General features: G+C 41.9%; 47 protein-coding genes and 1 tRNA gene (1 of these 48 running past the window's edge). 20 read left to right on the top strand and 28 right to left on the bottom strand.

Going from position 1 to position 57,671, the window contains the following annotated elements:
• The 9 genes from RG47T_RS22450 to metG all read right to left on the bottom strand — a co-directional run.
• Nucleotides 1-10, bottom strand: the 5' portion of a protein-coding gene (locus tag RG47T_RS22450; protein WP_317041627.1) for a M20 family metallo-hydrolase. It extends 1,172 nt beyond the left edge of the window; 10 of the gene's 1,182 nt are visible here — the first part of the coding sequence; its start codon is at nt 8-10; its stop codon lies beyond the left edge, outside the window.
• Nucleotides 11-47: 37 nt separating this feature from the next.
• The gene (locus RG47T_RS22445) at nt 48-593 is read right to left on the bottom strand and encodes an N-acetyltransferase (protein ID WP_074493674.1); all 546 of its coding nucleotides are present in this window, start codon (nt 591-593) and stop codon (nt 48-50) included.
• Between the two features lie 246 nt (nt 594-839).
• A complete protein-coding gene (gene rlmF, locus RG47T_RS22435) occupies nt 840-1,817 on the bottom strand; it encodes a 23S rRNA (adenine(1618)-N(6))-methyltransferase RlmF (RefSeq protein ID WP_074491952.1) in 978 nt (325 codons plus the stop codon).
• Nucleotides 1,818-1,987: 170 nt separating this feature from the next.
• Complete coding sequence (locus RG47T_RS22430) at nt 1,988-2,725, bottom strand: SDR family NAD(P)-dependent oxidoreductase (protein ID WP_074491949.1); 738 nt, start codon at nt 2,723-2,725, stop codon at nt 1,988-1,990.
• A 72-nt stretch (nt 2,726-2,797) separates the two neighbouring features.
• Nucleotides 2,798-3,184: a helix-turn-helix domain-containing protein gene (locus RG47T_RS26505; protein WP_216351094.1), complete on the bottom strand. Its 387-nt coding sequence runs from the start codon at nt 3,182-3,184 to the stop codon at nt 2,798-2,800.
• Nucleotides 3,175-3,690, bottom strand: a complete 516-nt coding sequence (locus RG47T_RS26500) for an AraC family ligand binding domain-containing protein (protein ID WP_216351093.1) — start codon at nt 3,688-3,690, stop codon at nt 3,175-3,177. Before RG47T_RS26500 ends, RG47T_RS26505 begins: the two co-directional genes overlap by 10 nt.
• A 115-nt stretch (nt 3,691-3,805) precedes the next feature.
• Nucleotides 3,806-4,144: a zinc ribbon domain-containing protein YjdM gene (locus tag RG47T_RS22420; protein WP_139235694.1), complete on the bottom strand. Its 339-nt coding sequence runs from the start codon at nt 4,142-4,144 to the stop codon at nt 3,806-3,808.
• A 404-nt stretch (nt 4,145-4,548) separates the two neighbouring features.
• A tRNA-Arg gene (locus RG47T_RS22415) sits at nt 4,549-4,620 on the bottom strand.
• A gap of 130 nt (nt 4,621-4,750) precedes the next feature.
• Nucleotides 4,751-6,826 carry a methionine--tRNA ligase gene (metG, locus tag RG47T_RS22410; protein WP_074493670.1) on the bottom strand — a complete coding sequence of 692 codons (2,076 nt, stop codon included), beginning with the start codon at nt 6,824-6,826 and terminating at the stop codon, nt 4,751-4,753.
• Nucleotides 6,827-6,871: 45 nt separating this feature from the next.
• On the opposite strand from metG, the gene RG47T_RS22405 reads away from it, so the two are divergent.
• Together RG47T_RS22405 and RG47T_RS22400 are read left to right on the top strand one after the other, a co-directional pair.
• A complete protein-coding gene (locus RG47T_RS22405) occupies nt 6,872-7,771 on the top strand; it encodes a S66 peptidase family protein (protein WP_074491947.1) in 900 nt (299 codons plus the stop codon).
• A gap of 21 nt (nt 7,772-7,792) precedes the next feature.
• Nucleotides 7,793-8,200, top strand: coding sequence for a DoxX family protein (locus RG47T_RS22400; RefSeq protein WP_074491945.1), 408 nt, complete (start codon nt 7,793-7,795; stop codon nt 8,198-8,200).
• 69 nt (nt 8,201-8,269) lie between these two features.
• On the opposite strand, the gene RG47T_RS22395 is transcribed toward RG47T_RS22400, so the two are convergent.
• From RG47T_RS22395 to RG47T_RS22380, 4 genes are all read right to left on the bottom strand, one after another.
• Nucleotides 8,270-9,754 (bottom strand): RagB/SusD family nutrient uptake outer membrane protein, encoded by a 1,485-nt coding sequence (locus RG47T_RS22395; protein ID WP_074491943.1) that lies wholly within the window; start codon nt 9,752-9,754, stop codon nt 8,270-8,272.
• Between the two features lie 13 nt (nt 9,755-9,767).
• Entirely contained in the window at nt 9,768-12,950 is a 3,183-nt protein-coding gene (locus RG47T_RS22390) for a SusC/RagA family TonB-linked outer membrane protein (protein WP_074491940.1), read from the bottom strand.
• A gap of 1,006 nt (nt 12,951-13,956) precedes the next feature.
• A complete protein-coding gene (locus tag RG47T_RS22385; RefSeq protein WP_074491938.1) occupies nt 13,957-15,366 on the bottom strand; it encodes a SusD/RagB family nutrient-binding outer membrane lipoprotein in 1,410 nt (469 codons plus the stop codon).
• A 22-nt stretch (nt 15,367-15,388) separates the two neighbouring features.
• Nucleotides 15,389-18,502, bottom strand: coding sequence for a SusC/RagA family TonB-linked outer membrane protein (locus RG47T_RS22380; RefSeq protein ID WP_074491935.1), 3,114 nt, complete (start codon nt 18,500-18,502; stop codon nt 15,389-15,391).
• Between the two features lie 185 nt (nt 18,503-18,687).
• Between RG47T_RS22380 and RG47T_RS22375 the strand changes: the two genes are divergently transcribed.
• The 3 genes from RG47T_RS22375 to RG47T_RS22365 all read left to right on the top strand — a co-directional run bounded on the left by RG47T_RS22375 (nt 18,688) and on the right by RG47T_RS22365 (nt 23,504).
• Nucleotides 18,688-19,023 carry a PadR family transcriptional regulator gene (locus tag RG47T_RS22375; protein WP_074491933.1) on the top strand — a complete coding sequence of 112 codons (336 nt, stop codon included), beginning with the start codon at nt 18,688-18,690 and terminating at the stop codon, nt 19,021-19,023.
• Between the two features lie 25 nt (nt 19,024-19,048).
• Nucleotides 19,049-20,683, top strand: a complete 1,635-nt coding sequence (locus RG47T_RS22370) for a PspC domain-containing protein (RefSeq protein ID WP_074491931.1) — start codon at nt 19,049-19,051, stop codon at nt 20,681-20,683.
• 346 nt (nt 20,684-21,029) lie between these two features.
• The gene (locus tag RG47T_RS22365; RefSeq protein ID WP_074491929.1) at nt 21,030-23,504 is read left to right on the top strand and encodes an outer membrane beta-barrel family protein; all 2,475 of its coding nucleotides are present in this window, start codon (nt 21,030-21,032) and stop codon (nt 23,502-23,504) included.
• 168 nt (nt 23,505-23,672) lie between these two features.
• Here the strand turns inward: RG47T_RS22365 and RG47T_RS22360 are convergent, their stop codons facing one another.
• Nucleotides 23,673-26,174, bottom strand: coding sequence for a M14 metallopeptidase family protein (locus RG47T_RS22360; RefSeq protein WP_074491927.1), 2,502 nt, complete (start codon nt 26,172-26,174; stop codon nt 23,673-23,675).
• Between the two features lie 255 nt (nt 26,175-26,429).
• Between RG47T_RS22360 and RG47T_RS22355 the strand changes: the two genes are divergently transcribed.
• From RG47T_RS22355 to fabV, 4 genes are all read left to right on the top strand, one after another.
• A complete protein-coding gene (locus RG47T_RS22355) occupies nt 26,430-26,639 on the top strand; it encodes a hypothetical protein (RefSeq protein ID WP_074491925.1) in 210 nt (69 codons plus the stop codon).
• Between the two features lie 164 nt (nt 26,640-26,803).
• Nucleotides 26,804-28,948 (top strand): DNA helicase RecQ, encoded by a 2,145-nt coding sequence (recQ, locus tag RG47T_RS22350; RefSeq protein WP_074491923.1) that lies wholly within the window; start codon nt 26,804-26,806, stop codon nt 28,946-28,948.
• An 8-nt stretch (nt 28,949-28,956) separates the two neighbouring features.
• Nucleotides 28,957-29,535 carry a hypothetical protein gene (locus RG47T_RS22345; RefSeq protein ID WP_074491921.1) on the top strand — a complete coding sequence of 193 codons (579 nt, stop codon included), beginning with the start codon at nt 28,957-28,959 and terminating at the stop codon, nt 29,533-29,535.
• 71 nt (nt 29,536-29,606) lie between these two features.
• A complete protein-coding gene (gene fabV / locus RG47T_RS22340; protein WP_074491919.1) occupies nt 29,607-30,803 on the top strand; it encodes an enoyl-ACP reductase FabV in 1,197 nt (398 codons plus the stop codon).
• Nucleotides 30,804-30,876: 73 nt separating this feature from the next.
• Here fabV and RG47T_RS22335 read toward each other — a convergent pair whose 3' ends face one another.
• The gene (locus RG47T_RS22335; RefSeq protein ID WP_074491917.1) at nt 30,877-31,377 is read right to left on the bottom strand and encodes an HXXEE domain-containing protein; all 501 of its coding nucleotides are present in this window, start codon (nt 31,375-31,377) and stop codon (nt 30,877-30,879) included.
• A gap of 168 nt (nt 31,378-31,545) precedes the next feature.
• Here RG47T_RS22335 and RG47T_RS22330 point away from each other — a divergent pair, with 168 nt between their 5' ends.
• Nucleotides 31,546-32,850: a UDP-N-acetylmuramoyl-tripeptide--D-alanyl-D-alanine ligase gene (locus RG47T_RS22330; RefSeq protein ID WP_074491915.1), complete on the top strand. Its 1,305-nt coding sequence runs from the start codon at nt 31,546-31,548 to the stop codon at nt 32,848-32,850.
• 117 nt (nt 32,851-32,967) lie between these two features.
• Here the strand turns inward: RG47T_RS22330 and RG47T_RS22325 are convergent, their stop codons facing one another.
• Nucleotides 32,968-34,116, bottom strand: a complete 1,149-nt coding sequence (locus tag RG47T_RS22325; RefSeq protein WP_074491912.1) for an NAD(P)/FAD-dependent oxidoreductase — start codon at nt 34,114-34,116, stop codon at nt 32,968-32,970.
• A gap of 48 nt (nt 34,117-34,164) precedes the next feature.
• Between RG47T_RS22325 and RG47T_RS22320 the strand changes: the two genes are divergently transcribed.
• Entirely contained in the window at nt 34,165-34,890 is a 726-nt protein-coding gene (locus RG47T_RS22320) for a zinc metallopeptidase (RefSeq protein WP_074491910.1), read from the top strand.
• Nucleotides 34,891-35,158: 268 nt separating this feature from the next.
• Here RG47T_RS22320 and RG47T_RS27120 read toward each other — a convergent pair whose 3' ends face one another.
• Nucleotides 35,159-35,335, bottom strand: a complete 177-nt coding sequence (locus tag RG47T_RS27120; protein WP_171972582.1) for a methyltransferase domain-containing protein — start codon at nt 35,333-35,335, stop codon at nt 35,159-35,161.
• Between the two features lie 458 nt (nt 35,336-35,793).
• Here RG47T_RS27120 and RG47T_RS22310 point away from each other — a divergent pair, with 458 nt between their 5' ends.
• Nucleotides 35,794-36,339 (top strand): peroxiredoxin, encoded by a 546-nt coding sequence (locus tag RG47T_RS22310; RefSeq protein ID WP_074491908.1) that lies wholly within the window; start codon nt 35,794-35,796, stop codon nt 36,337-36,339.
• Nucleotides 36,340-36,411: 72 nt separating this feature from the next.
• Nucleotides 36,412-36,996 (top strand): carboxymuconolactone decarboxylase family protein, encoded by a 585-nt coding sequence (locus RG47T_RS22305; protein ID WP_074491906.1) that lies wholly within the window; start codon nt 36,412-36,414, stop codon nt 36,994-36,996.
• A 336-nt stretch (nt 36,997-37,332) separates the two neighbouring features.
• Here the strand turns inward: RG47T_RS22305 and RG47T_RS22300 are convergent, their stop codons facing one another.
• The 4 genes from RG47T_RS22300 to RG47T_RS22285 are packed head-to-tail and all read right to left on the bottom strand — an operon-like array spanning nt 37,333 to nt 41,958.
• On the bottom strand, nt 37,333-38,874 hold the full coding sequence (locus RG47T_RS22300) for a DHA2 family efflux MFS transporter permease subunit (RefSeq protein ID WP_074491904.1): 1,542 nt from the start codon (nt 38,872-38,874) through the stop codon (nt 37,333-37,335).
• Nucleotides 38,875-38,887: 13 nt separating this feature from the next.
• Nucleotides 38,888-39,952, bottom strand: a complete 1,065-nt coding sequence (locus tag RG47T_RS22295) for an HlyD family secretion protein (protein WP_074491902.1) — start codon at nt 39,950-39,952, stop codon at nt 38,888-38,890.
• A 19-nt stretch (nt 39,953-39,971) separates the two neighbouring features.
• Nucleotides 39,972-41,327, bottom strand: a complete 1,356-nt coding sequence (locus RG47T_RS22290) for a TolC family protein (RefSeq protein ID WP_074491900.1) — start codon at nt 41,325-41,327, stop codon at nt 39,972-39,974.
• Nucleotides 41,308-41,958: a TetR/AcrR family transcriptional regulator gene (locus RG47T_RS22285; RefSeq protein WP_074491898.1), complete on the bottom strand. Its 651-nt coding sequence runs from the start codon at nt 41,956-41,958 to the stop codon at nt 41,308-41,310. Before RG47T_RS22285 ends, RG47T_RS22290 begins: the two co-directional genes overlap by 20 nt.
• A 193-nt stretch (nt 41,959-42,151) precedes the next feature.
• Between RG47T_RS22285 and RG47T_RS22280 the strand changes: the two genes are divergently transcribed.
• Both RG47T_RS22280 and RG47T_RS22275 read left to right on the top strand, forming a co-directional pair.
• Nucleotides 42,152-44,623 (top strand): PIG-L family deacetylase, encoded by a 2,472-nt coding sequence (locus RG47T_RS22280; protein ID WP_074491896.1) that lies wholly within the window; start codon nt 42,152-42,154, stop codon nt 44,621-44,623.
• Between the two features lie 80 nt (nt 44,624-44,703).
• Nucleotides 44,704-44,886: a hypothetical protein gene (locus RG47T_RS22275; protein ID WP_074491894.1), complete on the top strand. Its 183-nt coding sequence runs from the start codon at nt 44,704-44,706 to the stop codon at nt 44,884-44,886.
• A gap of 118 nt (nt 44,887-45,004) precedes the next feature.
• Here RG47T_RS22275 and RG47T_RS22270 read toward each other — a convergent pair whose 3' ends face one another.
• The gene (locus RG47T_RS22270; protein WP_245770827.1) at nt 45,005-45,859 is read right to left on the bottom strand and encodes a DUF2911 domain-containing protein; all 855 of its coding nucleotides are present in this window, start codon (nt 45,857-45,859) and stop codon (nt 45,005-45,007) included.
• Nucleotides 45,860-45,986: 127 nt separating this feature from the next.
• Entirely contained in the window at nt 45,987-46,580 is a 594-nt protein-coding gene (locus RG47T_RS22265) for an outer membrane beta-barrel protein (RefSeq protein WP_074491890.1), read from the bottom strand.
• Nucleotides 46,581-46,705: 125 nt separating this feature from the next.
• Here RG47T_RS22265 and RG47T_RS22260 point away from each other — a divergent pair, with 125 nt between their 5' ends.
• The 3 genes from RG47T_RS22260 (at nt 46,706) to RG47T_RS26210 (ending at nt 48,958) form a co-directional block, all read left to right on the top strand.
• A complete protein-coding gene (locus tag RG47T_RS22260) occupies nt 46,706-46,921 on the top strand; it encodes a hypothetical protein (RefSeq protein WP_074491888.1) in 216 nt (71 codons plus the stop codon).
• Nucleotides 46,922-46,978: 57 nt separating this feature from the next.
• Nucleotides 46,979-48,715 (top strand): S41 family peptidase, encoded by a 1,737-nt coding sequence (locus RG47T_RS22255; RefSeq protein ID WP_091690934.1) that lies wholly within the window; start codon nt 46,979-46,981, stop codon nt 48,713-48,715.
• A gap of 93 nt (nt 48,716-48,808) precedes the next feature.
• Nucleotides 48,809-48,958, top strand: coding sequence for a hypothetical protein (locus RG47T_RS26210; RefSeq protein WP_171972581.1), 150 nt, complete (start codon nt 48,809-48,811; stop codon nt 48,956-48,958).
• A gap of 61 nt (nt 48,959-49,019) precedes the next feature.
• On the opposite strand, the gene infB is transcribed toward RG47T_RS26210, so the two are convergent.
• The 4 genes from infB to RG47T_RS22235 form a co-directional block, all read right to left on the bottom strand.
• Nucleotides 49,020-52,160 carry a translation initiation factor IF-2 gene (gene infB, locus RG47T_RS22250; protein ID WP_074491886.1) on the bottom strand — a complete coding sequence of 1,047 codons (3,141 nt, stop codon included), beginning with the start codon at nt 52,158-52,160 and terminating at the stop codon, nt 49,020-49,022.
• A 62-nt stretch (nt 52,161-52,222) separates the two neighbouring features.
• Nucleotides 52,223-53,464, bottom strand: a complete 1,242-nt coding sequence (nusA, locus tag RG47T_RS22245; RefSeq protein WP_074491884.1) for a transcription termination factor NusA — start codon at nt 53,462-53,464, stop codon at nt 52,223-52,225.
• A 2-nt stretch (nt 53,465-53,466) separates the two neighbouring features.
• Nucleotides 53,467-53,934, bottom strand: coding sequence for a ribosome assembly cofactor RimP (gene rimP / locus RG47T_RS22240; RefSeq protein ID WP_074491882.1), 468 nt, complete (start codon nt 53,932-53,934; stop codon nt 53,467-53,469).
• Between the two features lie 97 nt (nt 53,935-54,031).
• Nucleotides 54,032-54,370, bottom strand: coding sequence for a hypothetical protein (locus tag RG47T_RS22235; protein ID WP_139235693.1), 339 nt, complete (start codon nt 54,368-54,370; stop codon nt 54,032-54,034).
• A 114-nt stretch (nt 54,371-54,484) separates the two neighbouring features.
• Here RG47T_RS22235 and RG47T_RS22230 point away from each other — a divergent pair, with 114 nt between their 5' ends.
• The gene (locus RG47T_RS22230; RefSeq protein ID WP_074491878.1) at nt 54,485-55,342 is read left to right on the top strand and encodes a fumarylacetoacetate hydrolase family protein; all 858 of its coding nucleotides are present in this window, start codon (nt 54,485-54,487) and stop codon (nt 55,340-55,342) included.
• 48 nt (nt 55,343-55,390) lie between these two features.
• Nucleotides 55,391-56,137: an FKBP-type peptidyl-prolyl cis-trans isomerase gene (locus tag RG47T_RS22225; RefSeq protein ID WP_074491876.1), complete on the top strand. Its 747-nt coding sequence runs from the start codon at nt 55,391-55,393 to the stop codon at nt 56,135-56,137.
• Between the two features lie 59 nt (nt 56,138-56,196).
• On the opposite strand, the gene RG47T_RS22220 is transcribed toward RG47T_RS22225, so the two are convergent.
• A partial coding sequence (locus RG47T_RS22220; RefSeq protein ID WP_253187548.1) for an NADP-dependent glyceraldehyde-3-phosphate dehydrogenase occupies nt 56,197-57,671 on the bottom strand: 1,475 nt, incomplete at its 5' end.

Below are 57,671 nucleotides of genomic sequence, written 5' to 3'. Positions count from 1 at the left end.
TCTTTATCATCACAAAATTTGTTTTATATCCGTTTAAAGAAATAAGCTTAATTTAATTGAGGGTCGAAAAGCATAGCTGTGCAAAGGCAATTACACCTGTTTTTGGCCTGTAGCACATCGTAGTTAACACAGCTTTTACAGCCATCCCAAAAGCGGGTTTCTTGTGCTACCTCGGCATAAGTTACCGGCTCAAAACCCAGGTGAGTATTCATTTTCATGATGGCAAGGCCAGAGGTAATACTGAATACTTTTGCAGCCGGGTACTTGCTGCGCGATAACTGAAATATTTGCGTTTTAATTTGAGATGCAATATGGTTGTTACGGTGTTTGGGAGATACGATGAGGCCACTGTTTGATACAAATTTCTCATCGTCCCAGGTTTCGATATAGGAGAAGCCGGCCCACTCGCCATTTTCTGTTACGGCTACAATTGCTTTACCAGCGTCAATTTTTTCGATAATGGCGGCTGCCGATCTTTTAGAGATCCCCGAACCCCTCGCTATTGCAGAACTTTCCATTTCATGGATAATCTGATCTGCAAATACCACATCTGCTGGTATGGCCGACCTTACAATAATTCGTTCACTTTCCATTTTGATTTTATTATCGTTAATACACTTTGTTATTAACTGTAATGGCGGGTATGCCAAAAGAATGCCCGATTTGCACACTCAATCACAAAATGGCCTCAATGAGGTTAAAAAGCCCGTTTATTTTTACAGGCTACATCGGGGCATAAAAAAAGCCTCTCAAAATGAAAGGCTGGTTTTCCAATTTAATATGGAAAATATCTCTGAAGCATTAACAAAGTTTGCTGATGCCTACTTTACGTGATAAATTTAAACAGCGTCTAAACGCTTCTGCATCCATTCTGTCCGTTCGGCTTCATTCAAATAAGTCCAAGTAACTACACGACTTATTTTTTGCCCTTGCGACATGTTGATGGTTTTAACATCGATTGCGCCGACCTTTTCCAGCGCCTTATAAATTACGGGCAGCGTTTCTCTTCTGGATACCAGGGTTGAGAACCACATGCACTGCCTGGCCAGCAATAAGCTTTGGTTAATCATTTTACCAATAAATGCAGCTTCGCCGCCAGCATACCACAGTTCGGTATTAGTACCGCCGAAATTCAACCCTTTTTTATCTTCAGTAACACCCAGCTTTTCCCATTTCTGGGCAGAGCTATCCTGGGCCTCCTGCCTGGTTGCATGGAAAGGGGGGTTACATACCACCAGGTCAAAAACTTCGCCCTCGTTAACTACGCCTTTAAAAATTTCGGCCCGGTTAGCCTGAAAACGGATTTCTATAGCATCTTTTAACTGTTTATTTAATGATACCACCTTTTCTGCCGAATCAATAGCCTTTGAATCAATATCTGTACCCACAAACTGCCAGCCGTATACACTGTTACCAATTAAAGGGTAAACGCAATTAGCACCCACGCCAATATCCAGTACCTTAATTTTGTTGCCGGTTGGGATTACGCCATTATTGCTTTCGGCCAATAGGTCGGCCATGTTGTGGATATAGTCAACCCGGCCGGGTATTGGCGGACAAAGGTATCCCTCCGGGATATCCCAACCATCAATGCCATAAAAGTGTTTCAGTAATGCACCGTTTAAGGCTTTAACTGCTTCCGGATTACTAAAGTCAACAGACTCGTCGCCATATTGATTGGGCGCCACAAAAGGTTTTAAACCCGGGCTGCTTGCACAAAGCTCTTGCAGATCGTACCGCCCGATGTGCAGGTTACGAGGATGTAATGATCCTTTTTCGACAGACTTCTTGACTTTGACTTTAACTTTTTTCGGCATTTTGCTAAACGGATAGTTTGCAAAGGTAAACAAACTTGTTAAGCATATTGTAGAAACCCCTCCCTTCCATCACACTTCCGGCCGCCTCCTTAGTGTATGGAGGAAATTTAAAAATCATAAAAAAAGCAACTCTTGCGAGTTGCTTTAGATTAATTAATCATAGCATCTACCTACCATGGGCTTTCGTCGCCTTCACCCTGGATATCATGGCTGAAGAATTTACCGGTTGGCCCATCTGTGCCGATAGCTGCATATTTAACCACAAATGCGGCTGCGCTTTCAACGGTACCGGGGCCGCTGTTATGGTTAAAGTCTGTTGAGGTATAACCCGGATCTATTACATTCACCCTAAATTGTGTATCACGCAGTTCATAAGCTAATGCCACGGTATAAGCATTTAATGCTGTTTTAGATGGCCCATAAGCGGCTGCTTTAACGTTATAATACATCCAGGTTGGGTCGCTGTGCAGGGTTAAAGAACCCAAGCCCGAAGTAACATTGGCGATGACAGGAGTTGCAGATTTTTTCAGCAAACCAATAAATGCCTGGGTAACTGCAATGACACCAAAAAAGTTGGTATCAAATACCTCGCGAATAGTGGCTACATCCACAGATAAAGCCGCCTGCTCCATACCGCCTAATATACCGGCGTTGTTAACCAGCAGATCTAATGATTCAACCTTACTGCTTAATGTTTTTTGTGCAGCATCTATCGATGCTGCATCAGTTACATCGATCTGTATGGCTTCGAGGTTGGTTAAACCTTCGGCTTTCAGTTTGGTCACGGCCTCCTGTCCTTTTGCCAGATCGCGGCTGCCCAAGTATACGAAATAGCCTTTGCCAGCCAGCTGTTTTGCAGTTTCGAAACCGATACTTTTGTTTGCGCCTGTTATGAGTGCTGTTTTCATTTTTGTCTTATTTTTATTTACAGCAACAAAGTTAGGTTCAGCATTAGCAACACAACAGCACACCCAACGGTTTTAATGGTACATTTCGCGGAAGTTGCTACGATAGTAAGCAGGGGTATACGCAGTAAGGCGTTTAAAGAACCTGTTGAAGTAAGAAGCATCCTCGAAACCCAGCTGAAAGGCGATCTCCTTTATGGCATAATCGGTATGAAAAAGCAAACGTTTGGCCTCCAGGATCAACCGCTCATGGATGTGCGCTATGGCCGGTTTACCGCTTTGCGCTTTTACCAATTCGCTTAAATGCCCGGCAGAAATATTCAGCATATCAGCATAGGCAGCTACTTCGTGCAATTCGGTATAGGTTTCATCCACTTTCGCCAGAAACTTTTTGAGTAATACCCTATCGGGGCCCGCTTCCTGTTCCTTTAATTGCTCCTGGTATAAGCGGCTCAGATACACCAATAAATTCTCATGTAGGCCGAAAGCATTGTATTTTGCCAGGTTTCTTTAGTTTCTGTTTCTGCAAGTATCTTATCCAGAATATCTTCTATAAATTTGAGATCACCCTTGGTTAAGGAAAGTTCGTGCCCGTTTTGAGGGTTTTGGATAATGGGTAACTCTTTAAGCGAAGCATTATCGGCAGTCAGCAAAAACTCTTTATGAAAACTAAGGGCAATACCCGTAAATGGTTCGGCATCTTCCTTTAAATGTACCTGGTGCGGGGTGGTAAAATAAAACTTATCGGGCTTTAAATCATAGGGCGTCATATCTATCCAATGGCGGCTGCTACCCATTTTAACAAAGGCCATAAAGTAATAATCCTTACGGTGCGGCACCAAAAAATCCGACCGCTTATAATTCACCACACAATCGTTCCGGTTAATGCGAAACAGCGGGTTGCCCGTTGCTGCATCCGGCTCAAATGGATATTGCGGTATAACGATCTCTTCTTTATACAGATACATAGTGCAATTTAGGGGAAAGGGATTGGAATATGGAATGTTTCTTATTTGGCATGCGCGGCACTCACTATACCACAAGCGGGACGCTTGCGGGAGCGAGGGGGTTGCAAAATTTACCTTAAGCCTTTTTTACAAACTCAGATTTAAGCGCCATTGCGCCGAACCCATCAATCTTACAGTCAATATTATGATCACTGTCTACCAAACGAATGTTTTTGACTTTGGTTCCGGCCTTTATGCCCTGGGGTGAACCTTTAACCGGCAGATTTTTGATAGTTATCACTGTATCTCCATTTTGCAAAGTGTTGCCATTACTATCCTTCACAATAAACGGCTGATCCTCGGTACTATCTTCTTCCGGGCTCCACTCATGCCCGCATTCGGGACAGGCAAGCAGGCCTTCCATTTCATAGGTAAAAGTTGATTTGCACAAGGGGCAGGGAGTTAATTCTATCATACTAAAGTTTTGGCAAAGGTAAAATTGTTATTTGCAAGTTGGTAAGAATTGTGGTTGGAGTTTAATTTTATAAGAAAAGTTGCCAACAATGTTGACAACTTTCAAATGGCGGTCCCGACGGGAATAAGAATGTAGGCATTTTACAGCGTTTTCAACTCATCTCAGCTCAATTTGAATCAAAAGACTTTACCAGAAACTCATAGATATTTTACCCATTTTGTAACCCAATTTACCATCTTTATAAAGCTTGAAAATTGTCTATTAAAGAAAGCATTTGAGACAATTACACCATTTGAAATCAATTTGACTCATATCAACTACTTTACCTATCAAACAAACTTTACCTATTGTTCGCCCCATAACGCAAAAAACGCCGTTCTTGCACTGAAGAATGACGTTTTTAGTGGTCCCGACGAGAATCGAACTCATATCTAGAGTTTAGGAAACTCCTATTCTATCCGTTGAACTACGGGACCGTTGTTGATTTGCAAATCTATTATTTAATGTGCAGATATGCGAATGTGCAGGTGTGCAAATTTTAAAAATGTACAGGCCGATTATTAGACCATCTGCACATCTTCATATCTGCACATTTGCACATCTAATTTATTTTATGCCAGAACCCGGCGGCATGGTGCTGGCAGGGGCAACAAATTCGAGCTTGCCTTCGGCGTTTTCGGCCATCAGGATCATCCCTTGCGAGAGGATGCCTTTCAGTTCGCGAGGTTCCAGGTTTACTAGGATGCTTACCTGTTTACCGATGATGGCTTCAGCCTCAAAATGCTCGGCAATGCCCGATACTACGGTTCGGGTATCAATCCCGGTATCAATGGTCAGTTTTAAAAGTTTCTTGGTTTTGGCAACTTTTTCGGCGGCAACAATAGTACCCACGCGAATATCCATCGCCGCAAACTGATCGTAGTTGATGTTTTCTTTCGCTGGTGTAAGCGCTGTTTCAACAACTTCTTCGGCAACCTCCGGAGCAGCTAAAGAATCTGCTTTGGCTTTCAGTTTATCAATCTGTGTTTGGATCACATCATCCTCAATCTTCGCAAATAGTAGCGAAGCCGGGTTTAGTTGGTGTCCGTCTGCAAACTTAATTTCCTGATCAAAGGTAACTGTGCCAGCCGGCCAGTTAATCATATCAAAGATCTTGGCAGATGTTGTCGGTAAGAATGGCTGTAAGCAAGTAGCCAAATGGCCGATCAACACCAGGCAATTATGCAATGCTTTACGCGCTTCTTCCGGGTCGTTCTTAAAGGTTTTCCAGGGTTCTTGCTCGGTAAGGTAACGGTTACCCAAACGGGCCAGCTCCATTACATTTTGCTGTGCCTGGCGGAATTTATAGGTCTCGAAGCTTACTTCCAATTCGTCATAAATCTGGCTAACGGCGGTGTTTAAGCTTTCGTCAGTAAAAGTCAGATCGCCGGATGGGCTGTTAACTTTGCCGTCAAAAAACTTGTGCATCAGCACCATTACGCGGTTAATAAAGTTACCGAGTATGGCTACCAGTTCGTTATTTACACGGGCCTGGTAATCTTTCCAGGTGAACTCGCTGTCGCTGGTTTCTGGTGCAATGGCGGTCAGGTAGTAACGCAGCTCATCTATCTTGTCGGGGAAATCATTCAGATACTCGTGCATCTCGATGCTCCATCCACGGCTGGTCGACATTTTATCGCCTTCCAGGTTCATAAACTCATTAGCCGGCACATTCTCTGGCAATATAAACGTACCCTGCGCCTTCAGCATCACCGGGAACACGATACAGTGGAACACGATATTATCCTTACCAATAAAGTGAACCAATTTGGTGTCTTTATCTTTCCAATATGGTTCCCAGTCTTTATTATTATCAATAGCCCATTGTTTGGTAGCCGAGATATAGCCGATAGGCGCATCAAACCAAACATACAGTACTTTGCCATCGGCACCGGCTACGGGTACTTTAATACCCCAGTCCAAATCGCGGGTTACGGCGCGTGGGTGCAGGCCGCCATCTATCCAGCTTTTGCACTGGCCGTAAACGTTCGTTTTCCAGTCCTTAGCGTGGCCTTCCAGTATCCATTCTTTTAAAAATGGCTCATACTCGTTTAATGGCAGGTACCAGTGTTTGGTTGGTTTTAAGATCGGCTTGGCGCCACTTAATGCCGAGTGCGGGTTAATCAATTCTTCGGGGCTTAATGACGTTCCGCAGCGTTCGCACTGGTCGCCGTAAGCATGGTCATTACCGCAGTTAGGGCAGGTGCCGATGATGTACCGGTCGGCCAGGAAAGTATTCGCTTCCTCGTCAAAATATTGCTCGGATACTTTCTCTACAAAATCGCCTTTACTGTTCAGGTCGGTAAAAAACTCCTGGGCTGTTTCGTGGTGTAATTGTGAACTGGTACGGTGATAGATATCTAATGATATATTCAGCTTTTCAAAACAGTCCTTAATCAGCGTATGGTATTTATCTATAATAGCCTGCGGGGTGGTATGCTCTTTCATGGCCTGGTTGGCAATGGCAGTACCGTGTTCGTCAGATCCGCAAACAAAAACTACGTCTCGCTTTTTGAGGCGCAGGTAACGGGCGTATAAATCGGCAGGAATATAAGCCCCTGCAAGGTGACCGATATGCTTTGGCCCGTTAGCATAGGGCAAAGCCGCGGTGATGGTATATCTTTTATATTTTTGAGTTTCCAAAGTTTTCAGTGCTTTGTTATAATTTGGCAAAGATAATTTATAAATATGAGCATAACGCCCCCTTACCTTAAAAAAGGCGACCTGGTTGCCATTACCTGCCCGGCCAAAAAGCTACCCAAGCCTATGGATGATGCGGTAGCCTTGCTACAATCATGGGGGCTAAGGGTTGTTTTGGGCGAAACCGTAACGGCCTCGTACCATCAATTTGCGGGTAACGATGAATTACGGGCGCGCGACATGAAGCGTTTTGTTGATGATAAAGAAGTAAAAGCCATTTTTGCCGCACGCGGCGGTTATGGCACCATCCGCATTATTGATGATATCAATTTCGACAATCTTAAGCAAAACCCTAAGTGGATCATTGGCTTTAGCGATGTTACGGTGATACATGCACACCTACAGGCCAACCTGGGACTGCAAAGCATCCACGGCCAAATGCCGGTTAACATCCCGGATGCTTCAGCGCAATCACTACAATCGCTTAAAAAAGCGCTCTTTGGCGAAGAAATAAACTATCGCTTTACAACAACCAGCAATAACGTAACAGGCCATGCCACCGGCGAGCTAACCGGAGGCAACCTCATGATGCTTATTTCTGTATTAGGCTCTGTTTCAGATGTCAATTGGGATGGCAAAATCCTGTTTATAGAAGACGTAGGAGAGTACCTGTATTCGATAGATCGAATGCTCCATACCCTTAAACGTGCCGGTAAATTGAAGAACCTGGCCGGGTTAATAATAGGTGGTTTTAGCGATATAAAGGATAATGATATCCCATTCGGCTTCACTATTAGTGAAATTGTATTAAATGCAGTAAAGGATTACCATTACCCGGTTTGTTTCGATTTCCCTGGTGGGCATGTGCCCAACAACAATGCCTTAATATTAGGCAGAACCATAGACCTGTTAGTACAACCGCAACAAGCGGACATTAAATTCATTTAAAAAAAACAACCTTATTCAATTATGGCGTATTTAGGAAAACTAGGCAATTATAAAAATTTCGGGCTATTGATAGTACGGCTTGGCTTGGGCATTATGTTTATTTATCACGGTTTCCCTAAACTGGCAGGTGGTGTAGATGGTTGGAGGGCCCTGGGCAGTAGTACCAAATATATCGGCATTACTTTTTGGCCCGTGGTTTGGGGCTTACTCTCTGCAGTAGTTGAAACCTTTGGTGGGTTCCTGCTTATTATCGGCTGGGCTTTCAGGCCGGTATGCTTACTACTGCTTTTTAATATGCTGGTAGCTGTGGCTATGCACCTGGGCAAGCACGATGGTTTAGGAGAGGCAGCACACGCTATTGAAGATGCTGTGATGTTTGCCGGGTTATTATTTGTTGGGCCGGGTAGCTACAGCGTTGATAAAAAGTAATTACCCTTTAAATTAAAACATTAAGGCCAGGCAAATTGCCGGGCCTTAATGTTTATTGTAACCTAACAATTAGTTATTAGAACCACCTATTAAAGTGTTGTATAATAATTCATCATTTGATAAAGGCCAGATATATTGAGGATTGCTTGGCGCAATTGCCTGAATATTAGATTTAGCCGGGATAGTACCTAAAGTACGCATGTAATCGATGTTACGTAAGCCTTCGCCTAAAAATTCGATATTACGTTCTTGCAAAATAGCATTTACCAATGCCGTTCCGTTGGCAAAGCCTGCGGCAGTAAATGTTGTGGTAGCATCAGAGCGCTGGCGAACTGCATTTAATAAAGCAATCGCTTGTGCATCAACACCGCTGATGCGGGCTCTTGCTTCTGCAAGGTTTAATAGTACTTCAGCATAACGCATAACCGGCGCATAGTCAAGATAAGTACCAATGTTATTCCATTTGGCTAAATAGAATTTACCAACATTTGCTGTAACTGTTGAAGCAGCAATAAAATTAGTTCTGCGTGCATCTGTAGCCTTCCAGGTTGCATCAGCAATTACGCCCGCAGGGTTAAGGTGAAACTCGGCGTTACCGGCAACACTACCGTTAGCATAATAGTAGTAACCCAATGCATTCTGAGTACCTACTTGTTCTGTTGCTGTTACAAACGGTACAGAAAATATTGATTCTGTAGTTGTATACGGCGTTCTGTAAACATTAAGAACGTTAGCTTGCAATGCATTGGCAACGCCTGTAGTTGCAGTAAAAGGTGCGGTTGCACTTACAATTTTATTAGCCTCTGTGATAACTTTATCATATTGGCCCATGGTAAGGTATACACGTGTTTTGAAAGCAATAGCTGTATTACGGTGTGCTCTGATGGTATTGTTTAGCGCGGTACCATTAGTAAGCGGTAAACCTGCCTCGGCATCATCTAAATCTTTAGTGATTTGAGCATAAACCTGGGCAACTGTGCTTTTGGCCAATGATTGATCTGAATAAGTTGACAAACCAACTAAACGCAATGGTAGACCGGGTTTAGCACCATTGCCATCAGCATATGGGCGGGCGTATAATTGTAATAAGCTATAGTAAGCAAGGGCACGCAGAAATTTAGCCTCACCAACATAATTTGCAGACACTGCTGTACCTACTATTGCGCTACCTGTTTTTGCCATACCATCAATAAACAAGTTACATAAATTGATTGTATAATAAGCTTGTGACCAAAAGTTGATAACTTCTGTGCTGGTTGTATTAACGTTTGCTGCCCAGGTATTTGAAGCCGTGATCTGGTTACCAGAGTCATTGATCCAATTATCAGCTTTTACATCATTATAAACCTGGAAACGGCCGCCTAAATATTGCCCATTACGTGTGTTGGCATATAAAGCTAATACCTGGCTTTGAATACGTGCCGCTGTAGCAAAAGGCTGGCCATTTTGATCTGACACCTGTGTTTGGCTTGTAGGGCTCAGCAGGCTCTTTTGGCACGAGTAGTTGGTACCTACTACGATACCTAATATGATTATATATAATTTCTTTTTCATTTTTAATAGCTAATTAGAATTTAACATTGAAACCTGCAGTAAATGTCCTGGTCAAACCTGGCTGATTTCTGTCAACGCCTTGTGTACTGTTTGATGTTGAAACACTTGCACCTGTACTGCCAGTAGCGTTACCACTGTTTGATGAAACTTCCGGATCTGAACCTGGATATTTAGTAATAGTAAACAGGTTATATGCACTGATATAAACGTGCAGGTTTGTAAGGCCTATTTTGCTAACCAGATCTTTCGGTAAAGTATAACCTAAATTAGCGCTTTTTAACTTTAGAAAGTTGCCACTAAATACGTTGATATCTAAAGGCAAAGATGAACCGTTTGACACGTTATCTCCATAAACAACTTTTGCAAAATCTGCATTAGCCTGACCAGGAGTTGTCCAGCGGCCGGTTAAGATATCGGTAGAGTTGTTCCAGAAACGTTGATCATGTAAACCAGATCTTGTTCCATAATAAATAGAGTAACCTAACTGATAAGTAAATAAAACGTTGAGGTCTATCCCTTTATAACGGAATGAATTGCTGAAACCACCAAGAACCTTAGGTGCCGTATTAGCATAGTTAACAGCATCTGCAGCCTGGGTTATAGCAGGTGCGCGAGTACCGTCAGCATACTCCCATTGTGAGCGCCCTGTAGGGATACCACCTGATGGGTAATATAAAACTTTTTGACCTGCTGCGTTTAAGAAAACACGACGGCCAGTAGCCGGATCAACACCTGCGGTACGCACAATGTATAAGCTACCTAATGAGTGGCCAACCTCGTTAATGTTAGTTACCTCAGTACCAGAACTTGCATTGGTAAGTTTAGTAATACCCGGCACAATGTAAGTTAACTTATTTTGGTTAAAGCTGATGTTAAATGAAGGCGACCAGCTAAAGTCTTTGGTATTAACACCACGCGCATTTAAAGTGATCTCTATACCCTTATTGTACATTTTACCAACATTCACCAATGGCTGTGAAGGCAAACCTGCAGAAGGAATAGTTGGTACATTGAAAATTAAGTCACGGATGCTATTCTTGTAATAAGCAACCTCACCGGTGATTTTATCTCCCAGGATACCAAAGTTAAACCCGATATCTGTTTTGAAAATGCTTTCCCATTTTAAGTCGGCATTACCAGTTTGGTTAAATTGCAACGTTGCAGAACCATTATATAAGCCGTTAGCATATAAACCATAAGAGTCATAAGCACCAAAGTTAGATGCATTACCCACCTTACCATAGCTACCACGTAGTTTAAAGCTGCTGAAAATTTTATCAGCACCTATGCCGGTCCAGAATTTTTCGCGGGTAATCTCGTAACCTAAAGATGCACCAGGGAAATAACCTTTTTTATTGTTTGCTCCAAATACAGAATAATCATCACGACGTACTGTAGCGCTTAAATAGTATTTCTTATCAAAGTCATAGTTTAAACGACCGAAGAAAGATACCAGGTAAAAATCCTGGTATAAGTTATTCGCAGCATTGTTGGCTGCATAACCAGCCTGTATTACGTTAAAGCCACCATCAGAAAGGATGGTACGGTTTATACCAAAACCTCTAGCCGTTCTGCGGTCTTGCTCATTACCAAACAGGGCGTTAATACTGTGCTTGCCAAATGATTTATCAATTTGCAAGGTATTATCCCAAACCCATCTTTTTTGATTAGCATAACTATCTGTAACAGAACCGGTTGTGGCAACCCCATCACCTTGTATTGCATTTTGAAATATATCTGTGTTTCTAAACAAGTAATCAATACCATAAGTTGTTTTTAAGGTTAACCATGATAATGGTTTTACTTGAAAATAGATATTTGAGTTTACCTGGTTCAGCTCATTATTAGATCTGTTCATATCTAATATTGGCAAAATGTTGTAATAAGAGAAAGATACACCTTTATTAGCCTGGATACCCAGCGTGTTGCTGCTTAAGTTGTAGCTACCATCATTATTGTATGGAGACACATTTGGAGGCGATACCAATCCAATACGGCCTAAACCGGTAATGCTAAAACCATCATCCTGAGAGCCAGAACCCGTAGCAGCATTATTTTGTGAATTAGTATAAGAGATTTTACCACCAATGGTAATGTACTTGTTGGCTTTGTGGTCAATGTTTGCTAAGATGCCTTTCTTATTAAAAGAGTTTTTAGCTAATACGCCGTTTTGTTTGCTCCAGTTTGCAGACAAATAGTAGCTTGTTGCATCTGTTGAGCCAGAAATACTTACGCTGCTGTTGTATGATTTACCGGTTTGGTATATATAATCAAACCAGTTAGTATCAACCGGTTTACCATCTGCACCAATTTGAGTAGCAAAGTAGGTAGTATTTGCATTATATAAACCAGCATTTACTAAAGCCTCATTTTTAATAGCCGTATACTGCGAGGCATTTAACATATGCGGCAGGTTAGATACTTTGTTTATACCTGTCCAGCTATCGAAACTTACTACTGCTTTACCTTTTTTACCTTTTTTAGTGGTTACAAAGATTACACCGTTAGCAGCACGGCTACCATAAATAGCACCTGCAGATGCATCTTTAGCAACGTCGAGGCTTTCGATATCTTCAGGGTTTATGTTACCAAGCGGGCTACCACCACCAGCAGTACCACCATTTTGGCTACCTTCAAATGCGGGGATACCATCTATTACAAACAATGGCTGTGAACTTAATGCCACAGAGTTGATACCACGAATACGTAATACAGGGTTAGCATTAAGCGTAGAACCGGGAACAGTTGTTTGTAAACCTGCAGCACGGCCACCAAGCGCCTGTTGAAAGTTTTGAACAGGCTGGCTGGCAATGTCTGAACCTTTTACAGAAGCAATGCTACCATTGTTATCACGTTTTACCTGGCTACCGTAACCAATTACAACAACCTCGTTTAACTCACTGGCAGAACCAGCAAGGCTAATGTTTAACCTGTCGCCAGATGGAAGATGAGTTTGTGCAGTAAAACCAATAAAGGTAAATACTAATGATTGGCCGGCACCTACTTTAATTGTGTAAGAACCGTCTGAACCTGTTTGAGTGCCGGTTTTAGATCCTTTTACCACAACACTTACACCGGGAAGCGGCAGGCCGTCATCCTTACCGGTTACTGTACCGGTCACTGTTCGGGTTTGGGCATAGGCGTTTGAGCCTATGATGATCAAAACCCATAAAAAACTGAGTAGAATTTTTTTCATGCGTTAATAGTTTGTTTAGTTAAGTTGTTAAAATTATACTTTTTTTACAAAAAACAAAAAAATCTTACTATATATTTAAACTAAATCAATTAAAATGACTAATTCGTATCAATATCAAAAGACCAATGCATACTTAAAAGTCATGTTAAAAATTTGAAACCAAAAATTCGTTTGTCTCGAAATCAGGATGACAATATTCTAATAAAACAACTTTTTATCAGACCCTTTATAAGGAATAATTAGAAAAATTTAAGAAAAAAAGAAAATAGAAATGGTAGATTTTTGACTTGCGTAGCGTACTTTCTTAAAGCAATGCTACAAGCGCTTAAGGGGGGGTTGCGCCTTTTAATACTTTTTTTATTCTGGTAGTAACAGTTTATCAACCTTACCAGTAATAGCTTGGTGATAAAGCGGAGTATTTGATCCCGGAGCAATCAAATACCAGCTAAATTGAGGTAAAAAATCTTTCATGCGTTAATAGTTTGTTTAATTAAGTTGTTAAAATTAACTAATTATTGCAATTAACAAAAAAAATATAACATTATATTAAGTGATATTTAAGATTTTGATTGTATTAGCGCTATTTTTTAAAATAAAATGCAATACAGATGCTATCTGTATTCTTAAATAGTCAAAATCTAAATACTAGGAATCAAAAATATGCCCAAATTTTAAATATAACTTACAAAACGAATAAATAAACCGCATAATTTTTTACAAAAATGAAAAAATGCTATAATAATCAATAAAAAAATACTCAATCAAGTTTAAAATTACATTATATTAAAAAATGACAAGAAAATAGCATAATATTTACATTTCGATAAAAATCTATAGATTTTATATGCTTTTATTAAACCTGTATCCGAATATTATTAATCAACGATATATATCAAGGAACAGAGTATTGCGGCATCAACAAGTTTATCAAACATGAATATAAAAAAAAATAAAAAGCCCCGGTGATAATCACCGGGGCTTCCGTATATTCTAAAAAGCTTAACGTTTATTGAGCATCCCAAAATACTCTAACATCCATATTTGCTTTTTGCTTGGCGTTAGGGTTCAAACTAATCTCTGTTTCAGGATAGTAGAATGAACGTGGAATATTGGGTGTAACTGCGTCAGATGCAGGTATAAGTACTGGATAACCAGTTCTTCTCCAGTCGGTCCATTGCTCACTTACGTTACCAAAATTGGCAATGTATTTCTGTGTAATAATTTGCTGCAATTTTGCTGCTGCTGTACCCGCTAAGGTACCATGGGTATCAAGATATGTACTAATATCAGCGGCAGCAACACCTGCGTCAGTCAATGAAGCGGTAATACCAGCCCGGTAAAACGTTTGCGCATCGCCAGGGGCTCCGTATTGTGAGGCCGCTTCTGCACGGATAAAGTTATATTCTGCAAAAGTAAGCATTCGAATAGGCGCTTCACCTTCCTGGCCTTCTAAATAGGTACCTAAAGTAGAATAATCACCCCCTGATTCAGACGGACTAGTAGCGCCGGCGTATACACCCTTGCTATTGGTATTAAAATAAAAAGGTAAACGAGGGTCATTTTGCATCAAACCTAAAATAGTTTGGTGAGCTACAATATAACCTGCACGTTGTTGATCAAATTGATAAATTGGATTCTGTGCGTTTGCAGTACTGGTAAAGTTACCATTAAAGTTATCTGCATTACTTGCAAGGAATTTAGCATTGCTGTTTAACAAAGCGGTTAATGCCGTTGCAGCAGCAGGTATTTTTTTAGCTTCATGCAATAGTAAGCGCAGCTTTAAAGTGTTACCAAATCTAACCCATGCCGAGAAATCATTCGGATAAATGGGAGAGCTTGCATCCGGGCTTGAAGTTGAGGTTGTAGCACTAACTTCTGCAATGCCGGCATCAATTTGCGTTAGCAATGATGCATAAATAGCCTGGCCACTATCATAGTGAGGCTGTAAGTTATCGGTAAGCTTTAATGCTTCAGAGTAAGGAATATCACCCCAGGTATCAACCATTATACTGTAAGTATAAGCTTCTAACAACTTGGCCACACCAGAGTAGTGCGGGCTGGTTGTACCTGCTTTTTGAACAACCAGGTCAAGGTTTACTAAAGTATTCGAGTAAAATGACGACCAAAGGTTATTTAAATCTGTGGGCTGGATCAAATACTGACCGTATTGCTGAGTTTGGGTTAAACCACCAGAACTTGCACCGGCAAATTGCTGCATAATAATTGAACTGTAACGGCTTAGATCGCTACCGGCAGTAAAACCTACGTTAACAGCAGCACCTGTATATAATGTAGCAATTGGCACGTCGGCAGGTCTGTTTGGGCTGGTGTTTATATCTAATGCTTTTTTGCATGAGCTACTTGCTAGTAAGGCTGTTGCAGCGATAACAAGAGCTGAATATTTATATATTTTCATGTTAATCTTTTTAAAGGGAGAATTAAAGTGTAAAACGTAAGTTGACGCCTATTTCTCTTAAACTTGGCAATGAGTTAAATTCTAAACCTTGTGCGTTGTTGATACCCAATGCATTTTGCTCCGGATCGAAGTGACGGAAATGCGGAGTGATCAGGAACAGGTTACGACCGTAAACACCAATAGAAGCCCTGCCAAATGGAGAGTGGTCTAACATGCCTTTAGGTAAGCTGTATGAAAGGTTTAGCTCACGTAACCGGAACCATGAAGTATCATAGATATAACCTTCTGCTGCTACATATTTACCTGAGTTACCATAATAATTTTGTGCAGAAACATAAGTAGTATTGGCCTGGCCGTTAGCTAACACACCTTGGAAAATGTATGGTTTGTTAACAGAACCATCTGCGTTAAAACGTGGGTAAGTAGCCGTTTCAGCTGCAACACCGTTACGTTGTACGTCGGCATAGTTTCTTGAATAAAGATCGCCGCCTTTTTTAATATCAAACAGGAAGTAAAGGTTAATACCTTTGTAAGCGAATGTGTTATTGATACCTAAGATATATTTAGGGTTAGGGTTACCAATTTTTTGCACATCTGTAGTTACTTTAGGTAAGCCGTTAGCACCGATGATCATTTGACCATTAGCATCACGTTGGTAAGCACTACCGTAAATCTGACCGTATTGGTCACCGGCTACTAACCGAATGTTAGGCGTTGTAAAGCCACCCAAGAAGATATTACTTACACCCGGAGCTAAAGATTGTACTGTTGATACAAAGTGTGTAAAAGTGGTTCCGATATTCCATGAGAAATCACGGCTTTTAATCGGGGTACCATTAATAGCAAACTCCACACCATTGGTTTTTATACTACCTGCGTTTTGCGTAAATGCGCCTAAACCAGATGCATTAGATACAGGAACTTGTAAGATAAGGTCTTTACTTTTACGTGTGTAGTAAGAACCATCGATAGTTAAACGGTTATTAAAGAAACCGAACTCACCACCAAACTCAATCTCAGTGGTAAACTCAGGCGTTAAGTTAGGGTTGCCTGCTATAGTGTTGATACCAAAGCCAGAAGTTCCGTTAAAAGGGAAGCTGATTGTTGGACCAAAACCATCTGATGAACCTGCAGCAAGGTAAGTTCTGTTAGATGTTGAATAAAGAAAATCTGTTGGGCCTTTACCTACTCTACCGTAGTTGGCACGTAATTTAATTTGGTTAACAGTATTTGATTTCAATGAAGGAATTGCATCTGTTAACAGGAAACTTAATGCAGCTGCAGGATAAAATATAGATTGTTTACCTGGTGCTAAAGTAGAGTTCCAGTCATTACGTGATTTAACGTTTAAGGTTAACCATTTTTTGTAGTCAACTACAAAGTCACCAAATACACCAAATATACGGTAGTGGTAAGAAGCATTGGTTGGCACATACGTAGACGCATTGCTTAGGTTATCAAAACCAGGTACTGATAATGTATAACCATATTGTTGGTTATAGTTTTGATAGTTATCCAACATTTCACTACCTAATGTTAGTGCAAAGTTAAAATCACCATAGTTACGTGTACCATTTAAAGTAAAGTAAGCATCAGTATTACGGTATGTATTTTGGTTAAAACCAACACCACCTACACCCACAGAGCTACCGCCAGTGTTACCACCACCTTTATTACCAATATCATCGATAGAGTTGTTGTTGGTACCATAATAATCTTCACCTACTTTTAAATCTGCATTTAACCAGCTTAAAATATCGTAAGTTAAATCAACGTTACCTAAAATACGGTTGGTTTCATCATGATATTTGTTGTGGTTGATAGTCCAGTAAGGGTTATCAGTAGTACCATAATAGTTTTGAGTTCCGTCAGCGTTTTCATAAGGTAAACCTTGCAGGTTATAACTCCTTGGTGTAAACCAGGCACGGAATAATGGGTTTGATAATTGGTTACCTTGTTGGGTTCTGCTCGAAATGTTGTTGATATAACTAAAAGAAGTTCCAACACGCAACTTTGGTGTAATTTCAGTTCTAACGTTAGCAGTAATGTTGTTACGGCGTAATGTGTTGTTATCAATCACATAAGTGTTGTAATCATTACCGTACGATACACGGTAAGTAGTTTTATCATTACCACCGTTTAAGCTAATATTGTTTTGTACGTTTTTTGCAGTTACAAAGAAATCTTTAACATTGTTTGGATAGGCAACTAAAGCCTCTTGGTTACCAAAAAAGTTGGTTACCAACTGGCCTTTCATTTCTGGCCCCCATGAAGTATTAAGAGTGTTGTTGTAAACACCATTATTACCCTGGCCATAAGTGTTTTGATAATTTGGTAAACGGTCTGGGTTTCCAATACCATAAGAACCTGAATACTCGATCTGTGCTTTTGCACCTTTAGTTCCTTTTTTGGTAGTAATTAAGATAGCACCGGAAGCAGCACGAGAACCGTAAAGTACCGTTGCAGCAGCACCTTTTAATACGGTGGTTGTTTCGATATCTTCAGGGTTTAAATCGATACCTCTGTTTGATACGCTAGGGCCGCTTTGCAATGGCGAGTTACCACCACCGTTGTCAATAGGCAACCCATCAACAACAATCAGCGGTTGGTTGTTACCGGTAAATGTAACATTACCACGAATCAGAATGCTTGAACCGGTGAATGCACCACCAGAACCAGATACCTGTACACCCGGAACTTTAGCTTCTAAAGAGTTAGTAAAGTTGGTGTTTTGGGTAGCTGTCATACTAGTAGCACTAATATTGGTTGTACTGTAACCTAAGCTCTTTTTGCTACGCTCGATACCGAACGAGGTTACCACTACTTCGCTCAATTGTTTTGAATCAACTGTTAAAGTAGCGTTTACTGTGCCTGATGCACCAATAGTTTTACTTGTTGTAGAGTAGCCGATAAAACTAAATACCAATACATCGCCTGGTTTTGCTTGTAAAGAGTACTTACCATCACTACTGGTAATCGTGCCGGTTTTTGCACCTTGCAATTTCACACTTGCCCCTGGGATTGGCAAACCATCATCTTTTGATGTCACCGTACCGGTCACGGTACGGTTCTGCGCATATATCTGTGTTACAGATATCAGCAGAAAGCTCAAACTTAAAAGTAAAAGTTTTTTCATTTTTTCAATAAATAATATCAGTTAATAGTTAATACTCTAAAAGTAGCGCGTATTGTTCAATTAATTGAAAAAATTTAATCAAATATATCGATTTATTAAAAAAAATGACTTATACGACAAGGTGCAATTAAAATATTTAGTACTATGTATTGCATAATACATTCTTAAACATATATCTTTGTATTATGATAATCGAGAACACCCAAATCCAAATGCGGAAAGGTATACTGGAGTACTGTATACTTTCTATTATTGCTAAGGGAGAACTATATGCATCAGATATTATTGCAGAACTGCGTAAAGCTCAGTTGCTTGTAGTTGAAGGCACATTATATCCCTTACTTACCCGCTTAAAAAACAATGGCTTGCTTACCTACACCTGGGTAGAGTCAACCTCGGGGCCACCCCGTAAATATTACTTGCTATCCGAAGAAGGAAAAGTGGTTTTAACACAACTGGATAAAACCTGGCAAGAACTGGCCTTTGCCGTGCAAACCTCAATAGATGCGCGTAACCAATAACAAACTATTATAATACCACACAATCATGAACAAAACAATCATCATCAATATAAACGGCACCGTATTCCATATCGAAGAGTATGCGTATGAAATACTTAAGCAATATATGACCGGCATAAAAAGGCACTTTTTTGACTCTGAAGACAGTTTAGAGATAACCACAGATATTGAAAACCGCATTGCCGAACTTTTTACAGAAATACTACAGCGCGAAGGCCGGCAGGCCATTATAGATCAGGATGTAAATTTTGTGATCGAACAAATGGGCGCAGTAGAAGATTTTGAAGGCGCTGCAACCGAAGGGCATGCATCGGCAGGTTACGCTTACCCGGGCCGCATAGAAAAACGCAGGTTATTTCGCGATGCAGACGACCACCTGGTAGCGGGCGTATGCGCTGGCATTGCCAATTATTTTGATACTCAAACTGTTTGGATACGGCTAGCCTTTGCATTATCAACAGCATTTGCAGGCACCGGCCTGTTCTTATACGTTGTATTGTGGATTGTACTGCCCAAGGCTGTTACCCGTGCCGACCGCATGGCCATGAAGGGCGAAAAGCTGGATTTACAGGGTTTTAAGAAAAACTTTGAGGCCGAGCTTCACACGGTACGCGGTCGCATTGCCGATGCGCACCAAGAAGCCCAACCCTTTATATACCGTTTCCGCGATTTTATACGTGAGTTCTTTTCATTTACAGGTTCCTTTATTCAGCAGGCTGCCAAAATAATACTTAAGCTAATAGGCATTATGTTTATGCTCAGCTTTTTCGGCGTGGCAATAGCCCTGGTTATTATGCTGGTTGCTATTATTGGCTTTCATCAGGACCTGCATTTTATGTTCCCTTTTAATATTATTGGTTACAGGTATGATGCATGGATCTATATTTCGGCATTTGTGGTTGCCGTTGTTCCGCTTTTAGGATTAATACTGGCATTGGCTAAACTTGTTTTCAATAGCCGCACCATTAACCGCTCTGTAGGTTCAACGCTCATTATTGTTTGGATCTGCGCTATCAGTATCCTGGTTTATTTTTCAACAAAGGTTGCTGCCGGTTTTAGGTCATCGGCCAGTTTCGACGAAACCATTAACATTAAGCCCACAGCCAACAACACCTATTATCTTAAATTAGACAATACCCGTTTTTTTACCGCCGAAGACAGCGCCCGCCTCGACATACAATCCCGGTTCCACGGCCTGGTTGTTACCAATGACGATGAAGATGGCGAAGAGCAGGAACCCAACAATGTTAACATTAATGTGGAGAAAAGTGATGTTGCCCAGCCTGTGTTGGTAGAGCGTTACCGTTCAAAAGGGGCTGATTATGAGAGGGCATTATTAAACGCACGTAATACCCGTTATAATTTCAGCCAAAAAGATTCTGTATTAATGTTTGATTACAAACTACACCGAATTAAAGCCGGTGCCTGGCATGCAGAAGATATTGAACTTACCTTAAAAGTACCACTGAACACTACTTTGGTAATAGACCGCTCGTTAGACCGCTATACACATGTTAATATTTATGATTGCACCAGCATAAATAAAATGCCCGATGCACCTAACGCCAAATTCACTATGACAGATAATGGCTTGCAGTGTAAAGTTGATACTTTAAAGGCTGACACCATAAAGGTTAACACCAACGTAAAAAAGTTTTAAAATAATAGGCCCGGCATTTTTTTACCGGGCCTACTATTTTCTCTGTGCTTTTAACCAACAAACTTAGGCTACCTACCTAATCGCCTCAATATAAGCCGCAAAGAAACACCTGTGCGCTTTACTATTTACCAGGATATGCTAGAACGTTTAATCCCGGTAATAAAAAGTTAATATTGGTTGTAACCTTTCTGCCTTTGGATACATCTAACCAACATAACACGATAAGCCGGATACTTTTACAGTAAAACAAGGCATCATCAAATTTTTAATACACTATTTAAAAAAGAACTAAAAAATCTTTAAGGGGATAACTATTGCCAAAATTTTATAAATCAATCACACTGTCATGAAATCAATCATCTATCGCATTATATTTTTTGTAGCACTTACAATCAGCTATACTGTTGCCGGTGCACAAAACGCAGCACCCGCTGCCGGAGTAGCCAAAATAACAGGCACCCTATTAAATGAAACAGGCAAACCTGCCGATTACGCTACCGTTAGTTTACTCAAAGCAAAAGACTCTACCGTTGTAAAAGGTGCCTTATCAAACGAAAACGGCGCTTATAACTTTATCGCCATTAAACCGGGCAGCTATATTGTAAAAGCAACCATGGTAGGTTATGCCAATGGCTTTAGCCAACCAGTTACCGTAAGTGCAAATTCAACCACGGTTAGCGTACCTGAAATAAAAATGCAGCCTTCCAGTAAAACCCTCAATACAGTTACGATAACCGGCAGCAAGCCCTTAATTGAGCGCCGCAGCGACCGCATGGTAATGAATGTGGAAAACAGCGTTTTAGCTGCAGGTAACTCTGCGATGGAAATATTGGAACGTGCGCCAGGCGTTAGTGTTGATAAAGACGATAACATTAGCATGAAAGGTAAACAAGGCGTTACCGTAATGATTAATGATAAGCTTACCTATCTTTCATCTACCCAATTGGCCACCCTTTTACGCTCTACCGATGGTAACAGCATTCAGTCTATCGAAATGATCACTAACCCATCTGCCAAATATGATGCAGCGGGCAACTCAGGCATCATTAATATTAAGCTGAAAAAAAATAAACAATCCGGCACAAACGGTAGCGCATCTGTTACAGCCGCCATGGGTAAGCACTTTAGAGATAATACCAGCTTAACTTTAAACCATAAAGAAGGAAAATTTAATTTCTTTGGAAACCTGAGCCGCGGCGATACCAAACGTGATAACAACATCGCTATTGACCGTAACGTAGAAAATGGCGGCGACAATACTTACTTCAGCCAAATTACCAAAATGGGCAGCGAACGCCACTACAACAACTACCGCGTTGGTGCCGATTACGATATGTCGCCCAAAAACACCATTGGCTTTGTAGCCAGCGGTTACTTTAACCCATCTGCCGATAATAATACCAGCCAAACTTTTATAGGTACCCAGCCACAGGTTTTTAACACTTACCAAAATACCAACACTACCATCAAATCAAAATATAACAACTTTGCATTTAATGTTAATGATCGCTGGCAGATCGATTCAACAGGGCAGGCACTAAGTGTAGATGTTGATTATTCTAAATTCACCAACTCTGCAAATGCACAATATAATACCTATTATTACAACGTTGATGGCAGTAATGCCGGCATACCATCCATGCTGCGCAACCAAACACCATCAACCATCGACATCCGCACGGCAAAGGCAGATTACACCTATCCGTTTAATAAAACTACCAAGCTGGAGTTTGGCGGTAAATACAGCGATGTAAAAACCGACAATGACCTTGAAGCGCAAATTATTACCAATGGCGAATATGTGAATGACCCAACCCGTACCAACCATTTTATATATGACGAAAAAATTGGCGCCGGTTATGTAAACTTTAATAAAAGCTTTAAAAAAACAACCGTACAGCTAGGCGTGCGTGCCGAAAACACAAGCTCAAAAGGCGACTTGGTGGGTACTGCACAAGTGGTTAATCGTAATTATCTTAACTTTTTTCCAAGTGTATTTATTAACCATACCATCAACGATAAAAACGAATTTGGTTTTAACTACAGCCGCCGGATAGACCGCCCTAGCTACGAAGATCTTAACCCATTTATTTATTACCTGGACCAATACACTTATGAACAGGGAAACCCGTTTTTAAAACCCCAATACACCAACTCGTTCGAGTTAAACTATACTTATAATCACACCATTAATGTTAGCTTAGGGTACAGCCGCACCACAGATGTAATAAACCAGGCGCTGGTTACAGACACCGTTACCAAGGCAACTTACCAAACCAATGTAAATTTAAGTACACAAAACTCTTATAACTTAAACGTTAACTCGCCATATACTATTACCAAATGGTGGACAGGTAACGCCAATGTAACCGCTTTTTACCTGGGCTTTAAATCTGGTGCAAACCCACAGGGTGTAGCCGGTATCGGTACCCTTAATGATGGCAAGGTTGCTTACCAGGTTAAAACAACCAATACCTTTGCTGTAACAAAAACTTTTAAAGCAGAGATTATGACAGATTACTCTTCTTCACTGGTGTACGGTTATTTTAATGTTAAAGCGCAATACAGCATTGATGGTGGCCTAAGCAAATCATTCGCCAACAAAAAGGCAAACTTAAAACTATCTGTAAGCGATATTTTTAACATGCGCAAAAACAACGTTACCAGCGAAAACAACGGTAACCTGATAGATATACATCAAAAGAACGAAACCCGTGTTGCCCGCTTAACCTTTACCTATAACTTTGGCAACAGCAAAATTAAAGCCCGCCAACACCAAACCGGTGCTGATGACGAAAAGAATCGTGTGAAAAACCAGTAAGGAAAGAAGCAAGAGACGAGAAACACGAGCCAAGAAACAAGACTCGAATACGATAAAAAAAGAAAGGACGGAAGATATTGAATCTTTCGTCCTTTCTTTTATTATCATTTGTCTAAAGTCCTTTATCCAGACTCTTGTTTCTTGGCTCTTATTTTTTGCTTCGAACGTCTACTGCCCTACCATAAATACAGCATTACTAAACAGCAGCTTGCCGTTTTCCCAGAAACTGCGGAACAATGGATCATCAACAAAATATACAACCGAGCCGCGGCCCATATTTTGTACGCCGATCAGCAAACCATCTACCAGTTTAGCTTTTGCTTTTTGGCCTGCAAAGCCCGATACATAAGCATCCTTTTTAATGGTACCTACATTCCAGCCGTCATCGCCTAAAAAATCATAAACATCATCGCTTAATTTAAGTGTGTAGTAGTAGTTGGGATAGCCAAAGCCCAGGGGATGGGTATTATCTATATTAATTTTATAAATAGCTCCCGGTACTGCAGATTTAATATACTCGTGGTTACGGCCTTCATAAGTTGGTATGATAGCAAATTTTTTAGCATCTGCTTTATCATCTTTCTTTTCTTCTTTGCGTTTAATGGCAAATGTACCTTTGCCAACAAATGCGCCTACAGCATCGCCAACGGCAATCAGTTTACCACCATCGCGTATCCAACTTTGCAATTTATCAACCGGTAAATCACTGTAATTTCCGTCGGGAAAAATAGCCACATCAAAGTCGGCCATTTTAATACGGTTTAAATCCTGAAACCGTACCAGGGTAATTGGGTAATTGATCTGCTGCTCAAAATAGTGCCATACCTCACCCATTTCTTCAGAGTTTACCTGGTCGCCGGCAATCAGCATTACTTTAGGCTGGCGCAGGTTATGCACATAGCCCGAGCCCAAATCGGCACCCTTTTCTACAAAGCCCGATGTAAGTACCGATAGCTGCCTGCTATTATCTGCCGCTACCTTATTTACAGTTTGCTCAAAATTGGGCGTGTTATTACCGGCACGGGTAATAATTAATGATCCTGCCCCATACTTTTTACCACCTGCCTCAAATGGCAGTTCGGCATAATGCACCTTAATATGGTTTTTCATCAATGCAGCTAAAAAGCGCACATCTTTAGCCGATTGCCAGATACCCACATAAGCATAAGGCGTGCCTAAAACGGCTTTATCAACAGGTTTAGCCGGCAAAGTACTATTAGTCGGTTTAACAGATTCTTTTAACCCATAAGCTTTTAAGCCATACGCATAGGGTAATGACCAGGCCGTAATATCATAGGTATTAGAATCGGGAATAAATGTTTTAGGCTCGAACAGTACATTAAGCAATACCGCTTTTGATTGATAAGCATTTACAACCAGGTCTTTATCGCTTGCGGTGAAAGCTTCATCTTTCCCGTTAAAATAGTTATACCCGGCAAGGCTTGTTTTGGCAGCCCCGTAACCATATTGTATCCCGTTTTTGTCTAATAATTGCGCCAGCAAAGCTATTTTATCTGGGTTGTCATTTTTAACAATATAAGTCTTGTATTCGCCCGGCGGATTGATGCGGCCGTTATCAAAAAACTTTTTGTACTCGGTAAGTACTTTGGTTGCATAAACGGAAGACATTTCTATGGTACTTAATCCGGTAGTATGATGGTGCTCTATCCGGTCGGCCAGGGTAAGGGTGTCACCGCTGCGGGTAAGTACGGCAACACCTGCGCTAATACCGCCCTGCTCAAACGTCATCCCGATAGATCCATTATAGATAGGATAGGTATCGCCGTAAGATGGGTACAGCAGGTCAAATTCCTCTTTGGTGAAATAAGTCCAGCCGTGCTGGTCAAAATACTTGGCGTTATTTTTACCGATAGTGGTTTGGAACTCGCGCTGCCATGGTGTAATATCTTTATGGAAAGGCTCGGCAGCAGGCGCAAAGTAATAGGGGTTATTATAGCCCTGCTCATGGTAATCAACATGTACTTGTGGCAGCCATTGGTTAAATACCACCAAACGGGCCTGTACTTCTTTTTGTGTTTGCCATGCCCAATCGCGGTTAAGGTCGAAATAGTAATGGTTTACCCGGCCACCCGGCCATGGTTCCATGTGCTCACGGGCCTGGTTATAAGCATCGGGCGTTACGCCGCGTACCGAATTGTAGAAATTCACATAACGGTCGCGACCGTCGGGGTTTAAACACGGGTCTATAATTACTACTGTATTTTTAAGCCATTGCTGGGTTTGTGCGTTGGCGGGGTTAACCAAATCATATAAGGTTTGCATGGCAGCCTCGCTCGATGCAGGCTCGTTACCATGCACATTATAACTTAACCAAACTACAACCGGGCCGGCTGTAGAACCACCACCCGTTGCTAAACCAGCCAGCTTCATATTATTCTGCCGGATCTCATCCAGCTTGCCGATGTTATCGTCTGATGCTATAAAGGCAAGCAGTAATGGGCGACCTTCGTTCGTTTTACCATACTCCACCAGCTTTATGTTCTTAGACGCTTGGGCGATGTACCTGAAATACTCAGCGATACGATAATGAGGCGTAAACTGATCGCCCAATTTGTAACCTAAAAATTCGGCCGGGGTTTTAATTTGCTGTGCAAACGCTGTTAGGGTAAGCGTAAGCAGTAAAAGGAGGGAGTAAAGTTTTTTATGCATATCTAAGCTAAAGCTAATAAAGAAATTAAAAAAATGACGATTCAACATTAAATTATTGGCTCAAAGTCGTTTCTCCATCGCTTTTCAGGCTAAAACATCATAAAATCTTCATCTTATTTAAATTGTGTCGATTTATAACCCCAATTACTTAGCAGGTGAAAATTTAAAAAATGTATTATTTCTGCACCTAAAGCATTTTACTATCAGTATTTAATTAAAACATAATATATTTGTGGCTTTCAAAATAACACGACAATGAGAAACATAGGTATCATAATTGCCCTTGCCGGAATTTTAATTGTAGCCGGAGCATTAACATTTACACCTGCTACTTCATATAATCTGGTTGATTCAAACAGCGGCCTTGACGCTTCTGCGGGCTTGTTTTTTGGCGGTATCATCATTTTTGGTGTAGGCACAGTTATTTTAGCCAACGCGCTTGATAAAGCACGCGTTAAAGCTTAATTAAATTTAAATTTCTGCGTTCCGATTTCATATCGGATCAACTCGTTTATATTTTTATAAACAATTAAGCATAGTATATACAATATATAGGTGATGACTAATTTAGTGATCACCTTTTTTGTTTACAAACACAGAGATTCAAGGGAATCACTAACTTTACAATAATGACACCCCTAGAAGCCTTACACAAATACTTTGGTTATACAGAATTTCGCCACCAGCAGGGTGCCATCGTTCAGCAGATCTTAAACGGCGGCGATGCATTGGTGCTGATGCCAACGGGTGGCGGGAAGTCACTATGCTACCAGTTGCCTGCTGTGTTAATGGATGGATTAACTGTGGTTATTTCTCCGCTGATCGCTTTAATGAAAGACCAGGTGGATGCCCTAAACATCAACGGTATCCCGGCAGCTTTTTTAAACTCTAGCCTAAATGCCAACGAGCAGCAAAGTATTATAAGCCGGTTAAAATCGGGCGAAATTAAGTTACTTTACCTGGCCCCCGAGCGCTTGTTCGGTTCAGAGAACCGGTTGGTTACTTTCCTAAAAACTTTAAACGTAAGCCTTATCGCTATAGATGAGGCACATTGTATCTCGCACTGGGGTCATGATTTCAGGCCAGAGTATCTGATGCTTTCGAGCTTTAAAACAGAGTTCCCTAAAACACCCGTTATTGCATTAACGGCCACAGCTGACGACCTGACCCGCAAGGACATCCGCGAAAAATTAGCGCTGCATCAGCCTAAAGAATTTGTATCCTCCTTTAACCGGCCGAACATCAGCTATAAAGTATCGCCGAAAAAAGACAGCTATAACCAACTGCTAAACTTTTTAGATGACCACCAGGAAGATTCGGGCATTATTTATTGCCTGAGCCGCCAAAGCACCGAAGACCTTGCCGCCGACCTGCAAAAGCAGGGTTACGCAGCCAAAGCCTACCATGCCGGGCTGGATAACGAGACCAAAGCCCACAATCAGGATCAGTTTTTGCGCGATGAAATAAAGATTATGGTGGCTACTATTGCCTTCGGCATGGGCATCAATAAATCAAACGTGCGGTATGTGATACACCATGATCTGCCTAAAAACATTGAGGGTTACTACCAGGAGACAGGCCGGGCCGGTCGCGATGGTTTACCATCTGAGGCATTATTGTTTTTCTCGGCAGGTGATGCCTTTAAACTACAGCGCTTTGCCAGGGTAGAGGGCAATGAAGACCAAAGCCGCATTATGCTGAAAAAGCTGGATGATATGGTAAAGTATTGCCAGCTGCAAACCTGCCGCCGCCAGTATTTAATGCATTACTTTAACGAGCAGTTTCCGGATCATTGCGGCTCGTGCGATGTTTGCCTCACCGAGTTTAAAAAGTTCGATGGTACAGTGATTGCGCAAAAGGCGCTCTCGGCAGTTTATCGTTTAAACCAGCGTTTCGGCACTAATTATGTCATAGATTTTTTGCGGGGATCTAAAAGTGAAAAGATCCGTGATGAGCATAAGCAACTTAAAACCTACGGCATTGGTGCCGACCTTAGCAAAGCCGAATGGCAGCGTTACATGGGTCAATTGGCAATACAAGGCTATTTGGTGGTTACCGATGACCAGTATCCGATCTTAAAATTAACCGCCACAAGCGAAGCCGTTTTAAAAGGCCTGCAAAAAGTGGAGTTTAATTTAGCCGAAGACCTGGAAACTGCAGCAACAGAAACCCAGCCAACCATTTACGAAGCAGGGCTGCTGCACGACCTAAAAACCACCCGCTTTAACCTGGCTATGAATGAGAACGTGCCGGCTTATATTATCCTGTCGGATGCCACATTACTGGAGATGGCAACCTACCTGCCACAAAGTACGGAAGAGCTTGGCCGTATTTCCGGTTTTGGTGAGGTTAAGTTGCAGCGTTATGGTACCGCCTTTTTAAAGGTAATTACAGCTTATTGCAGCCAGCATGGCTTGGCTTCCAAAATCGGGATTAAAAAACCCAAGATCACCAAAACTAAAACAACCCGCGCATCAACAGGCGGCACACAGCGCGAAAGCTTTGATCTGTACAAAGCGGGGGTTGGCATAACAGAGATTGCCGGCATGCGCAACTTATCGCCAATGACTGTAGAAGGGCACCTATGTTCCTTTATCCAATCTGGAGAAATGGAGGTAACTGACCTGGTTGATCAGCAGAAAATTCCTAAAATTCAGGACGCGGTAGAAAGCTATGGCGCAGACCGGTTAGCGCCCTTAAAAGAAATTTTAGGCGATGACTACAGCTATACCGAAATTAAAGCCGTAGTAAGCTGGATGAAAAAAGAGGCATAAGACATAAGATGATCACCCATTACCAACAGTACGAAATAGAAGTTATTGATGATGAAGGTTATGTCTTAAACTCAACGGACAATAAAAATCATTATCAAAACGTAATTCATGATCCGGCCGATGTCTATCAGCCATCCGCCAAACATGGCATCAGGGTTAAAGAACACGAAGTTGAAATCTCCAGCGTAGTCATTTATGCATCAGGCGGCATAACAAGAATAAATGCACGTTCGCCATTAATTAAAGATGATATCATATTTATCTGTTGTACAAATAGTGTTTATGCTCTGCAAGTTCCATCTTTGGATTTAATTTGGAAAAACAACCTTGATTTGGCGACTTGTTTTTGTATTTATGAATTTGATGGGGATCTGTTAATACATGGCGAAACTCAAATTTCAAGGATTGCCTTCAATGGCGATATTAAATGGACATTCAGTGGCAGAGATATTTTCTTAACATTGGACGAAAAGCCTCCAATTGAATTTTCTGATAACAAAATTATCCTCAGAGATTTTCTGGGTTATGAATATCATTTAGATGCCGATGGCAGGCTAATTAATGATAACTACACGCAAGTCAATTAATTCTAAAGAACCTTTTTTAGGAATGTTTTCAAAATATTCCTTATATATGCCTCGATTTTTAATAAGTTTTTATGATTATAGAACCCAGAATACGCGGATTTATCTGTTTAACCTCTCATCCTCAGGGCTGTGAGCAAAATGTGATCAATCAAATTAATTATATCAAATCAAAGAAAGCAATTGATGGCGGCCCGGTTAAAGTATTGGTAATCGGCGCATCAACTGGTTTTGGTTTGGCTTCGCGCATTACCAGCGCTTTCGGTTCAGATGCTTCAACCGTGGGTGTTTATTTCGAAAAACCACCCGCACCGGGCAAACCGGCATCAGCAGGCTGGTACAATACCGCCGCTTTTGAGAAACAAGCGCATGAAGCCGGCCTATACGCCAAAAGCATCAACGGCGATGCCTTCTCTGACGAGATCAAAGAAAAAACTATCGCACTGATCAAAAAAGACCTGGGCCAGGTTGACCTGGTTATTTATAGCCTGGCTTCTCCACGCAGAAATCACCCAAAAACAGGCGTTGCCCACAACTCGGTTATTAAACCAATTGGCGAAGTTTTCACCAATAAGACGGTTGATTTCCATACCGGCGTAGTATCCGAAATTTCTATCAACCCGGCTACCGACGAAGAAATTGCCAATACCGTTGAGGTAATGGGCGGCGAAGACTGGGGCATGTGGATTGATGAAATGAAAGCCGCGAATATATTGGCCAACGGTGTAGTAACTGTTGCTTACTCTTACATTGGCCCTGCACTAACAGAAAAGGTTTACCGCAAAGGCACCATTGGCCGTGCTAAAGATCATCTGGAAGCTACCGCTTTCGAAATCAGCGATAAGCTAAAAGATATTGACGGCAAAGCCCTCATCTCTGTTAATAAGGCGTTGGTTACCCAGGCAAGCTCAGCTATCCCGGTTATTCCGCTATATATCTCTTTACTATATAAAGTAATGAAAGAAGAAGGTATTCATGAGGGTTGTATCGAACAGATCCAGCGTTTGTTTGAGCAACGTTTATATACCGATACCACCATACCGGTAGATGAAAAAGGCCGCATCCGTATAGACGATTTGGAAATGCGCCCAGACGTCCAGGCTAAAGTACAGGCCCTTTGGGCAGAAGCTGATACCGATTCGCTTGCCTCCATTGGCGACCTAGCCGGATACCGATCTGACTTTATGAACTTGTTTGGTTTTGAAGTACCGGAAGTAACTTACGGTACCGATGTAAATGAAATGGTAGAAGTTTCGGGCTTGGTAAGCTAATTGTTTACTGATCTCATCACATACAAGTAAGGCCTCCCCAAACCGGGAGGCCTTACTACTTTAAACGATATATTTATTTATTGGCCGTTTGATATTGCTCAAACTTAATGGCTCGTTGGCGATGACTATAGGCAGACCATATATGGTAGGCTATCCCTACTAAAAAACATTTACCGGCATAATCCAGCGTAATGGCATGCGTAGCCAGCAGCTCCCAGTTAATGTAAATGGTCAGGGGCAGATAGATAAACATGGCAGTTACCTCGCCCGGCGAATAGGTTTTGGTGCGTGCACTCCCCAAAATATGAAACAAAGCATTTACAGCAGCAATGGATGTAAGCGCTAATAACCATGAAATACCCTGGATAGCCGGACCAAGCAAAAGCGGAATAAATGACAATACGATATAAACAATGTTAATCACTGTGTGCCTACTTTTAGTAATGCTCGCTGCAATATCCGGCCGCGAATCCCGGTACCATTTAATGAACCCGCCCGGAAAAACAAACTCTTCTATAATGTGCGCAATGATAGCGAAGGGTAGTAGCCAGGCCACTAAATAATACGTTTTCATCTGCTCTAACTTTGTTTGTTGAAACAAATGTATAGCAGGGTGGCACCCTACGCAATAGGCCAACGGTTAGGTAGATGATAAAAACGGTAGATGGCAGAAAATTTCCGGTGAACTAAAACTGGTTAATCGGAATATAACATTTTACAAGCTTCGCTGTATATTTACATCATGGTTACCGAACAACTTTATGAGCTGTTTTTACAGCACCCCGTAATTAGTACAGACACCCGCAAAATTGCGCAAGGCAGTTTATTTTTTGCCCTGAAGGGAGATACGTTTGATGCCAATAGCTTTGCCCAACAAGCCATTGAAGCAGGCGCAGCTTATGCTGTAATTGATAATGCCCAATATCGCATTAGCGAACAATACATACTGGTAGACGACGTACTTACCAAGCTGCAAGACCTGGCTCGCTACCACCGCAAGCAATTGCAGATACCGGTGATAGGCCTAACTGGTACCAATGGTAAAACCACCACTAAGGAACTTATTAAAGCCGTTTTATCGCAGCATTTTAAAACCTATGCCACACAGGGTAATTTAAATAACCATATTGGTGTACCATTAAGCGTGCTATCGATAACTAATGAATACGACATGGCCGTAATAGAAATGGGGGCCAACCACCAGAAAGAAATTGAGATGTTGTGCACTATTTCGCAACCCACACATGGCTTAATTACCAATGTTGGCAAAGCACACCTGGAAGGCTTTGGCGGTACAGAAGGCGTAAAAATAGCCAAAGGCGAATTATATGATTATCTGCAGGCAACTAACGGAACCATCTTCATCAATACCGATAGCCCCGTATTGGCTGAAATGAAAGCAGCACGCAACCTGCAAAACACAATAGGCTACGGAACCAAGGAGCCCGGTAATCTAATTACCGGTAAGGTGACTAAAAATGCACCTTACGTATCGCTGGAATGGTCGGGGTCAAATAACGTTAGTCACGAGGTTGACTCTCATTTAACCGGCGCATACAACCTGGATAATATGCTGGCAGCTATTTGCATAGGTACTTATTTTAAAATGAGTGATGCCGAAATTAACGCCGGCCTTAGCAGCTATCAGCCAACCAATAATCGCTCGCAAATTATGCAGACGGCACATAACACCCTCATTTGCGACTATTATAACGCCAACCCCAGCAGCATGGCGGTAGCTATAGACAACATTAGCACCATGGATGCTAAAGACAAAGTATTGGTACTGGGCGATATGTTCGAACTGGGTGATGAATCTGCAGCAGAGCATGAGGCTATTATCCAAAAAGCTATTGCGGCGCCCGTTAACCAGCGAATTTTTATCGGCAAAGCATTCTTCGATCTTAAACCGGGTTTCAGTGCTGATTTTTTTGAGACTACCGACGATGCAATTAAGGCCCTGAAAGAAAAACCGGTTAAGCATTCAACGGTATTGCTTAAAGGCTCAAGAGGAATGGCTTTGGAGCGGTTGGTTGAGTTGTTTTAACTTTTCTGTCATGCGGAACTTGTTTCGGCACCCCACTTGCTAAGTGTAAAGTAATCAAAGTTTCCGACCTGTCCTGTGGGGTGCCGAACAAGTTCGGCATGACAGGTTAAGAAGCGGTTATACATTCAACATCAACTCCGCAACCTCTTCGCCAACCAAACTCCCCATGGCTATACCCATACCATTGCAGCGAACAGCGCAAAATACATTAGGCTGAAGCTCTTTTATGATGGGGCTTAGTTCATCACCAAAGCCCATAATACCACTCCACCAGCAATCAATCTCTACCGGCTGGTTGGGTAAAATAATTTCATGCAAATAAGTGGTTAGCTGTGCTTTTACCTGTTCTGTATTACCAAAGTTTGCGGTTTCCTCTGCCTTAAAATTAAGGTTGCGGCCGCCACCAAAAAGTATACGATCATCAATATTGCGGAAGTAATAATAGCCCTCGTTAAAATGATAAGTGCCTTTGATTTTTAAATTGGGGATAGGCTTGGTTACCAATACTTGGCCCCGGCCGGGCACTACATCTAAGTCAGGATAGAGCTGACGGGCAAAGGCATTGTTAGCTACAATAACTTTATCGGAGCGGAAGTTTCCTTGCGAAGTATGTACCAATAAATGATTGCCATCTGTTTCAACACCGTTAACCACGCAGTTATTCAATACCAGCACGCCGGCCTCATATGCTTTATAAAGTAAAGTGCGCATCATATACCCGGTATCAATTTGGCCTTCGTATTTATTAACAATCATCTTACTAACTCCCTGAAAACCAAAGCCTGCAATTTTAGCATCCGCAACTGCATAAATGTCAGTATCACCAATTACAGCACTTAAAAGTTTATTGAGGTAAGGGATAGCTGTTATGGCTGCTTGTGCTTCTTCCTTTTCTGCTGTAGTAAAAAGCTCATATCCGCCATGCTGCTGATAGCGGATATTTTGGTCGCCAAGGTTAGCTCTTAAGCGTTGTAAACCTCGGTATCTGTAATTAACCATGCGCAGCATTTCTACTTCGGATGAGCGATTAATATAGGCTAATTGCTCAGAAACGGTGCCGAAACAGGCAAAACCTACATTTTTTGTACTGGCGCCGCTAGGCAAAAATCCCAGGTCTAATACGGTTACTCTTAGTGCAGGCTCCTTAAGTTTTAAATGCAGCGCTGCACTTAGCCCAACCAAACCGCTGCCAATGATAATCACATCGGCATTGTCAATAAATGCGGTGCGTTCCCAGTATGAAAATGCAGGTTCTGTGGCTGTCATGTTTTAAAATGCGGAATACTTTTTGAAACAGTTAATAAAAATATAAAGATGGTACATTTCTCATTTATAACTGCATACATAGGCTTCTCTTCTGCCTGGGTCTTGATGATCGGCGTGGCGTTAGTGAGCTTTATTGTTCAATCACGGTTTAAAAGCAAGTTCCAAAAATATGCCGAAATTCCATTATCATCCGGTTTAACCGGTGCCGAAGTAGCTCAAAAAATGCTGCGCGATAACGGCATACTGGATGTACAGGTAATTTCTGTTGAAGGCCAGTTAACCGACCACTACAACCCAGAAAATAAAACGGTGAATTTAAGCCCCGATGTTTATTATAGCAGAAGCGTAGCGGCAGCTGCAGTAGCGGCACACGAATGCGGGCATGCGGTGCAACATGCCAAAGCTTATAGTTGGTTAAGTTTGCGCACTGCTATAGTGCCGGTAATTAGCGTTGCATCAAGATTGGTGCAATGGACTTTGATGATTGGCGTAATGCTGATGATCTTTGCAATTAACCCTTATATTTTAATCATAGGCATTGCTGCATTAGCCTTGGTTACCCTGTTTAGCTTTATAACGCTACCCGTTGAGTTTGATGCTAGCCAACGTGCCTTGGCCTGGTTAAATAACAATTACAGCGTAATGCAAAGCAGCGAGGAACACGAGCAAGCTAAAGATGCCCTGTGGTGGGCTGCCATGACTTATGTTGTTGCCGCCTTAGGTTCACTGGCAACCCTGCTTTATTATATTTCCTTTTTAAACAGAAGGAATTGAGAAAGGGAATCAGGAATCGAGCTCAACCCTATTTCTGGGCCATAATGAAAAGCTGTAGGCCCAATATCATTTTGCCTATATCGTAACCTATTATTATTTTAACTTTAGAAAAACCTGCCGCACGGAAATCATTCAGCACGTCCCATCCGAAATGGTAAAAGCAGAGGATACCTTGCGGAATCACGGGATCGCCATGGTATTCGGGCTCCAGCAGGTATGTAATCTCTCCGGCTTTGTTATAGTTGTCCTTACCAGCGTTTTATCATTTTCAATAATAAATGGGGTACTCAAAAAAGACATGGCCACCCGTTTTTGTAACCCGGTATAGTTCGCTAACTGCCTGCTTGTAATCGGGGATATGTTCCAGATCTTCAAACGACAGGCAAAGATCAAAAAGAATTATCCGGATAAGTAAGCCCGGTAAGGTCCTGGTGCAGGGCAGCACCCGGTTTATAATAAGTGGTGGTTAAATCAACCTGGTTCTGCTCCAATAACCGTCTATGAAACAAAGTATCATGCTTTGAAAGATACACCTTCTTTGCTTTCGAAAAATACTTCTTTATTCTGCTAGCAACTTGTTATAGGGCGATTCTGCGTACAGATGATCAATTTTTTTGGCAAGGGCTTTTTGTATCGCGTTTAAACTTTGTCTGGCGGTTCGTTTTAAAAGATTAATCTTTCGACTGCAAACTACAATTAATTTCTTTTATCGCTCCGTGTAATCTACAATGGTTTGGATGCCTCGCAAAAACCGCATACATAATCCGCTCATTATCAACAAAAATCAACTGTCTATATTTTATAATATATGTATAGACAAATACTATACCCCATCAAAATAATCAATCAGGAAGCATACTCATTTAGCCGTATATTTGCGATATAATTAACAGAGAAACCATTATGATAACAATCGGTCAAAAATTTCCAGCATTTAATAAAAAAGCTGCAGTTAGTATAGAAAAAGGTAAAGAGTTTGAAGACATAACTTCTGATTTTTTAGTTAACGACGAAAATGTTTGGACTGTAATGTTCTGGTGGCCAAAAGATTTCACTTTTGTATGCCCTACAGAAATTGCCGAATTCAACAAAAACTACGGTGAATTCCGTGACCGCGATACCCGTTTAATTGGTGCTTCTACAGATTCTGAATTTGTTCACGCTGCCTGGAGAAAAAACCACGATGACTTGCGCGATCTGAAGTTCCCTATGTTAGCTGATACTTCAAAATCACTAGCTGAAGACCTGGGTATATTAGAACCGACTGAAAAAATTGCTTACCGTGCTACTTTCATTATTGACCCAACTGGTGTTGTACGCTGGGTATGTGTTAACGATTTAAACGTTGGCCGTAACGTTAAAGAAGTATTACGTGTACTTGATGGTTTACAAACCGACGAACTTTGCCCATGTAACTGGGAAAAAGGCGAGGAAACCATTACGGTATAATTTTACCTTATAAATTAATCCCCGTAGGTAACTAACGGGGATTTTTATTTTATACACACACCAAATATTAAAATGAGCGAAACTACAGATGTAATACAAGAGCTGCTTGAAGGCGTAGCATTAGATAAAAACTACCGCACTACAGCACTTGACCTTTTAGAAAAAGGCGAATCGCGCTATGTACGCGATCTTAAGTTGAATTTTACCAGTACGCTTACTTCAGAGCACTTAAGCACCAAAGAGTGTGCGCTGCTGGGCCTTAGTACTGCTATCAATAACACCAATAAACCACTGGCAGATTATTATACCAAATATGCCGAAGCACAGGGTGCTACAGCAGCAGATGTTGCAGAGGCCGTTGGCTGTGCTTCGTTACTGGCATCTAACAATATATTTTATCGTTTCAGGCACTTTACCCAAAAGGAAAAGTACACGCAGATCCCTGCACGCATCCGCATGCAGTTAATGATGAAACCCGTAACCGGCAAAGAGTTTTTTGAACTGATGAGCCTGGCTATATCAGCCGTTAATGGTTGTGAAATGTGTGTTAATGCACATGAGGACTCATTAATTAAACTAGGTACCACAGAAGAGCGTATTTTTGACGCTGTCAGAATCGCTTCTTTAGTAACCGCAACAGGAAAGGTGGTTTATTAACAATTGTTAATGACCTCCTATTCAAAAGCCTCTGTATGCTCATACAGAGGCTTTTATGTTTTAACTATATGTTAATAACATTTTGCGTTTACCAAAATTAATTTTTTAATTTTATAGAAGATTAAGCAACCTCGTTTTCATAATACCAATAGTCGTGCGCTCGGGGAAAAGACTACTTTTTAATTGTATTTTTTTTGGATAAGCCGTTCAGAGGTCAACTGAACGGCTTTTTCCTTTTATGGAATAGCTTAAAGCAAAAATCCCGGCTACTTTCGCATCCGGGATTATCGTAAATACTCTTACTTATTTAAGTAATATTGTATGTCGAGTTAATTGTTAGTGCGCGTCTGTTACAGCCTTCAATTTCTTAAATGGCTGCAGATAAAGCAGCGGTATCGAAAACAACATCACCAATCCTGATAACCAATAGGCATCATCATAAGTGAGCAGAAGCGACTGCCGGGTAACTACACCTTCAATTGCCTGGTAAGCCATCTTTGTGGCATCTGACATTGAACTCCCCCTGGCCATAAAAGCATGTACGTAACCATTTAAACGATCTGTAAAAATTGGATTATTCGGGCTAATGTTCACCAGCAAATTATTACGGTGTAAGCCCTGGCGGGTGTGGATTATAGTAGTTAATACCGCAATACCAAACGAGCCTCCTAATTGGCGCATCATGTTGTTTAAACCTGAACCCTGACCAACTTCCGCACCTTTCAGGTCGGCCATGGCCAGTGTGGTTAATGGTACAAATAATAAAGCCATACCAACCCCACGTATAAGCAATGGAATCAATACATCGCCCTGGCCTGTTGCCAGGGTAGAGTGACTGAGCATATTGGTAAATACGAAGAACAGAAACATGCCAACTGTAGCCATAAACTGAGCCGGTATACCTTTATTTAACATCTTGCCGATAAAAGGCATCATTACAATGGTACACAAGCCCCCCGGAAATAGCAGCTCGCCTGTTTGTTGCGCGTTAAAGCCCAACAGATTCTGGCAAAACACCGGGAAAACAAACACAGATCCGTATAGGCCAAAGCCCAGTATGAAAGATGTAACCATACCCACAGAGAAACTCCTGTGGCGCATAATGCTAAAGTTTACTACCGGGTGGTCTGTACTCATTTCGCGCCATAGGAACAATAAAAATCCTAATCCTGCTGCAATGCTGAGTACTAAAATGTAGGTTTTAGCAAACCAATCTTCGTCTTCGCCTTTTTCTAGTATGGTTTGCAAACTGCCTACAGTAATGGCCAATAATATAATACCCCACCAGTCTACGGGTTTACTCGAATCCTTGGGCGTCTCTCGTATAAACGTTATGGTACAGAAGGCTGCCAGTGCGCCTACAGGTATGTTTACATAAAAGATCCATGGCCATGAGTAATTCTCTACAATCCAGCCACCAATGGTAGGCCCCACGGTAGGCCCTACTACCGCACCCAAACCAAATAGCGCAGTAGCCGTGCCTATCTCTTCGCGCGGCCATGTTTCTATCAGGATGGCTTGCGCCGTCGAGATCAAACCACCACCCGCAAAGCCTTGTATTATCCTGAAAAGTATCAGTTCATTCATGGTATGCGCATTACCGCACAGGAAAGACACGATAGTGAATACAATAATTGACGCGAGAAAATACTGTTTACGCCCGAAGCGGCTTCCCAGCCACCCAGACATGGGTAATATAATAACGTTGGCCACTGCATAACCGGTAACCACCCAGGCCACATCCGTAAGGGTGGCACCCAGGTTACCCTGTATGTGGGGCAGCGCTACGTTTACAATCGTTGTATCAATCAGCTCTAAAAGTGAAGCCGTGATTACGGTGATCGTAATGATCCATTTTTTAAAGCCGGTTTCAGCCATAATTAATTATAATTTAGTCTTTGGTAATAACAGAAACGTTTACACTCATACCCGGGCGCAGTTTATCTAAAATAGCTTTATCTTCTGTCTTTATTTTGATTTTAACCGGGATGCGTTGTACGACCTTCACAAAGTTACCTGTCGCGTTATCCGGAGGTAATAATGAGAATTTAGCGCCTGTAGCTGGTGAAAAATTGTAAACTACACCTTCAATTTTCATATCAGGGAAAGCATCAACTTCTACATCAACTTTTAGTCCGTTTTTAATATCAGTAAGCTGAGTTTCTTTAAAGTTTGCAGTAATGTAAAGGCTGTTGTCATTCACGATAGAGAAAAGTGTTTGACCAGCTTGTACTAACTGACCTAATTGAATGCTCTTTTTAGAGGTAACACCAGTAGCCGGAGCAGTAATGGTAGTATATGATAATTGCAGTTTAGCAAAATCAACATCAGCCTGGCGCTGGTCTGCACCTGTATTGGTAACCTTTAACTGATCGCGGGTTGTACCTATTTGTACCAGTGCGGCATTGTATTGATCTTTAGCTGCCTGGTAGTTTGCTTTAGCAACATCCAGATCTGCTTTTGCCTGGTCGTATTGTTGTTGGGTTACAGAACCATCTTTTACCAGGTTTGCATAACGTGCATAATCTTTCTGCGCTTTATCTAAATGCGCTGCAGTAGCTGCAACCTGTGCTTTATAGCTTGCAGAGTTTGCTGTGCTTTGAAAAATCTGAGCCTGGCCAACGCCAATGTTTGCACCTGCACCTTTTTTTGCAGCTAATGCCTGCTCTAATTTTACCTGGTAATCGCGGGCGTCTATTTTAACCAATAACTGTCCTTTAGTTACATGCTGGTTGTCTTCAAACCCTATTGTATCAACATAGCCGCCAACACGTGCCACAACCGAGCTTATATCGCCGTCGATCTGTGCATCGTCTGTATCAACGTGTTTGCTGAAGTATATATATTCTTTTACGCCGAAAATGATACCGACCAGTAAAACAACTCCTAATATGATAGGGACTACCTTATTCGGTTTCTTTTTTCCTGTTTCTTGTACTTCTTGTTCCTGTGCCATTGTATTTCGTGAGTTTATATTATTTGTTAAGTGTTCCGGTTGATTTAATTAAGTTATAATAAGCAAGCCCTGCTTCGGCTTTAGCCAGTTCCAGGTTAATTTCTGCCTGGTATAATAATGATTGTGAGTCCACACGGTCGGTTACCGTACCGGTAGAGTTTTGGTATTTAGATTCCTGCAATTTGTTGTTCTCAGTTGCCTGATCGATAGAAACTTGCAGCAGGCTAATTTTATTCATAGCTGCCACATAATTCTGGTAGCTTTTGTTCACATCGTTTTTCACGTTATCAACTTCAATGTTTTTGTTGATAATTACCTGATCGCGCTGTATGTGTGCCTCTGCTTCTTTGTTTTTATTGGTCCAAAGGGTTCCGATGTTCCATGATAACGACAAGCCCAAAGTAAGCGGGGTGATGTATTTATCTTTTTGCGGTAATGGATTAGCAGATACATCTAAATAATAAGCCGCTGCAGACGCCGATAATTTTGGCGACCGGTCTGCCCGGATGCTTTTAATATTAGTTTCGGCATATTCTGTGCGCAAGCCTAATTGTTTCAGCTCCTTGCGGTTAGCCATTGCGGTATCTAAATAGTTTTGAAATGGCGCTACCGTATTTGTTGGTGTAGGTAACTGGGCGATGTTAATTTTGGTATCCTCTGGCAAACCCAATAAAACGTTAAGGTTGTAGTTAACAATTTTGCGGTTGCTTTCCAGATCAATGCCGTTTAACTCAATGTTTGAACGTTGTAGTTGAAAACGCAATACATCGTTTTTGGTTACTAAACCTTGCTCTAAAAAGCGTTGCGACTGGTGGATTTGCTGATCTACCGATTTTAAGTTTTCTACAACTACACCCTGGCTTTGCAGTATGCGGTAAAGGTTATAGTATTCGCTGATGATGTCAATGGTAATATCCTCTTTATCTTTATCGATATCGAGTTTCGATATTTTCACCAACAAATCTGTTGATTGTTGTGCCAGGCGTAGTTTACCGCCACCCCAAATCAGCTCATCGGCAGATATTGTACCTAAGTTTGCATTGGCGCTTTTAGGTAATGAGATGTTTTGATCGCCAAAGGCCAGCGTGTTTGCAGGTATTTGTGCGCGGGTGTACAAAAAGCTTGCACTTGCAGTAGGCAGCGCCTTGTCTTTGGCTTGCTTGTACTGCGACACTGCCTGGTCTATCTTTGATTGCGATAGCTTCAGCGTTTTACTGTTAGCAATGCCCAGTTTAATAGCCTCGTCTAACGTAAGTGCTCTGTCTTGTGCAACGGCAGCCGTAAAAGTAAGCATGCTAAATGCAGCCAGCGCCAAACCATACCGGCCCAACGCCTTAAACTTAAGGTTGATGATTTTATTTATTTGTGTGATCATGTTCTATAACTAAATAAGGTTTTAACAGCGCTAGTAAATAATTTCTAAGCCGGGGTTTAAATTTTTCTTTCAACGCAGTATCATCTTTGATATCAAAACCAAACATCTCTGATGATACATAAGGCGTATTCATGATATAGTTTTTAATGCCGTATATAGTAGCGCATATAAACTGTACATCGGCATCCTTTCTAAAATCTCCGGAATCTATTCCATCCTCCACAATCTTAAAAAACTCCTTTACGTTGTTTAAAAGTATTTTGTTGATCTTATCGCTCAACTCGCCACGCTTACCCATACTCAATTCCTGGTAAAGCATTTTTTGAAAGCAGTTGTTGCTAAAAATCCGTTCAACATACATATCAATATACTTCTCAATCTTTCCCCATGCCGTGGTTTGTCCGTCGCTGTTAATATCTACCAGCAAACTTTTAAACATAGCAATCCGCCGTTCAAATATGGCCAGGAACAACCCCTCTTTTGAGCCGAAATAGTAATTAAGCATGGCCATATTAACACCGGCTTCGCCAGATATCATACGTGTTGAAGCTCCGTCAAATCCCACTTCAGAAAATACCCTCTCAGCTACATCCAAAATGTGATCTTTCTTATCTATCTTGTCTTTGTCCATCTTTTTAATCCGGCACAAAATTAATCAAACGATTGATTAATATAAAATGGATTTGTCTTTGATATGTAAACTATTGCGCGTCAACAGTTAATTTTTAATCAGATGATTAACTTTAATTTATACTATTAATAATAGATTTTGTTTTTCTTTATGGCAACAAAAAACATTGCCTCTATATTTTCGACAAATTATAATGAAACGTTTCGTTTACCTCTTTGCATTTATATTAAGCTTTCAACAAATTTTTGCTCAAACAGCGCCGCTTTCCAGCACGGCAAATATTGAGCAGGACTTTAAAAAACTCAACGTTTTAGGCAGTGTGCTGTATGTTGCAGCACACCCCGATGATGAGAATACCCGCCTGCTGGCTTACCTGGCTCAGGAGCGCCATTTCCGCACCGGCTACCTATCGCTTACCCGTGGCGATGGCGGGCAAAATTTAATAGGTACAGAACAAGCCGAACTACTAGGGGCAATACGCACACAAGAATTATTAGCTGCACGCCGTGTTGATGGCGCCGAACAGTTTTTTAGCCGGGCTAATGACTTCGGCTTTTCTAAAGGCCCGGACGAAACCTTAAAAATCTGGGACAGGGAAAAAGTACTGAGTGATGTGGTATGGGCGATCCGCAGTTTCAGGCCCGATGTAATGATCTGCCGTTTCCCTACTACGGGCGAGGGCGGGCACGGGCACCATACTTCTTCGGCTATTTTAGCGCAGGAAGCCTTTACAGCCGCGGCCGACCCTAAACGCTTTCCCGAACAATTAAAATATGTGCAACCATGGCAGGCAAAACGACTGTTATGGAACACTTTTAACTTTGGTTCGGTAAATACTACCGATGCCAGCCAGTTTAAACTGGATGTAGGTGGCTACAATGCTTATTTGGGCAAAAGCTATGGCGAAATTGCTGCCGAAAGTCGCTCCAATCATAAAACCCAGGGTTTTGGTTCGGCACGCCAGCGGGGTGAAGCCTTTGATTATTTTAAAACCATTTTGGGCGAAGCACCGCAAACCGATATAATGGATGGCGTAAACACTTCCTGGAAACGAGTGAGTGGTGGTGACGAAATTGAAGCCAGCCTCATTATTATCAGCCAAAATTTCGATCCGGCTAGTCCGCAACGTTCGGTAGCCGCTTTAACCAAGCTTTTGGGCATGGTAGAAAAGGTATCCGATGTTTATTGGCGCAATCAAAAAACAACCCAGCTCAAAAACCTGATAGCTGAGTGTGCCGGATTATGGTTTGAGAGTTACTGCACTGCTCCCATTTATGCCCTTGGCGATAATGTTGACGTAAGCACGCAGATGATCGTTCGCACCGATGCGCCAGTTACACTTACGGCTATAAGCTATAAAACCGATGCCGATAAACCGGATGTGCACGAAAATTTAGCACCCAATCTACTTAAAACAATTAACCAAAGCTTTAAAGCTACCGAGCTTACACAGCCATATTGGTTAAAATACCCACATGCTATCGGCCAGTATAGTACCGGCTACCTTGATTCTGTTGGCAATGTGGCGCAAAAAACACTACCACAAAATATACCTGCAACTATGCATGTGGTATTTACCATTGCCGGTAAACCTATTACGTACGATGTACCTGTACAATTTAAATATGTTGACCCCGCCCGCGGCGAAATTTATCAGCCATTGATTATTGCACCTGCGGTAACTGCCAGCATTGTTAATAAGGACTATGTTTATAACAGCCTGCAGCCCCAAAACCTACAAGTTAAGCTAAAGGCCTTTACCAAAGCCAGCGGCAACATTAGCCTGAAACCCATTGCAGGCTGGAGAATTAGCCCGGCAAGCATCCCTTACAGTGATAAAGCCAAAGGAGAAGAGTGGACCGTAAACTTTACGGTTACCCCGGCAGATGCCCATCCGCATGTCGCCATAATTGAAGCTGTTGCCGAAGCTAATGGAGAGAAAAGCTCTTTAGGTTTCCAGCAGATCCATTACGAACACATCCCAACTATTACGCTCTTCCCACCGGCACAAGCCAAGTTAGTTAACATTGATTTGAAAACCGCAGGGAAAAAGATAGGATACATTGCCGGCGCCGGCGACTTAGTGCCCGAGGCTTTACAGCAGGTAGGTTACGAAGTACATCAGCTTACAGAAAATGAGATCTTGAATGAAGACCTGTCTAAATACGATGCCATTATAACCGGTGTGCGTGCCTACAACGTGAGCCAGCGTTTAGTTTTTGAGCAACCTAAATTAATGGACTATGTAAAAAATGGCGGCAACCTGGTAGTACAATATAATAATAATGTAGGCGTGCTGGTAAACCCGGGCCCATACCCATTTACGGTGGTCAATCAGCGCGTTACAGACGAAAACGCTACCGTAACTTTTACAGAGCCGGCAAGCCCGTTATTAAACTACCCGAACAAGATTACTAATAAAGATTTTGATGGCTGGATCCAGGAGCGGGGCTTGTACTTTGTAAGTAATATCGATGCCAAATACCACGCACCATTAACCATGAACGACCCCAACGAGGCGGCTAACAAAGGCTCGTTAATTACAGCAGATTATGGCAAGGGCCGTTTTGTTTATACTTCGCTGGCTTTCTTCAGAGAACTGCCTGCCGGGGTACCTGGCGCTTACCGTTTGTTTGTAAACTTATTAAGCAACCCTAAAAAGTAAAAACACCATCATTTATATCATAAACGTATTGCTACAGAAATTTTTATGCATTACTTTTGCCAGCAATACTTTAAAAAGTTATGACACATCACGAAGAAGAAGAAAACTACAACTATATCTATTACATAGTTGCTATTGTAAGCGGTATGTTTACCGGCGCTATAATTGAAAAAGGTATTGTATGGATATTGGTAGGTGCCGTATTAGGCCTTTTATCAGCAGCCCTTTATATCAGAACGCTTGCTAAAAGTAGCCACGACTAAGCTCTTTTAAACATCTTGTTTTTATAAATCCACCTTCGCTTTATGGCGATGGTTTATATATCAAATAAAAAAGGTATGCTTTCGGCATACCTTTTTTATTTGATAATAATTATTCTCTTTATTTCTTAGCTTCTGTTATTACAGCTTCGTTAAGGCGTGTGTATTCGTCGCTCTTGTCTGCTTTGGCCAATGCAACACCTTGAGTCGCAGTTGTAATTGCGCCGGCCTTATCTCCGATTTTTAACTGGATCCGTGCTTTCCATACCTTATAATAATAAGCTTTCGGATCGTTTTTTTCCAACTCATTCATCCAGCTTAAGGCTTTACCTAAATCTTTATTGTTTTCGTAATAGTATTGTGCTGCGGCAAAATATGGTTTCTTTTCACCCTTCATAGCCTCATCAATACCGGCCATAATGCGGGTATCAACATCTGTGGTTAAATGCATGATTATGGCTGTATGCTCCCACATAAAGGTTAAATCGCAGGTAGTAGGTTTTACGTTGGTAAACTGCATGGTAAAGGTTTCTACCAGGTCTTTAACATTTACCGGTTTTACTGTAAATCGCACAACGTCATCTGCCTGTTTGTATTGATAAGCGCCCCACTGTTTCGCTGTTTTGTTAAGTATAATAGTCCACTCGTTTTTACCGGGGATGCTAAACAAGCTGTACTCGCCTGCGGGTACTTTATTACCTTCAATGGTTACATCATCTGCAAATTTAATAACCGTAGCCTGGTTTGCGCCGGTTCGCCATACTTCGCCGTAAGGCTGCAGGGTGCCCTCACCAAATATTTTACGGCCCTTAACATTAGGGCGCGAGTAGGTTAAGGTTATACTACCCAGGCCAAACTCCTGTGTAATAGTTTGCCCAGAACTTGCCTGCGGCATTTTTAAACCCTGTGCATGTACCTGCGCCGAGCAGCAAACTGCTATAAAAAGCATTAATTGAATGTATATTTTCTTCATCATTATAATTGTTTAAACGAAGATACGATATAGAAACAAGAGGCGAGAAACAAGTCAAGACTTTGTAAAACCAATAAAGGCAGCGATAAATCACTGCCTTTGTAAGCCAAATATCCTGGCTCTTGTCTCTCTATAATAATTTAAAACCAAGGCTTATCGACCACTGGTTTTGCTTTTGAGTGTAATCTTTGTTAATCTGTGTAAGGCCGCCTTCGTAACGAAAGTCAATTGTAAATGAGCCAGCATCGCCGCCTATGCCACCCTGGTAACCCAATGTATTGCTTACATATTTTTCGATACCGGGGTTAGCATTCATAAAGCTTTGTGAAAAGCTTCTGTTTTTATCTGCAATAACGCTGTAAACCGGCCCGGCCAAAATCCTGAAATTTAAATTACGCGGGCCAAATGCGGTACCAAAAAGCAAAGGGAAATTAACATTGGTAAACCGTACTTTATTTTCCTCAAGTGAATAATTGCCGCCTGTTGCATTTTGAGAATAAAACTTACTGCCACTACTGCTCAAATAAATTTCGGGTTGAAAAAACACACTATTACCTGCCCGCATAAATATACCGGCCTGGTAGCCTGCTATAGATGACGCCTTTATGTTATCGATATTCATTTTAGAAAAATCAGCACCTCCTTTTAAGCCTAATATAAATTGTGCTTTGGCACCAATGCTCAGTGTAACAAGTAATAAAATCCCAAATAAGGCTTTTTTCATAGGTTTAATTTTAGTTCTGCAGATGTGTTGTGGTTCTTTTGTAAATAAAGCTTTAATATGCTTAACTATGTAATCGTTGTCAAGCGCTATTTTTATATTTTTGTTTCAAATAAATAATAAAATTTATGTCAGCCATCAGCATTAATAATACCGACTGGAAAAGAGTTAAAATTAAATTACAGCGCAAATATAATCATCTTACCGACGAACAATTACAATATAACGCAGGCGAAGAAGACCAACTGATTGACCGCATAGCCGGCCTGGTTAACCGCGACAGGGACTACGTAATATTCACGTTAAAAAAAGCGTTAGTTAATATCGATAACAACCGATTGTGAAACTAAGTGGTTAACTTTATCGTTAATCATCAAATTATCTTAAAATATTTTCAGGCAATGATGCAGAAAAACGTTTACCGTAATATTGGTATTACTACCTCCACCATTCTGCTCGCCGTGCTGGTATGGAGCTTTAATGAAGATCTGTTCCAGATATCCAAAAATCTGGATGTTTTTGCATCAGTATATAAAGAGGTTAATATCAACTATGTTGATGATATCAATTCGGCCAAGCTCATCAAATCAGGCGTTGATGCCATGCTGGATGGGCTTGATCCCTATACCGAATTTGTGCCCGAGTCTGAGATTGAAGATTACAAGTTAAAATATGTAAGTACCCAATATGGAGGCATAGGCGCCAGTATATTTAACCGTGATAAAAAAGTATTTGTATCAGACGTATTCAACGGCTTCCCGGCCCAGCGTGCAGATATCCGCCCCGGCGATCAGCTGGTTAAGATCAACGATATTGAACTTGCAGGCAAAACCAACGAGCAGGTAAGCATATTACTTAAAGGTACCAAGGGCGCAGCCATTAAGCTTTTGGTTAAGCGCGATGACGCAGCCCCTGTTGAAAAAAGTCTAGTACGTGATGAAATTAAACAACCCAATGTTACCTATTATGGCATGGTAAGCGGTAATATGGGTTACATTAAGCTGGATAAATTTCTGGAAAACTCTGCCGATGAAGTAACTACTGCCCTGGTAGCGCTTAAAAAGAATAATCCGCAAGGCATTATATTAGACCTTCGTTCAAACGGCGGCGGTATTTTGCAGGAAGCTGTAAAAATTGTGAATCTGTTTGTGGCTAAAGATGTTGAGGTTGTCTCTCAAAAAGGGAAGATCAAAGAAAAGAACTTTAGCTACCGCACCATGAGTGCCCCGCTCGAACCTAATTTACCGTTAGTAGTATTAGTAAACAGCCGCTCGGCATCTGCATCAGAAATTGTTGCCGGCTCTTTACAGGATCTGGACAGGGCTGTGATTATCGGCCAGCGCAGCTATGGTAAAGGCCTGGTGCAACAAACCTTTACACTACCTTATAACAGTTTGGTTAAGATAACCATTGCCAAATACTATATCCCATCGGGCAGGTGTGTGCAGGCGCTTGATTATACCCACCGCAAGGATGATGGCAGCGTAAACAAAATGGCCGATTCATCTTTACACGAGTATAAAACCAAAGACGGCCGTTCTGTATATGATGGCAGCGGCGTGTATCCGGATATTATGATTAAGCAGGAGCGCTTTGCCAATATAACCCAGGCGCTGGTAGGCAAGCTGATGATATTTGATTATGCTACCCGTTTCCGTAACACGCACACCAAGCTTTCGGATGCATTAACCTACCAAATGAGCGATGATGATTACAATGATTTTGTAAAGTTTTTGAACGGTAAAGATTATAACTACAGCACTAATAGCGAGAAACTGCTTACCTCTTTAAAAACAGAGGCTACCAAAGAAAAGCAATTCGGCGAAATACAAGGCGAATACGACATTCTTAAAAACAAGCTGATGGCCAGCAAAAAGAATGACCTGCAGCTGCATAAAGATGAAATTAAACAAGTACTGGAAAACGAAATTGTATCTCGTTACTATTACGAGAAAGGCCGCTACGAAGTAAACTTTAAATATGACAAAGAACTTGCCCAGGCTGTTAAAACCATGCAAGATAAAAATCAGCTTGCTGCAGTATTAAAAGGCGTAGGAGAATACAAGATTATAGGCAAGCCGCAACTGGCCGCTGTAGCCATTAAAAAAGGGGATAAAACAGATGAGATAGATCAATAAAGTTGGCAGTTTATTGGTAATTAAATTAAACCTTTGAGCCCCTTTGGCGTTTAATATTTAATTGATACCTCAAACAAACAACTTAATAAATTTATGAAAGCTTTAAGAATTTTAGCCGTTGCAATGATTGCAACATTAGGCTTGGGTGCTGCAGCCAGTGCTCAATCACATCACCCGGTAAAACGCCATCATTATGTTAAAAAGGTGCATGATCGTGTTGTTCGTCATCACCACCATAATTAATTGAAAAGAAAAGGCCCGATAAAATATCGGGCCTTTTCTTTTATAGTGCTTTACTAAACGCTTAGCTTACTTTACGCTTTACTTCAACATTTTCGTAGGCTTCAACAATGTCACCTTCTTCAATGTTGTTAAAGTTCTGGATGTTTAAACCACACTCATAACCTGCATTAACTTCTTTCACATCGTCTTTATAACGTTTCAGTGAAGCAAGTTCGCCGGTATAGATCACAACACCATCACGTACGATACGGATTTTGCTGTTACGGGTAATTTTACCATCTAACACCATACAACCTGCAATGGTACCAACCTTACTGATCTTGAAGGTTTCGCGTATCTCTACGTTAGCCACAATCTTCTCTTCAAATGTTGGTGCAAGCATACCTTCCATCGCAGCCTTGATCTCGTTGATCGCGTCGTAGATGATAGAATATAACCTGATGTCGATTTGCTCGGCCTCGGCCAGTTTACGTGCACTTGCAGAAGGGCGTACCTGGAAACCGATGATGATGGCATCAGAAGCCGAAGCTAATAATACATCAGACTCGGAGATTTGACCAACTCCTTTAGAGATGATGTTAACCTGGATCTGATCTGTAGATTGTTTCAATAACGAGTCAGATAATGCCTCGATAGATCCATCCACGTCACCCTTAACAATAATATTAAGTTCCTTAAAGTTACCGATAGCTAAACGACGACCGATCTCATCCAGTGTAATGTGTTTCTGTGTACGTAAGCCTTGCTCGCGTTGTAATTGCAAACGTTTGTTGGCAATTTCACGTGCTACAACTTCACTTTCCAGTGCGTTGAACTTATCACCTGCTGTAGGAGCACCTTGCATACCCAAAACCTGTACCGGTCCGGATGGGCCAACCTCTTCAATACGAGCACCACGTTCGTTAAATAACGCTTTAACACGTCCGCTATAGCAACCTGCTAATATCGGGTCACCTACACGTAATGTACCTGCCTGTACTAATACAGTTGTTACAATACCGCGGCCTTTATCTAATGCTGCCTCAATAACAGTACCTACGGCACGTTTATTAGGGTTAGCTTTCAGTTCTAATAATTCTGCTTCCAGCAATACTTTTTCAAGCAGCAGGTCAACATTTAAACCGCTTTTGGCAGATATTTCCTGGGTTTGGTATTTACCACCCCATTCTTCCACCAAAATGTTCATGGTAGATAATTGCTCACGAACCTTATCCGGGTTAGCGCCTGGCTTATCTATTTTGTTGAATGCAAATATGATTGGTGCACCTGCAGCCTGCGCGTGGTTTATGGCCTCGCGGGTTTGCGGCATCACACTATCGTCTGCAGCAATTACAATAATAACAATATCTGTTACCTGGGCACCACGTGCACGCATAGCGGTAAACGCTTCGTGACCCGGCGTATCCAGGAAGGTAATCTTTCCTTTTTCCGGCAATACAACCTCGTAAGCACCGATGTGCTGGGTGATACCACCTGCTTCGCCACCAATTACGTTTGTTTTGCGGATAAAATCCAGTAATGATGTTTTACCGTGATCCACGTGACCCATAATGGTTACGATCGGCGAGCGCGGAATCAGATCTTCAGGAGCATCCGGTTCGTCAAGATCCCACTCTTCATCTTCTGGTTTAACAAAATCTATCTGGTAGCCAAACTCCTCGGCCACAATGGTCAGGGTTTCGGCATCAAGCCTTTGGTTAATAGATACGAATAAACCTAAGCTCATACAGGTAGAGATAATCTGGGTTACACCCACATCCATCATCGAAGCCAACTCGTTTGCCGTAACAAACTCTGTAACCTTCAATACCTTTGATTGCGCTTCGCGTTCTAATGCATCTTCCTCCGCATTGGCAGCAACATCATCACGTTTTTGACGACGGAATTTTGCGCGCTGTGCGAATTTACCAGATTTACCGGCCCCGCTTAAACGGGCAAGCGTTGCCTTAATTTGGTCTTGTATTTCTTTTTCTGTAGGCTCTTCTTTAGGGCCGGTGCTTGGTGTAGCAGCACGGTTGCCAAAAGGAGGGCGGCTGGTGTTATTACCACCCGGACGGTTATTGTTGAAACCACCACCCGGACGATTATTATTACCCGGATGAGGGCCGCGTTGCTGGTTATTACCAGGCCCGCCTTGTTGCCCCTGGCCTTGTGGGTTATTATTACCCTGGCCTTGCTGCGGATTTTGACCCGGCGGCGTATCTTTGCGTTTACGCTTGCGCCTTTGATCGGCAGCATTTGTATTTGATGACGATGCCACTGGCCCGCGTTTAGGCGGGTTTACCGGCAATACAATTTTTCCTATAATATTTGGTCCGCTCAGGCGATCTGCCTTTGCCCTGATCACGTCATCTTCCGGTGCAACTGGTGCTGCGGCCACAGGGGCTGGCGCGGCTGCAGGTGGAGGAGTTGGTTTTTGTACTTCAGGCGCTGCGGCTGCCGGGGCAGGCGTAACTACTGCTGCTACAACAGGCGCAGGTGTTTGTGCTGCCGGTGTTTCTGCAATAGGTGCAGCTGCAACAACAGGTGGCGTTACCGGTGCGGCTGGCGGAGGCGTTGGTTTAACAACTTCCGGCTCGGCTGCAACAGGCGGCGCTACAGGTGCCGGCGCGGGTGTTGGTTTAACAACTTCTGGCGCTGGCGTGGCAGGCACTTCCTTAACAGGGGCAACAACCTCAGCAACCGGTTTCGGTTCGGGCTGTGCTTTAACCTCAGGCGCAGCAGGGGCTTCTTCCTTAACTTCGGGGCGGTTGTTTTTACCGCTCAGATCGTTAAGATCGATTTTACCTACTACCTTAACGCCAGGCAAAGAGCCATCGTTACGGTCGGCAGCCGGTTCTGGCTGTGCCTTTGGTTTCTCTGCCGGGGCAGGTGTAGAAAACTGACCAGCATTTTTGATCAATATTTCCTCAGGTTCAAAGTCTTTTGAACGTGGAGAGTGCGGCTCTGCACCCTTTTCAGGGACGTAACCAGGCTCGTCACGGCGTATTTTGCCGATATTGATCTGCTTGGCTTCTTCCTTGATGATTTTATCAGCGCCAAATTGCTTCAACAGGCTTGTGTACATATCGCTGTCGAGTTTATAGTTCGGCTGCTTATCTACCTTGAAACCTTTTGAACCTAAAAACTCTACGATGGTACCTATACCAATGTTCAGTTCCTTAGCTGCTTTAAATAATTTTATGGATTTGTCTTCTGACATTTATTATTACTTTCTCTGTGCTATTTATGCAAAAATACGATTTTTAATTCTGCTTAACGATTTTATTCAAATTCGGCATTCAGAATTGACAAAACATCTTTTACGGTTTCTTCTTCTAGATCAGTACGTTTAACCAATTCGCCAACAGTTAGTGCCAATACAGATTTTGCAGTATCTAAACCGATACGTTTAAATTCGTCCAGTATCCAGCTGTCAATCTCATCTGAAAACTCTTCGATATCCACATCTTCCTCATGCTCGTCAGCCTCACGGTAAACATCTATTTCATACCCTGTCAATTTACCTGCCAATTTAATGTTATGTCCACCACGGCCGATAGCTAATGACACCTGATCGGGCTTTAAATAAACTGCAGCTGTTTTTTTATCATCATCTAATTTAATTGATGTGATCTTAGCAGGCGATAAAGCACGCTGTATGTATAGTTGCAGGTTATTTGTGTAGTTAATTACGTCTATGTTCTCATTCTTCAATTCGCGAACAATACCATGGATCCGTGAACCTTTCATACCCACGCAGGCACCAACCGGGTCAATACGGTCATCATAAGATTCAACAGCCACTTTAGCTCTTTCGCCCGGTTCGCGAACAATTTTCTTAATGGTAATTAAACCGTCAAAAATCTCAGGAACTTCCAGTTCGAATAAGCGTTGTAAAAATTCTGGTGCAGTACGCGAAATGATGATCTTAGGGTTGCTGTTCAGCATATCTACCTTGCTAACCACCGCTTTTACCGTATCGCCTTTTTTGAAATAATCGGCAGGGATCTGCTCAGATTTTGGCAGCAATAATTCGTTACCTTCATCATCCAGCACCAAAGTTTCTTTTTTCCAAACCTGGTAAACCTCTCCTGTTACAATTTCGCCTACGCGATCTTTATATTTTTTGAAGATCTCGTCTTTCTCCAGTTCTAAAATTTTAGACACCAAAGTTTGTCGGGCGGCTAAAATTGCACGGCGGCCAAAGCTTTCCAGGGTAATCTGCTCTACATACTCGTCGCCAACTTCCAGATCAGCATCAATGGTTAAAGCTTCTGCAAGCTCAATCTCCAGGTCATCATCCTCAGAGAAACCATCTTCAACTACTGTACGTGTGCGCCAAATTTCAAGGTCACCATTGTCTGTATTAACAATTACGTCGCAATTTTCGTCCGTACCATATTTTTTTCTGATCATGCTTCTGAAAACGTCTTCCAGAACGCTCATCATGGTAGGGCGGTCAATGTTTTTGAAATCTTTAAATTCCTGAAAAGAATCAATTAAATTAATACTGGTTGTGCTCATCTTTATTTAAATGATATTAAAACCTTTGTTTCTGTTATCTGATCGAACGGGATGTTAATTTCCGCTTCTTCAGCTTTTTTACCTTTAATTTTTATTTGCGCTATTATCGTTATTTGATCAGCGTCAACCGCGGTTAGCTTGCCTTCTTTGTTACTGCCGTCTGCTAATTTAGCAGCTACTGTACGGCCAACATTTTTTACATACTGGCGGTTTAGTTTCAGCGGCGTATCTATACCCGGCGACGAAACCTCGAGGTTGTAGGGGTTGTCGATGGTGTTCTCTTCCTCTAACTTAAAGCCTACGTAACGGCTCACTTGCGCACAGGCATCAATACCTGCACCCTTGTCGCCATCTACCAAAATGATCAGATCGCCGTTGGCGTGCATTTTCACATCAACTAAAAAATGATCGGGCAGTTCGGTTAGTTTTTCCTCTACCAGCTCTGTAACCCGCTTCTCAATATTCGTCATCCTATCGTTTAACTGATAAAACCAAAAAGAGGGGACAAATTGTCCCCTCTTTTCAGATAATGCAAACATAATAATTTTTATTTGATATTCAAGTAATTTAAGGTGTAAAAGTACACTCAACGTATTGAGGAGTACCGCGTTTCCATTTTCCCTTCATTACATCCCAGGCATTGCTTTCATCGTGCAGGCGATAGTAACGGGCAAAATATAGGCTATGCCCCAGAAATGGCGTATCTGCCGAAAAAATTAACTGGTTATTTTTAAATGCATATTTACCGGGTTGGGGTAGCACAAAATCTTTCATATCGGTATCGGCAGGCATGCGGTAAACGGGTAAAATAGCCTGCCATTCGGCGGTGTTAAGGCTATCCTGGTGCAGGTTTGCCAGCGTATTATAGTCTATGTTACCAAAGTTTATGGTATTCGCGTTCAGCACACTTACTTTTAAATGCGGCTGAGCGGACTTTTTTGCACACCCTAAACAAATAAAACACAATAACCACAGAGATTTTTTCATATTTGAAAACAGCACACAAGATACGCATACCCTATGAAATTAATACGCTACGGACAAGCAGACCAGGAGAAGCCAGGAGTACTCATTGACGATACCCGATATGATGTATCCGCCTACATAGATGATTACAACGAGACATTTTTTACCAATAATGGTATACAGCGGTTAGAAACACTACTTGCAGATAAAAAGAGTGACTTGATTAAAGTTGCCGGCGATATCCGCCTGGGCAGCCCTATTGCCCGGCCATCAAAAATTGTTTGTGTAGGCCTTAATTATACCGACCATGCTATTGAGGTAGGTGCAAAAATTCCATCAGAACCGGTGATCTTTATTAAAAGCAACACAGCTTTAAACGGCCCGAATGATGCAATCACTATCCCTCAAGGTTCTGAAAAAACAGATTGGGAAACTGAGTTGGCCGTGGTGATAGGCAAAAAGGCTTCTTATATAAAGGAGGCCGATGTAAAAAATTACATAGCCGGCTATGTGCTGCATAACGATGTATCGGAGCGTGCTTTTATGTTTGAGCGCAATGGCACCTGGGATAAGGGCAAAGGCTGCGATACCTTTGCACCCATAGGGCCTTATATAGTTACGCCCGATGAAATGCCGGATATTGACAACCTGCATATCTGGCTAAAGCTTAACGGCGAGCTGATGCAGAACGGCACCACCGCCGATATGATCTTTAAAACACATTATCTGGTAGCCTACATTACCCAATTTATGACTTTGCTACCCGGCGATATCGTATCAACCGGCACACCCGCCGGATCTGGGATTGGGTTAAAGCCTCCCGTATTTTTAAAACCAGGTGATATAATGGAGTTGGGGATTGATGGACTAGGATCACAACGGCAAACTGTGCAAGCTTACGGCCAAGTATAATTTAAGCTGTGCCTCAAATTACTATATTTAGATGAAATTACAGATTGAATGAAAAAAACTGCCTTAACCCTTATTTCTGCCTTGTGCTGCCTGAGCAGCTATGCCCAGGTAAAAAAACACACAGCCGCTAAAAAGAAAGCGAGTGTAGAAAGTTATACTTTAAAAACCCGGCTCGACTCTGCCAGTTATGCCTATGGCATGAGCCTGCTTTACGAGCTATCGAAACGCAGATCGGTAAAGCTCACTAAAGACTTGCAAGAACGCGGCTTAAAAACTTTGAATTACGCCGCCCTGGGTAAGGCCATCGACGATGAGCTGAACGGCCGCACATTATTGCTAACACCGCAACAAAGCAAAGCTGCAATTGGCAATAACCTGAAAAACAAATACATAGCTAACATCGCCGAAGGCAACAATTTTTTGGCAGCCAATAAAAACAAGCCCGGGGTAGTAACCTTGCCCGATGGCTTACAATACATTATTTTAACCCCAGGTACTGGCCCGTCTGCCCAATTAACAGATACGGTAACTGCACATTATAACGGAACCGTAATCAGCGGTAAAAAATTCGATAGTTCATATGATCGGAACGAACCTATTACAACCGCTGTTGGCGATGTAATTAAAGGCTGGACCGAAGGCCTGCAACTGATGAATGTTGGTGCCAAATATCGCTTTTTTATTCCCTATCAATTAGCCTACGGCGATATGAATTTGAGCGATGAGATACAGCCTTATACGGTTCTTATTTTTGACATCGAACTATTAAAAATAAAATCGCCGGAAACGCACTAAAAGAAAACAGGCATCGCACTAAGCGATGCCTGTTTTATAATTATATAGCTTATCTGATTTTAAAAAATAAAATCTGTGCTCAGGAAATTAGAATCGTGATCTTTTACAATTTCGTTGATTAGCTTCTTGTTGGCCTCATTCATTTTTGCGGCCACTAAAGAGCGGATGGAGAATGAGCGTAGGGCATCATGAACAGACAAGGTTCCTTCGGCGCTATCTTTACGGCCGGTAAAAGGGAACACATCCGGCCCGCGCTGCGATTGGCTGTTGATATTTACCCGGCTCACCAGGTTAACAAATGGATCTATGAGCGAAGATACCTCTTTGGCATCGTTACTAAATATACTCACCTGCATGCCATGCGGCGAATCTATCTGGTACTGAATCGGTTCTTCTATACTCTCGAAAGGCAATACCGGTATCACCGGGCCAAACTGCTCTTCGAGGTATAACTTCATCTCTTTTTTAACCGGGTAAACCACGGCTGGGAATACAAAAGATTCTACAGTTGTTCCACCGTTTTCATTTACCACCCTGGCACCATGTGCAATGGCATCATTAATACAAGCCTGCAAATAACCCGGCTTGGTAGGCTCTGCTACCGGGGTTATATTAACGCCCTTAATCCATGGCATGCCGGGTACCAATGAGTTAACGGCCTCACTTAGTAATTTCAAAAATTCTTCGGCTACATCTTTATGTACGTGGATGATCTTTAATGCTGTGCAACGCTGCCCGTTAAATGATAACGCGCCTAACACACATTCGCTTACCGCCAGTTTCAGATCGGCATTTTTGGTAACAATAGCTGCATTTTTTGCATCCAGGCTTAATACAGCACGTAAGCGGTTGCTTTTGGGGTGGCGCTTCTTTAAATCATTAGCCACCTTACTCGAACCGATGAACGCCAGCACATTAATGTTGCCACTCTCCATTAAGGCGGGGGTAACATTGGCTCCGCGGCCATATACCGTATTAACCACCCCCGCCGGGAATGCTTCCTGAAAAGCCCTTAACAATGGATAGTGTAAAAGCGTACCGTGTTTAGGCGGTTTAAAGAGGATGGTATTGCCCATTATAATAGCGGGGATCAGCGTGGTAAAGGTTTCGTTAAGCGGATAGTTGAACGGCCCCATACAAAGCACCACACCAATAGGGGCGCGGCGGGTTTGCGCCATTACGCCTTCGGCAATCTCAAACCGCGATGACGAACGGTCGAGTTCTTTCAATGCATCAATAGTTTGGTTAATATAATCTACCGTGCGGTCAAACTCTTTGGTGGAGTCGGTATATGATTTGCCGATCTCCCACATTAGCAGGCGCACAACCAGGTTGCGCTGCTCTACCATTTTGTACACAAACTTTTGCATACACTTAATGCGGCCCTCTACGCTCATAGTCGGCCATTCGCCCCGGCCATTGTCGTAAGCTTTCATGGCGGCAACCAGGGCTTCGTTAGCTTCTTTTTCGGTACCTAACGGATAAGTGCCGATCAATTTATGTTTTAAACCTTCGGAGGTTGGCAAGCATACCG

It is taken from the genome of Mucilaginibacter polytrichastri (assembly GCF_001911425.1).
In the GTDB taxonomy this organism is placed as follows: Bacteria; Bacteroidota; Bacteroidia; order Sphingobacteriales; family Sphingobacteriaceae; genus Mucilaginibacter; species Mucilaginibacter polytrichastri.
The sequence above is the reverse complement of the archived record's forward strand: the minus strand, read 5'-3'. Positions and strand labels throughout refer to the sequence as shown.

Excerpts from the sequence above, each read along its gene's own strand:
- rimP (WP_074491882.1), bottom strand. The coding sequence starts at position 53,934 with ATGACGAATATTGAGAAGCGGGTTACAGAGCTGGTAGAGGAAAAACTA.
- recQ (WP_074491923.1), top strand. The coding sequence starts at position 26,804 with ATGACACCCCTAGAAGCCTTACACAAATACTTTGGTTATACAGAATTT.
- RG47T_RS26500 (WP_216351093.1), bottom strand. The coding sequence starts at position 3,690 with ATGTATCTGTATAAAGAAGAGATCGTTATACCGCAATATCCATTTGAG.
- RG47T_RS22445 (WP_074493674.1), bottom strand. The coding sequence starts at position 593 with ATGGAAAGTGAACGAATTATTGTAAGGTCGGCCATACCAGCAGATGTG.
- RG47T_RS22400 (WP_074491945.1), top strand. The coding sequence starts at position 7,793 with ATGGCGTATTTAGGAAAACTAGGCAATTATAAAAATTTCGGGCTATTG.
- RG47T_RS22345 (WP_074491921.1), top strand. The coding sequence starts at position 28,957 with ATGATCACCCATTACCAACAGTACGAAATAGAAGTTATTGATGATGAA.
- RG47T_RS22365 (WP_074491929.1), top strand. The coding sequence starts at position 21,030 with ATGAAATCAATCATCTATCGCATTATATTTTTTGTAGCACTTACAATC.
- RG47T_RS22380 (WP_074491935.1), bottom strand. The coding sequence starts at position 18,502 with ATGAAAAAACTTTTACTTTTAAGTTTGAGCTTTCTGCTGATATCTGTA.
- RG47T_RS22265 (WP_074491890.1), bottom strand. The coding sequence starts at position 46,580 with ATGAAAAAAGCCTTATTTGGGATTTTATTACTTGTTACACTGAGCATT.
- RG47T_RS22300 (WP_074491904.1), bottom strand. The coding sequence starts at position 38,874 with ATGGCTGAAACCGGCTTTAAAAAATGGATCATTACGATCACCGTAATC.
- RG47T_RS22330 (WP_074491915.1), top strand. The coding sequence starts at position 31,546 with ATGGTTACCGAACAACTTTATGAGCTGTTTTTACAGCACCCCGTAATT.
- RG47T_RS22420 (WP_139235694.1), bottom strand. The coding sequence starts at position 4,144 with ATGATAGAATTAACTCCCTGCCCCTTGTGCAAATCAACTTTTACCTAT.
- fabV (WP_074491919.1), top strand. The coding sequence starts at position 29,607 with ATGATTATAGAACCCAGAATACGCGGATTTATCTGTTTAACCTCTCAT.
- RG47T_RS22320 (WP_074491910.1), top strand. The coding sequence starts at position 34,165 with ATGGTACATTTCTCATTTATAACTGCATACATAGGCTTCTCTTCTGCC.
- RG47T_RS22375 (WP_074491933.1), top strand. The coding sequence starts at position 18,688 with ATGATAATCGAGAACACCCAAATCCAAATGCGGAAAGGTATACTGGAG.
- RG47T_RS22280 (WP_074491896.1), top strand. The coding sequence starts at position 42,152 with ATGAAACGTTTCGTTTACCTCTTTGCATTTATATTAAGCTTTCAACAA.
- RG47T_RS22430 (WP_074491949.1), bottom strand. The coding sequence starts at position 2,725 with ATGAAAACAGCACTCATAACAGGCGCAAACAAAAGTATCGGTTTCGAA.
- RG47T_RS22225 (WP_074491876.1), top strand. The coding sequence starts at position 55,391 with ATGAAAAAAACTGCCTTAACCCTTATTTCTGCCTTGTGCTGCCTGAGC.
- RG47T_RS26210 (WP_171972581.1), top strand. The coding sequence starts at position 48,809 with ATGAAAGCTTTAAGAATTTTAGCCGTTGCAATGATTGCAACATTAGGC.
- RG47T_RS22285 (WP_074491898.1), bottom strand. The coding sequence starts at position 41,958 with ATGGACAAAGACAAGATAGATAAGAAAGATCACATTTTGGATGTAGCT.
- RG47T_RS22275 (WP_074491894.1), top strand. The coding sequence starts at position 44,704 with ATGACACATCACGAAGAAGAAGAAAACTACAACTATATCTATTACATA.
- RG47T_RS22305 (WP_074491906.1), top strand. The coding sequence starts at position 36,412 with ATGAGCGAAACTACAGATGTAATACAAGAGCTGCTTGAAGGCGTAGCA.
- RG47T_RS22360 (WP_074491927.1), bottom strand. The coding sequence starts at position 26,174 with ATGCATAAAAAACTTTACTCCCTCCTTTTACTGCTTACGCTTACCCTA.
- RG47T_RS22230 (WP_074491878.1), top strand. The coding sequence starts at position 54,485 with ATGAAATTAATACGCTACGGACAAGCAGACCAGGAGAAGCCAGGAGTA.
- infB (WP_074491886.1), bottom strand. The coding sequence starts at position 52,160 with ATGTCAGAAGACAAATCCATAAAATTATTTAAAGCAGCTAAGGAACTG.
- RG47T_RS22370 (WP_074491931.1), top strand. The coding sequence starts at position 19,049 with ATGAACAAAACAATCATCATCAATATAAACGGCACCGTATTCCATATC.
- RG47T_RS22355 (WP_074491925.1), top strand. The coding sequence starts at position 26,430 with ATGAGAAACATAGGTATCATAATTGCCCTTGCCGGAATTTTAATTGTA.
- RG47T_RS22335 (WP_074491917.1), bottom strand. The coding sequence starts at position 31,377 with ATGAAAACGTATTATTTAGTGGCCTGGCTACTACCCTTCGCTATCATT.
- nusA (WP_074491884.1), bottom strand. The coding sequence starts at position 53,464 with ATGAGCACAACCAGTATTAATTTAATTGATTCTTTTCAGGAATTTAAA.
- RG47T_RS22255 (WP_091690934.1), top strand. The coding sequence starts at position 46,979 with ATGATGCAGAAAAACGTTTACCGTAATATTGGTATTACTACCTCCACC.
- RG47T_RS22295 (WP_074491902.1), bottom strand. The coding sequence starts at position 39,952 with ATGGCACAGGAACAAGAAGTACAAGAAACAGGAAAAAAGAAACCGAAT.
- RG47T_RS22325 (WP_074491912.1), bottom strand. The coding sequence starts at position 34,116 with ATGACAGCCACAGAACCTGCATTTTCATACTGGGAACGCACCGCATTT.
- RG47T_RS22290 (WP_074491900.1), bottom strand. The coding sequence starts at position 41,327 with ATGATCACACAAATAAATAAAATCATCAACCTTAAGTTTAAGGCGTTG.
- RG47T_RS22405 (WP_074491947.1), top strand. The coding sequence starts at position 6,872 with ATGAGCATAACGCCCCCTTACCTTAAAAAAGGCGACCTGGTTGCCATT.
- RG47T_RS22310 (WP_074491908.1), top strand. The coding sequence starts at position 35,794 with ATGATAACAATCGGTCAAAAATTTCCAGCATTTAATAAAAAAGCTGCA.
- rlmF (WP_074491952.1), bottom strand. The coding sequence starts at position 1,817 with ATGCCGAAAAAAGTTAAAGTCAAAGTCAAGAAGTCTGTCGAAAAAGGA.
- RG47T_RS22395 (WP_074491943.1), bottom strand. The coding sequence starts at position 9,754 with ATGAAAAAGAAATTATATATAATCATATTAGGTATCGTAGTAGGTACC.
- RG47T_RS22390 (WP_074491940.1), bottom strand. The coding sequence starts at position 12,950 with ATGAAAAAAATTCTACTCAGTTTTTTATGGGTTTTGATCATCATAGGC.
- RG47T_RS22260 (WP_074491888.1), top strand. The coding sequence starts at position 46,706 with ATGTCAGCCATCAGCATTAATAATACCGACTGGAAAAGAGTTAAAATT.
- RG47T_RS22270 (WP_245770827.1), bottom strand. The coding sequence starts at position 45,859 with ATGATGAAGAAAATATACATTCAATTAATGCTTTTTATAGCAGTTTGC.
- RG47T_RS22385 (WP_074491938.1), bottom strand. The coding sequence starts at position 15,366 with ATGAAAATATATAAATATTCAGCTCTTGTTATCGCTGCAACAGCCTTA.